Source organism: Cellulosimicrobium sp. RS, from assembly GCF_046159675.1.
Lineage (GTDB): Bacteria > Actinomycetota > Actinomycetes > Actinomycetales > Cellulomonadaceae > Cellulosimicrobium > Cellulosimicrobium funkei.
On sequence record NZ_JBJXVU010000001.1, the window covers coordinates 516,440 to 573,603 of the forward strand.

The window sequence follows — 57,164 nt, forward strand, 5'->3', positions numbered from 1 at the left end:
CGCGGTGCCGCCAGCACGTCGCTTGTGACGAAGTACCCGTGACGAACCACGAGTGAGGAACCACCATGGCGAACTACACCGCCGCTGACATCAAGGCCCTGCGCGAGCGCACCGGCGCCGGCATGCTCGACGTCAAGAAGGCTCTCGACGAGGCGGGCGGCGACGCGGACAAGGCGCTCGAGATCATCCGTGTGAAGGGTCTGAAGGGCGTCGCCAAGCGCGAGGGCCGCTCGACCTCCGAGGGCCTCGTCGCCGTCGACATCCGCGACACCGAGGGTGGCCAGGTCGCGACGCTCATCGAGCTCAACTCCGAGACGGACTTCGTCGCGAAGAACGACACGTTCATCTCCCTCGCGGACCGCGTGCTCAAGGCCGCGGCCGAGGCCGGCGCGCGCGACGCGGACGCGGCGCTCGCCGCGGACGCGGACGGCGAGACCGTCCAGCAGGTCATCGACAACCAGGCCGCGACGCTCGGCGAGAAGATCGTCCTGCGCCGCGTGACCCGCGTCGCGGGCGAGCGCGTCACCGCGTACCTGCACCGCACCGCGCGCGACCTGCCGCCGTCGATCGGCGTCGTCGTCGCCACGGACGCCGCGGGCGAGGCCGTCGCGAAGGACGTCGCGCAGCACGTCGCCGCGATGTCCCCGACGTACCTCTCGCGCGACGAGGTCCCGGCCGAGACGGTCGAGAACGAGCGCCGCATCGCCGAGGAGACCTCGCGCAACGAGGGCAAGCCCGAGGCCGCGCTGCCGAAGATCGTCGAGGGTCGCCTCAACGGCTTCTTCAAGGACGTCGTCCTCGTCGACCAGCCGCTCGCGAAGGACCCGAAGAAGACGGTCGGCCAGGTCGTCTCCGAGGCCGGCGGCACCATCACGGAGTTCGTGCGCTACCGCGTCGGCGCCTGACGCCCCCGTCGGCCCGGCCCCGTCGTCTCGTGGACGGCGGGTCCGGGCCGACCGCGCACCCGGGCCCGGCCCGGGCGCGCGACGACCGCCGACGTGCCGCACCATCAGGTGGACGACGGCGGAGCAGGACCACCCCGCCCCACCGGGCCAGGACGAAGGACAGGTGTCGACAGTGACGGCAGGCGAGCAGACCGAGCCCCGGACGGGGACCGAGCACCGGCGGGTGCTCCTCAAGCTGTCGGGCGAGACGTTCGGCGGCGGGCAGATCGGCCTCGCGCCCGACGTCGTCCAGCGCGTCGCCCAGGAGATCGCGGCCGCGGTCGAGCAGGGCGTCCAGGTCGCCATCGTGGTCGGTGGCGGCAACTTCTTCCGCGGGGCGGAGCTCTCCCAGCGCGGGCTCGACCGCGCGCGTGCCGACTACATGGGCATGCTGGGCACGGTCATGAACTGCCTCGCGCTCCAGGACTTCCTCGAGCAGGCGGGGGTGAAGACGCGCGTGCAGACCGCCATCGCGATGGGCCAGGTCGCCGAGCCGTACATCCCGCTGCGCGCGATCCGGCACCTCGAGAAGGGCCGCGTCGTCATCTTCGGCGCCGGCGCCGGGATGCCGTACTTCTCGACCGACACGGTCTCCGTGCAGCGCGCCCTCGAGACGCATTGCCAGGAGGTCCTCATGGGCAAGAACGGCGTGGACGGCGTCTACACGGCGGACCCGCGCACGGACCCCTCGGCCACCAAGCTCGACCACCTGACGTACACCGACGCGCTCGTCAACGACCTCGGGGTCATGGACGCGACGGCGCTGAGCCTGTGCCGGGACAACGACGTGCGCATGCGGGTGTTCGGCATGAGCGAGCCGGGGAACGTCACGCGCGCCCTGGTCGGCGAGAATATTGGCACACTGGTCACGACCGACTGACACCGGTGCGACCAGGCCGGTGACCCCGGCCACGACCGCACGGACCGACCCACGACGAACGACGAAGGAGCACTGGTGATCGACGAGACCCTCCTCGAGGCCGAGGAGAAGATGGACAAGGCCGTCGAGGTGGCCAAGGAGGACTTCGCCGCGATCCGCACGGGCCGTGCGAACGCCGCGATGTTCAACAAGATCACGGTCGACTACTACGGCGCCCCGACCCCGCTGCAGCAGCTCGCGTCGTTCACGGTGACCGAGGCGCGCACGATCCTCGTCTCGCCGTTCGACAAGAGCTCGATGACCGCGGTCGAGAAGGCGCTGCGCGACTCCGACCTCGGGGTGAACCCCTCGAACGACGGCAACGTCGTCCGGGTCGTGCTGCCCGCCCTCACGGAGGAGCGCCGTCGTGACTTCGTGAAGCTCGCGAAGTCGAAGGCGGAGGACTCGCGCGTCGCGATCCGCAACGTCCGCCGTCGGGCGAAGGAGGAGCTGGACCGCATCGCGCGCGACGGCGAGGCGGGCGAGGACGAGGTCGCGCGCGCCGAGAAGGAGCTCGAGGTCCTCACGAAGGCGCACGTCGACCAGGTCGACGCGCTGCTCGCGGGCAAGGAGAGCGAGCTGCTCGAGGTCTGAGCACCTCGTCCGGCGAGCTCCTCCACGCACCGATGACCGACACCTCCTCGACGTCCGCAGGCGAAGGCACGACCACGGCGCGCGCACCCAAGGCGGGCCGCAACCTCCCCGTGGCGATCGCGGTGGGCCTCGGCCTGCTCGCGCTCGTCGCGGTCAGCCTCGCCTTCCGGCCCGAGCTCTTCGTGCTGCTCGCGACCGTTGCGGTGGGCGCGGCCCTGTGGGAGCTCGCCCAGGCGTTCCGGCGCCGCGACCTGCACCTCCCGCTGCTCCCGCTCCTCGTGGGCACGGTCGGCATCCTCGTCTCCTCGTACTACTCGGGGCCCGAGGCGCTGCTGGTCTCCTTCATGCTCACCGTGGCGGGGGCGGTGGTCTGGCGCGTGATCGACGGGTCGGGCACGGCCGCCGTGCGCGACGCCGCCGCAGCGACCTTCGCGGCGGCGTACCTGCCGTTCATGGCGGGCTTCGTCATGCTCATGCTCGCCGCACCGGACGGGCGCGTGCGGGTCCTGCTCTTCATCCTGCTGGCGGTGGCGAACGACGTCGGCGGGTACGTCGCGGGCGTCCTGTTCGGACGGCACCCGCTCGCCCCGTCCGTCAGCCCCAAGAAGTCGTGGGAGGGGCTCGCCGGGTCGTTCGTGCTGGCGACCGCCGTCGGGGTCGTCGGCGCGGTGGTGGGGCTCGGCGCGAGCCCGCTGCTCGGCGTCGCGCTGGGCGTCCTGGCGCCGCTCACGGCGACGATCGGCGACCTCGCCGAGTCCATGATCAAGCGGGACCTAGAATTGAAGGACATGGGGTCGCTCCTGCCCGGCCACGGAGGCATCCTCGACCGGCTCGACTCCATGCTCCTCACCGCCCCGTTCGTGTACGTGCTGCTCGCCCTGGCCGCCTGACGGCCCGGCTCACGGCGCGGCGCACCCGTCCGCACCGCCCCCCACGCTTGGACCTCCTCATGACCGTCCGTTCCGTCCGCCCGTCCGCGGAGTCGAAGCCGCTGCCGCTCGTCATGTCGGCCCCGCGCCGCGGCAAGCCGCCGCGCCACTTCGCCGACCTCGCGCCCGAGGAGGTGCGGGACGTCGTCGTCGAGCTCGGCGAGAAGCCGTTCCGCGCCAAGCAGCTCGCGACGCACTACTACGCGCACCTCACGCGCGACCCCGAGGCGATGACGGACCTGCCGAAGGCGACCCGGGACGTGCTCGCCGAGGCGCTCTTCCCGCCGCTGCTCACGGCGGCGCGGCGCATGGAGGCCGACGGCGGCACGACCGTGAAGACGCTGTGGCACCTCTTCGACGGCGCGAAGGTCGAGTCGGTCCTCATGCGCTACCCGCAGCGCTCGACCCTGTGCGTGTCGAGCCAGGCGGGCTGCGGCATGGCGTGCCCGTTCTGCGCGACGGGGCAGCTCGGCCTGACGCGCAACCTCTCGGTCGCGGAGATCGTCGAGCAGGTGCGCTCCGCGGCCCGGTCGCTCGCGGACGGCGAGATCCCGGGCGGCCCGGCGCGCCTCAACAACCTCGTGTTCATGGGCATGGGCGAGCCGCTCGCGAACTACAAGGCCGTCATGGGCACGGTGCGCCGTCTGGTCGCCCCCGCGCCCGACGGGCTCGGGATGTCCGCCCGCAACATCACGGTGTCGACGGTCGGGCTCGTGCCCGCGATGCGCAAGCTCGCCGACGAGGGGATCCCGGTGACCCTCGCGCTGTCGCTGCACGCCCCGGACGACGACCTGCGCAGCGAGCTCGTGCCGATCAACACCCGGTGGAGCGTCGACGAGACGCTCGACGCGGCCCGGCACTACTTCGAGGTCACGGGCCGCCGCGTGAGCATCGAGTACGCGCTCATCAAGGACATGAACGACCACGCGTGGCGTGCCGATCTCCTGGGCGAGAAGCTCAACGCGCGCGGCCGCGGCTGGGTCCACGTCAACCCGATCCCGCTCAACCCGACGCCCGGATCGATCTGGACGGCCAGCGACCCTGCCGTCGAGGCGGAGTTCGTGGCACGATTGCGCGGTCACGGGATCCCGACGACGATCCGTGACACCCGCGGCAGCGACATCGACGGCGCCTGCGGGCAGCTCGCTGCAGAGGAGGACGAGTGAGTTCGCTGTTCACCACGGTGTCGAAGACCCGGAACGGGTACGACCCCGAGGAGGTCGACGACTTCTTCGAGCACGCTCGTGACGTCTACGAGGGCCGGGTGTCGGAGCGGCTCACGAGCACCGAGATCCAGGCGTCGGTCTTCGACCTGGTCCGTGGCGGCTACGACACGCACGAGGTCGACGCCGCCCTCGACCGGCTCGAGGGCGCGTTCATCGCGCGCCAGCGGGCCGAGTACGTCGCGGCGCACGGGCAGCAGGCGTGGATGAACGCGCTCGCCGAGCGCGCGCGGACGCTCTACGGGCGCCTCGGTCGCCCCGACGGCGAGAAGTTCGCGCTCGCGGAGCGCGGCAAGCCGGCCTACGACATCGACGACGTCGACGACCTGTGCGACCGGCTCGTCGCCTACTTCGACCGCCAGGTCCCGATCACGGCGGCCGAGATCCGGTCCGCGACGTTCGGCCGGGCGCGCGGGCGCGACGGCTACGCGGAGGGTCCGGTCGACGCGTTCTTCGCGCGCGCCATCGAGGTGCTGCTCGGCGTCGAGTGACGACGCCCCACCGCGTGAGCCTCGATCCCCGGGCGACGTCGATCCGTCCGCTGCGCCGCGCGGTCGCGTCGCTCGCGGCGTTCAACGCCCGCCACCCCTGGAACCACAACGAGCACTTCCACGGCTGGGTCGTGCGGCGCGTGCCGCACGACGCCCGCGTCGTGCTGGACGTCGGCTGCGGCGCCGGCGTGCTCCTGGGCCGGCTGCGGGCCCGGGTCGCCGAGGTGCACGGGATCGACGCCGACGCGGGCATGGTCGCCCAGGCCCGGGCACGGCACGCTGCGGACCCCGCCGTGACGGTGTGCCGGCTCCGGTTCGACGACGTCCGCTCGCCCGACGACGTCCGCTCGCCCGACGACGTCCGCTCGCCGGGCGGGACGCCCGGGCCGGGGGCCGGTTCCCTGTGGCACCGCGGGTACGACGCGGTGACGATGGTCGCGGTGCTGCACCACCTCGAGCTCGACGAGGCGCTCCGGCACGCGCGGGGCCTCCTCGCACCGGGCGGCCGTCTGCTGGTCGTGGGGCTCGCCCGGGTCGCCACGCCCCGGGACCTCGCCGTCGACGTCGCGTCCGCGCTGCTCAACCCGCTCGTGGGCCTCGTGAAGCACCCCCGCCGCGCCCGGCCCGAGGACTCTGGCCCCGACGCCCCGGGCATGCCCGTCCGGGACCCGCGGCACACCGTGGACGAGGTCGCCCGCGCGGCCCGGGCGCTGCTGCCGGGAGCGCGCGTGCGCCGTCGGCTGTTCTTCCGGTACACGCTCGAGTGGACGGCACCGCGCTGACCGGACGACGACCCGGTGCGGTGCCACGCACCGCCCGCGGCCTGGAAGGATGGGAACCATGCCCGACGGACCTGCACCCACCCCGCGCACCGTGACGATCCTCGGCTCGACTGGGTCGATCGGCACGCAGGCGATCGACGTCGTCCGGTCCCACCCCGACCGGTTCCGGGTCGAGGCGCTCTCGGCGGGCGGGGGTGACGTGGACCTGCTGGCGCGCCAGGCCGCCGACCTGGGCGTGCGCGCGGTCGGCGTGGCGGACGCGACCCGTGCGGCGGCCCTGGCCGAGGCGCTGTCGGCGGCCTGCGCCGGTCGCGAGGAGGTCCCCGAGGTGCTCGCCGGACCCGATGCCGCGGCCGAGCTCGCGGCGCGGGGGAGCGACGCCGTCCTCAACGGGGTCACGGGGTCGGTGGGCCTCGGCCCGACGCTCGCCGCGCTGCGCGCCGGGTCGACGCTCGCCCTCGCGAACAAGGAGTCGCTCGTCGCCGGGGGAGCGCTCGTCCGCGCGGCCCAGCAGCGCCCGGACCAGATCGTCCCGGTGGACTCCGAGCACTCGGCCATCGCCCAGTGCCTGCGGTCGGGGACGCGACCGGAGGTGCGCCGGCTGATCCTCACCGCCTCGGGCGGCCCGTTCCGCGGCTGGGAGGCCGACGCGGTCAAGGCCGCGACCGTCGACCAGGCGCTCGCGCACCCCACCTGGGCCATGGGTCCGGTCGTCACCGTGAACTCCGCGAGCCTCATGAACAAGGGCCTCGAGCTCATCGAGGCGCACCTGCTCTTCGACGTCCCGGCCGACGACATCACGGTCGTCGTGCACCCGCAGTCCGTCGTGCACTCCATGGTCGAGTTCGTCGACGGCTCGACGATCGCGCAGGCGTCGCCGCCGGACATGCGCCTGCCCATCGCGCTCGGGCTGTCGTGGCCCGACCGGCTCGACCCCGTGACGCCGCCGTGCGACTGGTCCGCCGCGACGTCGTGGACGTTCGAGCCGCTCGACGACGCGGCGTTCCCCGCGGTGAACCTCGCGCGTGCGGCCGTGGCGGCGAGCGCCACGCACCCGGCGGTGTACAACGCGGCGAACGAGGAGGCCGTCGCGGCGTTCCTCAGCGGACGCGCAGGTTTCGGTGACATCGTGGCGACGGTCGAGCGCGTGCTCGCGGCGCACGACGGAACCCCCGCGGACGCGCTGACGTTGGAGCACGTGGCGGAGGCGGAGACCTGGGCGCGCGCGCGAGCCCACGAGCTGCTGGACCGCCGGTGACGAGCAACCGTCGGGGCGGGACGACCGCCCTGGACGTCGAGAGGGAGTAGAGGGAACGATGGCCACGCTGATCGGCATCCTGGTGATCGTGGTCGGGATCGTCGTCTCGATCGCGCTGCACGAGGTCGGGCACATGGTGCCCGCGAAGAAGTTCGGCGTCCGCGTGAGCCAGTACATGGTCGGCTTCGGCCCGACCCTGTGGTCGCGCACGAAAGGCGAGACCGAGTACGGCCTCAAGGCGATCCCGCTCGGCGGCTACGTGCGCCTCGTGGGCATGTACCCGCCCGCACCCGCGGGCGCCCGCCCCCGCGGCAGCGGGTTCTTCGCCCAGGTCGTGGCCGACGCGCGGGACGCCAGCACGGAGGAGATCCGGCCGGGCGAGGAGCACCGCGCGTTCTACAACCTCTCCGCGCCCAAGAAGGTCGTCGTCATGCTCGGCGGCCCCTTCATGAACCTCCTCATCGCGTTCGTCCTCATGGCGATCGTGTGCGTCGGCATCGGCCTGCCCGCGGTCACCACCACGGTCGGCTCGGTGAACGCGTGCGTCCCGTCCGCCGTGACGGACGAGGAGCAGGAGTGCGCCTCCGACGCCGACCCCTCGCCGGCCGCCGCCGCGGGGCTCCGGCCGGGCGACACGATCGTGGCGTTCGACGGCGAGGACGTCACCTCGTGGGACCAGCTCTCCGGCATGATCCGCGGCGCCGCCGGCCAGGCCACGCCGGTCGTCGTCGAGCGCGACGGCGAGCAGGTCGACCTCACCATCACGCCGGTCGAGGTCGAGCGCCAGGTCGTGGCCGAGGACGGGACGCCCGTCGTCGACGACGACGGCGAGCCCGTCACGAAGCCCGCCGGGTTCGTCGGGTTCGCGCCGACCGTCGAGCGCACGCCCGCCGGGATCGGCGTGGCCGCGGAGGCGACGTGGCAGCAGGTGAGCGGCACGGCGGGCATCATCGTCACCCTGCCGGTCAAGGTCTACGAGGCCGCCCAGGCCGCGTTCACCGACGCGCCCCGCGGGCAGGACTCCGTGATGAGCGTCGTCGGGGTCGGCCGGGTCGCGGTGGACGTCGCGGGCGCGGAGAGCCCGGTGCTCGACCGCGTGGTGACCATGCTCCTGCTGCTCGCCGCGCTGAACGTCGCGCTGTTCGTCTTCAACCTCATCCCGCTCCTGCCGCTCGACGGCGGGCACGTGGTCAACGCGCTCTACGAGGGAGCCAAGCGCACCGTCGCGCGCGTCCGCGGTCGCCCGCGCCCGGGACCGGCCGACCTGGCGCGCATGATGCCGGTCGCGTACGTGATGTTCGTGGTCCTCGTCGGCGTCGGCGTCCTGCTGATCCTCGCCGACATCATCGACCCCGTCCGCCTCACGTAGCCCGGCGCGTCGCCCGAGGCCTCTGCTCCACCGGGAGGCGTGCGTGGAGGTGCCGCGAAGATGTGCGGGACCGCGCGGAAAGGTGACGTCCCGGACACCCGGCGGTGCCCCGTTCGACGCTCGCCGGGGGATACTAGGGGCGTGAGCGTACCCATCAGTCTCGGAATGCCTGCCGCGCCGCCGCCGGTCCTCGCGCCGCGCCGCAAGAGCCGCAAGATCAAGGTCGGCAAGGTGGACGTCGGCGGCGACGCGCCGATCAGCGTCCAGTCCATGACGACGACGCCGACGACGGACATCAACGCCACCCTCCAGCAGATCGCGGAGCTCACGGCGTCGGGCTGCGACATCGTGCGCGTCGCGGTGCCGAGCGCGGACGACGCGCTCGCGCTGCCGGCGATCGCGAAGAAGTCGCAGATCCCGGTGATCGCGGACATCCACTTCCAGCCCAAGTACGTGTTCGCCGCGATCGACGCGGGGTGCGCCGCGGTGCGCGTGAACCCGGGCAACATCCGCAAGTTCGACGACCAGGTCAAGGAGATCGCGAAGGCGGCGTCCGACGCGGGCGTGTCCCTGCGCATCGGCGTGAACGCCGGCTCCCTCGACCCCCGCCTGCTCGCGAAGTACGGCAAGGCGACGCCCGAGGCGCTGGTCGAGTCGGCCGTGTGGGAGGCGTCGCTGTTCGAGGAGCACGGCTTTCACGACTTCAAGATCTCCGTGAAGCACAACGACCCGGTCGTCATGGTGCGCGCGTACGAGCTGCTCGCCGAGGCGGGCGACTGGCCGCTGCACCTCGGCGTGACCGAGGCCGGCCCCGCGTTCCAGGGCACGATCAAGTCGGCGACCGCGTTCGGCGCGCTGCTGAGCAAGGGCATCGGCGACACGATCCGCGTCTCGCTGTCCGCGCCCCCGGTCGAGGAGGTCAAGGTCGGCAACCAGATCCTCCAGGCGCTCAACCTGCGCCCCCGCAAGCTCGAGATCGTCTCCTGCCCGTCGTGCGGCCGCGCCCAGGTGGACGTGTACACGCTCGCGGAGAAGGTCACGGCCGGGCTCGAGGGCATGGAGGTGCCCCTGCGCGTCGCCGTCATGGGCTGCGTCGTCAACGGCCCGGGCGAGGCGCGCGAGGCGGACCTCGGCGTCGCGTCGGGCAACGGCAAGGGGCAGATCTTCGTCAAGGGCGAGGTCGTCAAGACGGTCCCCGAGTCGCTCATCGTCGAGACCCTCATCGAGGAGGCGCTGCGCATCGCGGAGACCATGACGCCGGAGAACGACGCGCAGGCCGGCCCGCCGGTCGTCACGGTCGGCTGACGCCCTCGTGAGCCGCTGGCGCCCGTCCGTCCCGGCACTGCGGCCACGGGCGCGCGCCGGGTCGGGCGACGACGCGGCCGAGCGGGCCCGCGTGCTCTCCGACGCGGACGTCCCCGAGGCGCTCGCGGTGTGCGCGGGCGACCCGGTCGCGTCGACGCTCGCGGCGGCGCGGCTCGCCGTCGCGCAGCACGCCGGCCTGCACGCCGCGGGCGGCCAGGCGTGGGGCTTCCCCGCCGTCGGTCCGCTCGAGGCGGTGTGCTGGGCCGGGGCGAACCTCGTGCCGGTCGTCCCGGCGTCGCTCGACCCCGACCGCGCCCGCACGGCGGTCGCCGCGTTCGCCGCGCTCGCGCGGCACGCGGGGCGGCGGTCGTCGTCGGTCGTGGGCGAGCGCGACGCCGTCCTGGCGCTGTGGGACCTGCTCGCCCCGCACTGGCCGGCGCCGCGCGAGATCCGGGCGAACCAGCCGTCGCTCGCGATCGACCGCGACCCGGACGTCGAGCCCGACCCGCACGTGCGCCGCTCCGTCCCGGCGGAGGTCCCCGTGGTGCTGCCCGCGTGCGTGCGCATGTTCACCGAGGAGGTCGGCTACTCGCCGGTCGAGGGCGGGGGCCGCGCGTACGAGGAGCGCGTCCGCTCGCTCGTGCTCGCGGGCCGGTCCTTCGTCCGCATGGCCGCGGAGCCCGGCCGCTCGCCGCACGTGGTCTTCAAGGCGGAGCTCGGCGCGGTGACGCCGCGCGTCGCGCAGGTGCAGGGCGTGTGGGTCGACCCGCGGTACCGCGGGCAGGGGATCGCCGCTCCGGGGATGGCCGCCGTCGTGCGTCTCGCGCGCGAGCCCGGGCCCGCGGACGCGGCGCGCGGTGCGGCGCCTCCCGTGGTCTCGCTGTACGTCAACGACTACAACGCGGCCGCGCTCGCGACGTACCGCCGGGTCGGGTTCGAGCAGGTCGGGACCTACGCGACCGTGCTGTTCTGACAGCGCCGCCCCGCAGGGCGCGCCCCGCCCGGCGGGTCCTCACTTGAGCAGGCGCGACATCCGCCGGTCGGCGAGGACCTGGCCCCCGGTCTGGCACGTCGGGCAGTACTGGAGGCTGCGGTCGGCGAAGCTGACCTCGCGCACGGTGTCGCCGCACACGGGACAGGGCAGACCCGTGCGCCCGTGCACGCGCATCCCCGCGCGCTTCGCGTCCTTGAGCTCGGCGGCCGGCTTGCCCGACGCCGCCGCCACGGCCTCGGCGAGCACCTCGCCCACGGCGGCGTGCACGCGCGCGACCTCGTCGGGCGTGAACGAGCGCGTGAGCTTGAACGGGCTCGTGCGCGCCGCGTGCAGGATGTCGTCGGAGTAGGCGTTCCCGATCCCGGCGATCGACGACTGGTCGCGCAGCAGCCCCTTCACCTGCTGGTTGCGCGCCGCCATGAGCGCCCCGAGCGCCTCGGGCGTGAAGGCCGGGTCGAGCGGCTCCACGCCCAGCGTCTCGATCGCCCGGACCTCCTCCGGGTGCCGCACGACGTGCACCGCGAGCCGCTTGCGCGTCCCGGCCTCCGTGAGGTCGAACCCGGAGCCGTCGTCGAACCGCACGCGCAGCGCGAGCACCGCGGCCTTCCCGCCACCGCTGCCGCCGAGGCGCGGGCGGACGGGCGTCGTCGGCGCCTTCTCGGACCAGCGCAGCCACCCGCCCCGGGCGAGGTGGAACACGAGGTGGACCTCGGCGTCGGGCCCGGGCGCACCGGTCCCGTCGCCGGTCTCGGCGAGCACGAGGTCGAGCCACTTGCCGTGCCGTCGGGCGCCCGTGACGACCCGTCCCACCAGGGCCGAGACGGGCGGGTCGAACGTCTTGAGCGCGGCGATCTGCGCGACGTCCGCGGCCACGACGGTGCGACCGGTCGCGCGGTCGTCGAGGAACCGCGCGAGGGCCTCGACCTCGGGCAGCTCGGGCATGGGGACATCCTCCCCGCCGGTAGGGTGGGGCGCATGTCTTCCGTCACGTCCGGCGCGCCCGCCGCGGCCTCCACCCGCGTCCGGGGCGCCGACCTCCTGCGCCTGTCCACCCTGTTCGTCCGGACGCTGCGCGAGGACCCGGCCGACGCCGAGGTCGCGAGCCACCGGCTCCTCGTGCGGGCGGGCTACATCCGTCGCGCCGCCCCCGGCATCTACACCTGGCTCCCGCTCGGCCTGCGCGTGCTGCGCAAGGTCGAGGACGTGGTCCGCGAGGAGATGGCGGCCGCGGGCGCGCAGGAGGTGCACTTCCCGGCGCTGCTGCCCAAGGAGCCGTACGAGGCGACGGGCCGCTGGACGGAGTACGGGCCGAACATCTTCCGTCTCAAGGACCGCAAGGACGGGGACTACCTCCTCGCGCCCACCCACGAGGAGATGTTCACGCTCCTCGTCAAGGACCTGTACTCGTCGTACAAGGACCTGCCGCTGACGATCTACCAGATCCAGACGAAGTACCGCGACGAGGCGCGTCCGCGCGCGGGCCTCATCCGCGGGCGCGAGTTCGTCATGAAAGACGCGTACTCGTTCGACACGACGGACGAGGGCCTCGAGCGCTCGTACGAGGCGCAGCGCGCGGCCTACCGGCGCATCTTCGACCGGCTCGGGCTCGAGTACGTCATCGTCGCCGCCACGTCCGGCGCCATGGGCGGGTCGCGCTCCGAGGAGTTCCTCACCCCGACGGCGATCGGCGAGGACACGTTCGTGCGCTCGCCCGGGGGCTACGCCGCGAACGTCGAGGCTGTCGTCACGCCGGTGCCCGAGGCGGTCGACTACGCCGACGCCCCGGCCGCGCACGTCGAGGACACGCCCGACACCCCCACCATCGCCTCGCTGGTCGAGCTCGCGAACGCGCGCTACCCCCGCGAGGACCGCGCGTGGACGGCGGCCGACACGCTGAAGAACGTCGTGCTCGCCCTGACGCACCCGGACGGCCGCCGCGAGGTCGTCGTCGTCGGGCTGCCGGGCGACCGCGAGGTCGACCTCAAGCGCGTGGGCGCGGCGTTCGAGCCCGCCGAGGTCGAGCCGGCCACGGACGCCGACTTCGCCGCCCACCCCGAGCTCGTCAAGGGCTACATCGGCCCGCAGGTGCTCGGCCCGAACGCGCGCCGCGAGGCACCCGCGGACGGCGACGCGTCCGACGCGTCGGCGGGGGAGACCCCCGAGCGGCACTCGGTGCGCTACTTGCTCGACCCGCGCGTCGTCGCCGGCACGCGCTGGATCACCGGCGCGAACGCGCCCGGCCGCCACGTGTTCGACCTCGTCGCCGAGCGCGACTTCGCCGCCGACGGCACGGTCGAGGCCGCGGAGGTGCGCGCGGGCGACCTCGCGCCCGACGGCTCGGGCCCGCTCGAGCTCGCGCGCGGCATCGAGATCGGCCACATCTTCGCGCTCGGCCGCAAGTACGCCCAGGCCCTCGGCCTCACGGTGCTCGACGAGAACGGCAAGCAGGTCGTCGTGACGATGGGCTCCTACGGGATCGGCGTCACGCGCGTCCTCGCGGCGCTCGCGGAGGCGAACCACGACGACGCCGGGCTCGCGTGGCCCGCGCACGTCGCGCCCGCGCAGGTGCACGTCGTCGCCACGGGCAAGGACGCGAGCGTGTTCGAGGAGGCCGAGCGCCTCGCGACCGAGCTCGCCGGCCGGGGCGTCGAGGTGATCTACGACGACCGGCCCAAGGTCTCGCCCGGCGTGAAGTTCAAGGACGCCGAGCTCCTCGGCGTGCCGCTCCTGCTCGTCGTGGGCCGCGGCCTGGCCGACGGCGTCGTCGAGGTCCGCCCGCGCGCGGGCGAGGCGGCGCAGGTCGCCGTCGAGGACGCCGTCGAGCACGTCGCGGGCCGGGTCGCCGAGCTCCTCGGCTGACCGTCCGCGCAGCCTCGGGGCGCCCCGGTCCGGACCTCCGGGCCGGGGCGCTCTGCTGCGCTCACGGCCGTGCGGTGTGGCGCTCCGGTGCGCGCTGCGCGGGGTCGTCGGTGCACCAGGGCGCCCGCGGGAGCCGGCGTCGCGCCCGTGCGTGCGAGCCGGGCGCGCTCAGCCTGCCGTCTGCTCCGGCAGGCCCGGGAACGCGACGGGCGCCTCGCCCCACGCGACGGCGCTCGCCCACGCGTCCGCGAGGAGCGCGACGGCCTCGGTCCGGGACGTCGGGGCCGCCGCGGCGACGAGGCTCGCGTACGTCTGCGCGAGCCCCGACTCGACCTGGCGCGCGAGCGCGGCCGTGTCCGTGCCGTCGGGCAGCGCGTAGGCGACGCGACGCGGGTCCTGCGGCGTCCCGTCGGTGCCCGCGGCGAGGGCCCAGCCTTGCGCGCGGGCGCGGTGCTGTGCGGCGCGCGCGACCGCGGCGGTGCGCACGTCGCCCTCCGACTGCGCGGCGCGCACCTCGTAGCCGTACCCGGCCGCGTCCTCCGCCTCGACGAGCGTCGCGAGGTCCGCGGCGCCGACCCCGCCGGGCGCCTCGTCGACGGGCGGCGGATCGGCGAGGCCTGCCGCGGCCGTCGAGCCCGTGGCCGCGGCGAGCCGCTGAGCCGAGACGTGCTCCGAGGCGGCGACCGACGCGAGGAGCCGCGCGAGCCGGGCGTCCGGCGAGGCGTCGGCCGCCGCGCCCGTGCGCCCGGCCGCGCCCACGAGCGCGGTGACGACGTCGTCCGTCGTCGCGGTGCCGGGGGCGGGCGTGCCCGCCGCGTCGGTGCTCGCCTCCGTGCTCGTCCCCGTGGTCCCGGGGTCCGACGTCGTCCCGTCCGTGCCGGGGGCGGCGGTGCCGGTCCCGGGGGCGTCGGTCCCCGCGGTGCCGGTCCCGGCGTCGTCCGCGACGTCGCCCTCGGGCTCCGTGGGGTCCTCGAGGCCCGAGTCGTAGACCCCGCCGAGCGCGTCGACGTGCTGCTCGGCGAACGCGGCGGCCTCGCCGAGCACCGCGAGCGCGGCCGGGTCGGTCACGCGCGGCGTGACGTCCGCCACCAGCGCGGCGACCGCGAGCGCGTCGTCGACGGCCCCGGAGCGGAGCACCTCGACCGTGTCGGGGGAGGGCTCCGTGGGCGGCGGCGTGTCCAGCCGGACGCCGCACCCGGCCGCCAGGACGCCCGTCGCGAGCACCGTGACGACCGCGAGCAGACGGCCGGCACGGGCCGCGGGACGGGTCCGCCGGGCTCGGGGGGCGGCGTCGGCCGCGGTCGCGTGGGGAGTCATCGGGGGCGATGATGTCACGTCCGGGGCCCGCGAGTCGTTAGGCTGGTCCCCGTTCCGACGTCCCGTGAGCGGGGGTCGGGGCACCCGAGACAACAACACACCGGTCGTCTGGCGTACCCGGCGTGGGACACGGACAGGAGCTGAGTCATGGCAGGGCAGGCGGGCGGTCAGTCCGGCAGAGGGTCCGGAGGCGACGCGGCGGCGCACGCGCTCCGGGAGAGCGTCCGCGAGGCGGTCGAGCCCGCGGTCCGCGACGCCGGGCTCCACCTCGAGGACGTCACGGTGTCGCGCGCGGGTGCCCGTTCGGTGGTGCGCGTCGTGCTGGACCTCCCCGACGACGTCGAGGGCAGCCTCGACCTGGACGCGGTGGCCGAGGCCACGCGCCCGATCTCCGCGGCGCTGGACACGGTGGACCCGCTCCACGGCGCGTACACGCTCGAGGTCTCCACGCCGGGCACGGACCGTCCGCTCACCGAGCCGCGCCACTTCCGGCGCGCCCGCGGCCGTCTCGTGCGGCTCGTCCTGACCGACGGCGGCACGCTCGAGGGCCGGCTGCGCTCCGGTTCCGAGGTCGAGACCGGGCTGGTCCTCGACGTCCCCGGCGCGCGCGGCGCGGTGACCGAGCGCGTGGTGCCGCTCGCCGACGTCGTGCGCGGCGAGGTGCAGGTCGAGCTCAAGCGCGCCCTCGAGGCGGACCTGCCCGAGCTCGACGGCTCCGCCGACGAGACGACCGACCACGACGAGGAGGCCTGACGATGGACGTGGACATGAGCGCGCTGCGCCTGCTGGAGCGCGAGCGGGACATCAGCCTCGACGTGCTCGTCGCGGCGATCGAGCAGGCCCTGCTCTCGGCGTACCACCGCACCCCCGACGCGTACACCCGTGCGCGCGTCGAGCTCGACCGCAAGACGGGCCACGTGACGGTGTGGGCGCGCGAGGAGCTGCCGGCTCCCGAGACCGACGACGAGGACGCCCCGCGCGGCCCCGTCGAGTACGGTCCCGAGTTCGACCACACGCCCGCCGACTTCGGGCGCATCGCGACCTCGACCGCACGCCAGGTCATCGTCCAGCGCCTGCGCGACGCGGAGGACGACCAGATCCTCGGCACGTTCCGCGGGAAGGAGGGCGAGGTCCTCGCGGGCGTCATCCAGCAGGGCCGCGACCCGCGCGTCGTGCTCGTGGACGTGGGCGGCACGGAGGCCGTGCTCCCGCCGCACGAGCAGGTCCCCACGGAGGAGTACGTGCACGGCGAGCGCCTGCGCGCCTACGTGCTCGAGGTCGCCCGGGGAATGAAGGGCGCGCAGATCACGTTGAGCCGCACGCACCCGAACCTCGTCCGCAAGCTCTTCGAGCTCGAGGTCCCCGAGGTCGCCGACGGCTCGGTGGAGATCACCGCCATCGCGCGCGAGGCGGGGCACCGCACCAAGGTCGCCGTCCGCTCGCGCGTCCCGGGGCTCGGAGCCAAGGGCGCGTGCATCGGGCCCATGGGCTCGCGCGTGCGCGCGGTCATGGCGGAGCTCCACGGCGAGAAGATCGACATCGTCGACCACAGCGACGACCCGGCCCAGTTCGTGGCCAACGCGCTGTCCCCGGCGCGTGTGTCGTCGGTCACGGTGGTCGACGAGGTGGCGCGCGCCGCGCGCGTCGTCGTCCCGGACTTCCAGCTCTCCCTCGCGATCGGCAAGGAGGGGCAGAACGCCCGCCTGGCCGCGAAGCTCACGGGGTGGCGCATCGACATCCGCTCGGACGAGGGCGGCGCCCCGGCCGAGGGGTCGGACGGTGCCGCTCCCGCAGGTCCTCGCGCTGCCGACCGGTAGCCGCGGAGCGTGGGACGGTCACGGATGACGGACCGGCGCGGTAGACTGTCATCGACCGGGCCGCGAGCCCGCACCTCGACCATGCCCCCGGACTCCACGACCCTTCCCGTTCCGACGGGATCGGGTCCGGTCCGCACGTGCGTCGGGTGCAGGCAGCGCGACCTGCGGTCAGCTCTTCTCCGTCTGGTCCTCGACCGGTCCGGCGCGGGCACCGACGAGCCACGGCTCGTGGTGGACGCCGGGCGGTCGCTGCCGGGTCGCGGTGCGTGGCTCCACGCGTCGACCCGGTGCCTCGAGACGGCGGAACGCCGGCGGGCCGTCCCGCGGGCCCTGCGTGTCGCCGGGCCCCTCGACCTCGCCGCGGTCCGCGCCGTGATCGAGGCCCGTCCGGGAGAGCACCTCTGAGCCATGCGTCACGGCCCCGTCCGTACGGGGCCGCCAGCACGACACGTCGACAAGGAAGCGGGTTAGAAGCCGATGGGCACCCGATGAGTACCCAGCGATGAGCACCCAGCACTAACGACGGTCCTCCCTGTCCGGGGCGGGCCGAGACAGGAGAGTTGTGGCAAAGGTCCGCGTCTACGAGCTCGCGAAGGAGCTCGGGGTGGAAAGCAAGACCATCATGACCAAGCTGACGGAGCTCGGTGAGTTCGTCCGCTCGGCATCCTCGACCATCGAGCCACCGGTGGTCCGCAAGCTGCGCGACGCCTTCCCCGCCGGGGGTGGCGGCGCGAGCAAGCCCGCGGCACCCGCCGCGCGTCCGGCCGCGCCGAAGCCGGCCCCGAAGCCGGAGGTCAAGGCCGAGCCGGCCGCGCCGGCTCCGCAGGCCCCGCAGGCCGCGGCCCCCGCCGAGCCGGCCGCGCCGGCCCCGAAGGCTCCGGCACCCGCCGCGCCCGCGGCGCCGGCCCCGAAGGCTCCGGCACCTCAGGCTCCCGCGGCGCAGCGTCCGACGCCCGCGCCCGCGCAGAAGCCCACCGCCTCGCCCAAGCCGGGCGGCGGCACGAACGCGCCCGCCCCGCGCCCCGGTGGCTCGGGCGGACGTCCCGGCGCACCGCGTCCGGGGAACAACCCGTTCGCGACCAGCCAGGGCATGCCCCGGCAGGGTGGCCCGCGTCCGGGCGCCCCGCGCCCGGGCAACAACCCGTTCGCCCCGAGCCAGGGCATGCCCCGGCCCGGGTCGCGCCCCGAGCGCACCGAGGGTGCGGCGGCGGCATCCGGCGAGCGCTCGGGCGGTCCTCGCCCGGGCGGCCCGCGTCCGGCGCCGCGTCCCGGCGGCCCGCGCCCCAACCCGGGCATGATGCCCGGCCGCACCTCGATCGGCCGTCCCGGTGAGCGTCCTGCTCCCGGTGGTCGTCCCGGTGGCGGTGGCGGCGGTCGTGGCGGCGGCTTCGGCGGTCGTCCCGGTGGTGGCGGCGCTCCCGGCGGTGGCGGCGGCTTCGCCGGCCGTCCCGGTGGCGGTGGCCGCGGTGGCGCCGGTCGTGGCTCGACGCAGGGCGCCTTCGGGCGCGCCGGCGGTCGTCCGGTCCGTGGGCGGAAGTCGAAGCGCGCGAAGCGCCAGGAGTTCGAGCAGATGCAGGCGCCGTCGCTCGGCGGCGTGCAGGTTCCCCGCGGGAACGGCTCGACCGTCGTGCGGCTGCGTCACGGCTCGTCGCTCAACGACTTCGCCGACAAGATCGACGCGAACCCCGCGAGCCTCGTGACCGTGCTGTTCCACCTCGGTGAGATGGCCACGGCGACGCAGTCGCTCGACGAGGACACGTTCGGTGCCCTCGCGTCCGAGCTCGGCTACGTCATCGAGATGGTCTCGGCCGAGGAGGAGGACCGCGAGCTGCTCGGGTCGTTCGACATCGACCTGGACGCGGAGCTCGAGGCCGAGGGCGACGACGAGCTCGCCGCCCGCCCGCCGGTCGTCACCGTCATGGGTCACGTCGACCACGGAAAGACCAAGCTCCTCGACGCCATCCGCCAGACGGACGTCGTCGCGGGCGAGGCCGGCGGCATCACCCAGCACATCGGTGCGTACCAGGTGCGCCACGAGCACGAGGGCGTCGACCGCGCCATCACCTTCATCGACACCCCGGGTCACGAGGCGTTCACCGCCATGCGTGCCCGTGGTGCCCAGGTGACGGACATCGCGATCCTCGTCGTGGCCGCGGACGACGGCGTGATGCCGCAGACCATCGAGGCGCTCAACCACGCCCAGGCGGCGAACGTGCCGATCGTGGTCGCGGTGAACAAGGTGGACAAGGAGTCGGCGAACCCGGCCAAGATCCGCCAGCAGCTCACCGAGTACAACCTGGTGGCCGAGGAGTACGGCGGCGACACGATGTTCGTCGACGTGTCCGCGAAGCAGAACATGGGCATCGACGACCTCCTCGAGGCCGTCCTGCTCACGGCCGACGCCTCGCTCGACCTGCGTGCGAACCCCGACAAGGACGCGCGCGGCGTCGCCATCGAGGCGAACCTGGACAAGGGCCGCGGCGCCGTCGCGACCGTCCTCGTCCAGTCCGGCACGCTGCACGTCGGTGACGCGATCGTCGCCGGCACGGCCCACGGCCGTGTCCGGGCGATGTTCGACGAGCACGGCAACGCCGTGACCGAGGCGGGCCCCGCCCGTCCGGTCCTCGTGCTGGGTCTCGCGTCCGTGCCGAGCGCGGGCGACACGTTCCTCGTGGCGCCCGACGAGCGCACGGCCCGCCAGATCGCCGAGAAGCGCGAGGCTGCCGAGCGCGCCGCCCTCCTGGCCAAGCGCCGCAAGCGCATCAGCCTCGAGGACTTCACGCAGGCTCTCCAGCAGGGCAAGGTCGAGACCCTCAACCTCGTCCTCAAGGGCGACGTGTCCGGTGCCGTCGAGGCCCTCGAGGACGCGCTGCTCAAGATCGACGTGGGCGACGAGGTCGAGCTGCGCGTCATCCACCGCGGTGTCGGTGCGATCACGCAGAACGACGTCAACCTCGCGACGGTCGACAACGCGATCATCATCGGCTTCAACGTGAAGTACGGCGAGCGCGTCGAGGACCTGGCCGAGCGCGAGGGCGTCGACGTCCGCTTCTACTCGATCATCTACCAGGCGATCGAGGACGTGGAGGCCGCGCTCAAGGGCATGCTCAAGCCGGAGTACGAGGAGGCCCAGCTGGGCACGGCGGAGATCCGCGAGATCTTCCGCTCCTCCAAGTTCGGCAACATCGCCGGCTCGATCGTCCGGTCGGGCGAGATCCGCCGCAACGCCAAGGCGCGCGTCCTGCGCGACGGCAAGGTCGTGGGGGACAACCTCACGGTCGAGTCGCTCAAGCGGTTCAAGGACGACGCCACCGAGGTCCGCGAGGGCTTCGAGTGCGGTATCGGTCTGGGCTCGTTCAACGACCTCCAGGTCGGCGACACCATCGAGACGTTCGAGATGCGCGAGAAGCCGCGCTCCTGACGCTCGTCACGCCCGGGGGCGGTCACGGTCATCGTGGCCGCCCCCGGGCGTTCGTCACCCCGCGGTCGTCATCACCCGCAGTCGTCAGTCAGCACCCCACCGCGGTCACCCACCCGGCCGGTGGGCGCCGTTCGACGTACGGTCGTCGGGACCGTCGCCGGAAGGCTCGGCACGAAAGGAAGAAGACATGGTCGACCACCCCCGGGCGAGGAAGCTCGCCGACCGCATCAAGGAGATCGTCGCGCAGATGCTCGACACGCGGATCAAGGACCCGCGCCTCGGGTTCGTCACGGTCACGGACGTCCGTGTCACCGGTGACCTGCAGAACGCCTCGGTGTTCTACACCGTCTACGGGACGGACGAGGAGCGGGCCGGGACGGCCGCCGCGCTGGAGAGCGCGAAGGGCCTCATCCGGTCGGAGGTCGGCAAGCAGACCGGCATCCGCCTCACTCCGGCGATCGAGTTCCACCTCGACGCGGTGCCCGAGACGGCGGCGCACCTCGACGCCGCGCTCGTGGAGGCCCGCCGGCGCGACGCCGAGCTCGCCGCCCTGCGCGAGGGCAAGCCGTTCGCCGGGGACGCCGACCCGTACCGCACGTCGGAGGACGCGGACGCCGTCGCCGACGACGACCGGGCCTGACCGCGTGGGCGCACGCCCGTCCGCGACCGACCGTCGGGAGCGACGCCCCGTCGCTCCCGACGGTCTCGTCGTCGTCGACAAGCCCGCCGGCTGGACGAGCCACGACGTCGTCGGCCGTGGCCGACGCCTCGCCGGCACGCGCAAGGTCGGCCACGCGGGCACGCTCGACCCCATGGCCACGGGCGTGCTCGTGCTCGGCGTCGGGCGCGCGACGAAGCTGCTGACGTACGTCGTCGGCGCCGACAAGGACTACGACGCGACGATCCGCCTCGGTGCGGCGACCACGACCGACGACGCGGAGGGCGAGGTGCTCTCGCGGGCGGACGCGTCCGCCGTCGTGCGGGCCGACCTCGAGGCGGGGATCGCCGGCCTCACCGGCGAGATCCTCCAGGTGCCGAGCACGGTGAGCGCGATCAAGGTCGACGGGCAGCGCGCGTACGCGCGGGCCCGCGCGGGCGAGGAGGTCGCGCTGGCGGCGCGGCCCGTCGTCGTCTCGCGCTTCGACGTGCTCGCGGTGCGGCCCGTGGCGCCGGGGGAGCAGGGCGTCCCCGACGACGCGCCGCCCGCGCTCGACGTCGACGTCACCGTGACCGTGTCGTCGGGGACGTACGTGCGCGCGCTCGCGCGCGACCTCGGGTCGGCGCTCGGCGTCGGCGGCCACCTCACGGCGCTGCGGCGCACGCGGGTGGGCGGGTACGGGCTCGACGTCGCCTCGACGCTCGAGGAGCTCGAGGCCCAGGCGGACCGCGACGGCGTGCTCGCGACCCTGCCGCTCGCGCAGGCGGCCCGTGCGACGTTCCCCGTGCGCGAGCTGACCCCGGAGCAGGCGACCGCGCTGTCGTACGGGCAGTGGGTCGACGCGACCGGGACGCCCGGCACGACGGCGGCGATGTCCCCGACGGGCGAGCTCGTGGCGCTCGTGGAGGACACCCGCCGCGGCGGCAAGGACCTCGCCCGGCCGGTCCTCGTGCTCGCTCCCGCCTGACGCGTCCGGTTCGGCGTCGTGCCCGGGGCGTGGCAGTCTTGTCCAGCGCGGTCCCGGTGCCTCCCCGTCCGGTCCGCCGCCCCCCGTCGGCACGGGCGGCCGCCCCGGGCGGCACCCGCGGCCTTCCTGCTCACCTGAGGAGTTCTCGCGTGCACCTGTGGACGGACCTGAGCCAGGTTCCCCCGGGTTTCGGCCCGTCGGTCGTGACGATCGGCAACTTCGACGGCGTCCACCGCGGGCACGCCCAGGTGCTCGGGCGCATCGTCGACCTGGCGCGCGAGCGCGACGCGCGCGCCGTGGCCGTGACGTTCCACCCGCACCCGTCGGCCGTGCACCGCCCCCAGAGCGCGCCCGAGCTCATCACGGGCATCGCGGACCGGGTCGAGCTGCTCGCCGCGACGGGCCTGGACGCGGTCCTGCTCGTGGAGTACACGCTCGAGTTCGCGCGGCAGACGCCGGAGGAGTTCGTGCGCACCTACCTCGTCGACGGCCTGCACGCGGGCGCGGTCGTCGTCGGGCACGACGTCCGCTTCGGCCGCGACAACGCAGGCACCATGGAGACGATGGTCGCGCTCGGCGCGCGGTACGGCTTCGACGTGGTGGCGATCGACGACGTCGGCCAGCACCAGGGCGTGCCGGTCACCGACGAGGAGACGCCGGGCGACTCGCAGGTGCGCTGGTCCTCGACGGGCGTGCGCGCGCTGCTCGCGGCGGGCGACGTGCGCGAGGCGGCCCGCATCCTCGGCCGGTCCCACCGCGTGCGCGGCACCGTCGTGCACGGCGACGCGCGGGGGCGTGAGCTCGGCTTCCCGACGGCCAACCTCGGCTCGATCAGCGGCATGGTCCCGGCCGACGGCGTCTACGCGGGCTGGCTCGAGCGACCGCAGCTCGCGGGCGCCGATCCCCGCCACGCGGACGTGCGCCTGCCGGCGGCGATCTCGATCGGCACCAACCCGACGTTCGACGGCGTCGAGCGCCGGGTCGAGGCGTACGTCCTGGACCGCGCGGACCTCGACCTGTACGACGAGGACGTGGTCCTCGAGCTCGTCGAGCGGCTGCGCCCGACGCTGCGCTTCGACGGCATCGAGCCGCTCGTGGCGCAGATGCACGACGACGTCGCGCGCGCCCGGGAGATCCTCGCCGCCCCGGGCGGGGAGCCGGCCGCGACGACGCCGGGCGCCTGACCGTGGCCGCCCCGGCACCCGTGCTCGAGGCGCGCGCGCTGCGCGTCGGCTACGCGGACGTCGCGGTGTGCGCGCCCGTCGACCTCGCCGTGGTGCCGGGCGAGCTGGTCGTGGTGATCGGCGCCAACGGGAGCGGCAAGTCGACGCTCCTGCGCACGCTGCTCGGTCTCCAGGCGCCGCTCGGCGGTGCGGTGCGCGCGTTCGGGCGCGACGTGGACGAGCGCGAGCGCGACTTCCGGGCGCGCGTCGCGGGCGTGCTCGACGACGACGCGTTCTTCCCGGCGCTCACGGTCCGCGAGCACCTCGTCCTCGTCGCGCGAGGGCACGGCGTGCCGGGGGCCGGGGCCGTCGTGGACGAGCTGCTCGACCGGTTCGGGATCGCGGAGCAGGGTCGGTCGCTCCCGTCGGCGCTCTCCTCCGGCCAGCGGCGACGCTTCCTGCTCGCCTCGGGCTTCGTGCGGCCCCGTGAGCTGCTCGTCCTCGACGAGCCCGAGCAGCGGCTCGACCCGGGGATGCGGGAGCGCCTCGCGGCGCTGCTCGTCGAGGACGCGCGCAGCGGCGTGGCCGTGGTCCTCGCCACGCACGACCCCGAGCTCGTCGAACGCACGGGCGCGCGCGGCCTGCTGGTCGACGACGACCGGTGCGTCCCGCTCGCCCCGGCCGACGTCCACGCGGCGCTCCTGGCGGTGCGCTGACCGTGCCGCACGGAGCGAGCGCGCTGCGCTCCGACCCGGACGAGCTGCTGACCGGTCGCGAGCTGCGCCGTCTCACCGCCCGTGCCGCGGCCGCGCGGGCCGACGCCGGGCCGGGCGAGATCGTCGTCGACGTCGCCTACGCCGTGGTGTCCGTCGCGCTCGCGACGGGCTGGGTCGTCGGGCTCGCGTCGATGCTGCGCTCGACGCTCGCGACCGCCGCACCGGCGGGCGGGCCGCCCGTGCTGGGGCCGGGGGCCGTCCAGGCGCTCGGCACGACGGCGCTGCTCGCGTTCCTCACGGGCACCGCCGTGCGCCTGGGCCCGGTCGGCGCCGGCGGGGGCGGGGTGCGGTGGTGGGTGCCGACGCCCGCCGACCGGCGGGGTCTCGTGTCGCCGTCCTTCGCGCGCGCCGTCGTGCTGGGTGCCGGGCTCGGCGCGCTGGGGAGCGCCGTCGTCGCGGTCGCGGCCGGTCTGGACGCGGTGCCCGCGCTGCGGGCCGGCGGCGCCCTCGGCCTGCTCCTCGTCGCGGTCGCGGGACTCGCCCAGCCGTCGGCCCGCGCCGCCGGGCTGCTCGCGCGGGCGAGCGACGTCGCGGTCGCGGCCGTACCGGTCGCGGGTCTCGCGCTCGTCGTCGCCGGGCGCCCCGGTCTCCCGCCGCTCGGTGCGCCGCTCGTCGTCGTGCTCGGTCTGCTCGCCGTCGCGGCGCTGCTCGTGCTGCGGTGGTGGCGCGGGCTGGAGTCCCTCGGCGCGACGGTGCTGCGCGCGCAGAGCGCGGTCGCGGACCAGGTGGGTGGCGCCGTGCTGTCCTTCGACACGCGGGACCTGGGCCGGGCCCTGCGCCGGGCCGGCGCCGCCCGGGTCCGGGTCCGCCGGCCCCACCGGTTCGCCGCGGTGCACGGTCCCGTCGGCGCGGTGGTCGCGGCCGACCTCGTGCTGCTGGGTCGCAGTCCGTCGGCGCTCGCCCAGCTCGTCGGTCTCGCCGCCCTCACGGTCGTCGCGCAGCAGGTGCCCGGCCTGGGCTCCGGCTTCGGTCTCTTCGCCCTGCTCGTCGCGGCGGGCCTCGGGGCGGCGGTGCTCGGCGCGGAGGGGGCGCGCACGGCAGAGATGGCCCCGGTCGTCGACGCGCTCGTGCCCCTCCGCGCGCGCTGGACGCGGCTCGCGCGCGGCGTCGTCCCGACGCTCACGGCGACGGCCTGCCTCGTCGCGGGCACGGCCCCGCTCGCGCTCGGGACGGGGGACGCGCGCTGGCTCGGGGTCGCGGTGCTCGCTGCGGTCGTCCAGGGCGCCGCCGCCGTGCGCAGCGCGTACCGCGAGCCGCCGGACTGGGGCGGGCCGCTGCTCGCGACGCCCTCGGGCGGTCTGCCGACGGGCGCCGCGGCCGTGCTGCGCAAGGGGCCCGACGTCGCGGTGCTCGGCGCGGTCCCGCTCGGGGTCGCCCTGCTCGTCGGTACGCCCGGGTGGGGCGTCGTGGTGGCCCAGGCGCTGGCCGCCGTCGTGGCGGTCGCGGTCGCGACCCACGTGCGCGCGGCCCGCTGACCCGACGGCGGCCCGAGCGCGTCCTCAGGCCGCCGCGGGCGCCGGGACGAGGCGGCCGTCCGCGAGGTGGACCCGCGCGTCGACCGGGTCGAGCGTCGCCTCGTCGTGCGAGACGAGCAGCGTCGCGGCGTCGAGCTCGCGCGCGAGCCGCACGACCAGCTCCACCACCTGCACGCCGCGCTCGTGGTCGAGCGCCGACGTCGGCTCGTCCACGAGCAGCACCTCGGGGTCGTTCATGAGCGCGCGGGCGATCGCGACGCGCTGGCGCTGCCCGCCCGAGAGGTGCTCGGGCCGGCGGCCCGCGCGGTCGGCGACCCCGACGGCGTCGAGCAGCGCGAGGGCGTGCGCGCGGCGCGACGCGGGGGAACGGCCCCGGAGGTGGCTCATGAGCTCGAGCTGCTCGAGCACGGTGAGCGACGCGACGAGCTGCGGCTGCTGGAACACGAGCCCGATGCGCTCCCGGCGCAGCGCCGCCGCCCGGTCGGCCGCACGCCGCGCGCGCCGCCGGGCGCGCCGTCCGGCCGCGTCCCCGGGCTCGGTGCCGGGGTCGGCGTCGAGTGGTGCGCTGACGACGTCGGGACCCACCCGCACGACGCCCGCCGTCGGCGGCGTGAGCGTCGCCGCGACGGCGAGCAGGCTGGACTTGCCGGCGCCGGACGGGCCGAGCAGCGCCGTCGTGGTGCCCGAGGGCACGGTGAGGGAGACGTCGTCGACGGCGACGAGGACGCCGTCGCCGTCGGGGTAGGTGAGTCGGACACGGTCGAGGACGAGGTCCACGGGGAGCTCCTGAGGGTCGGTACGGACGAGTGGGGCGGGGTCAGCGGGCCGCGAGCGCCGCGTGCGGGTCGACGCGCGCGACGCGCGTCACGGCGAGGACCGCGCCGAGGCCGCCGAGCACGACGAGCACGACGGCGGGCACGAGGGTCGTCGAGAGGTCGACGACGACCGGCATGACCTGGGACGCGAGCAGCCCCGCGCCGGCCGCGAGCGCCGTGCCGACCCCGACGCCCACGCCCAGCACGACGCCGGCCTGGCCGATCGCGTCGCGCAGCAGGTAGCGCGTCGAGGCGCCGAGCGCGCGCAGGACCGCGACGTCGCCCGCGCGCTGGATGGTCCAGACGGTGAAGAACGCACCGACGACGAGCGCCGAGATCGCGAGCAGGAAGACCTGCATGAGGGTCAGGGAGAGGTTCTCGGCGGTGAACGACGAGATGGCCGAGCGCGCCTCGCGCGGCGTCGCGGTCACGGTGCCGACGCGGGCGTCCGTGGCGGTGAGCGCGTCCGCGGTCGGCGGGTCGTCGCCGAACCGCAGGGTGACGACGGTGGCCACCTGCCCGCCCGCCGCGTCGTCGGTCGAGGTGCCGTCGGTCGAGGTGTCCGCGGGCGAGGCGCCGCCCCGGGCGCCGACGGCCTGCCAGTCGTCGAGGGACACCCAGACGACCGGCGTGTGCGCGTAGTCCGCCTCGACGTCCGCGACGGCGGAGACCGTCAGGTCGAGCGGCCCGGCGTCCACCGGGTCGCCCACGCCGGCACCGAGCGCGTCGGCCGCGCCGCGGGACAGCACGACGGCGCCGGGGGAGACGTCGGCGCCGCCGTCGTCGGTGCCGGGCACGAGACCCGCACCGGGCCGCACCCCGAACGCGGTGACGGCGGCCGTCGCGTCGCCGGACGCGCGCACGGTCGCGACGCCGAGCGGCTCCGCGGCGTCGACACCGGGGACGGCGGCCCAGGCGTCCGTCTGCGCGGCGGTCACCTCGGACTCCGTGAAGGTGGGGGACGCGCCCTCGGCCGGGGGCGCGAAGGCGACGCGGTCGACCGGCAGATCGGTGACCGCCGAGGTGCTCGCGCGGCCGAGGCCCGCGGTGAGCGCCGCGAGGAAGGCGACGAGGAACGTGATGAGCGCGACGACGACCGTCATGAGCGCGAAGCGACCGCGCGCGTGGCGCAGGTCGCGCAGGGCGAGGAACACGGGGAGACCTCCGGGGTCCGAGGGGCAGTGAGAGACAGGGAGCGGGGCGGGGACACCGTCGGGCGAGCGCGAGTGTCGTGCGCCGCAGGACCCGTCCCGACGTCCCGTCCACCGTCCCGCGTCGGGGCGCGCCGCGGATCACCGGTCCGGCCGGTCCTGGGGCGCCGCAGGGACGAGCCCGGGATCGACCGTTCGGACGATGCCGGGCCGCGGCGCCGTGGCTAGGGTGACGGCGTGACCCCGCCCGGACCCGAGCCCGCCGAACCTGCCGCGCTCGCGGGCCGTGCTGCGCCGACGGGCCGTGCGTCGTCGGGCCGTGCATCGGTCGACCGTGCGACGTCGGCGGCCGGTCGCGTCGCGCCGGTCGTGCCGGCCGCGACGCGGTGGCTGCGGCGCGGCCTGGACGTGCTGCTCGTCGGGCTGGTCGCGCTCGCGGTCGCGGGCGCGCTCGCCACGGCGACGGCGCGGGGCGTGGGCGCCGTGCTGCTCGGCGCGGCCCTGCTCGCGCTGTACGTGGTGGGCCGTCGTCGCGTCCCCGTGCCCGTCGACGTGCGCGCGCCGCGCGGTGCGTGGTGGCCCGCGGGCGCGTGGGTGACCGGTCTCGTGGCCCTCTGGGTCGGGCTGTCGCTCGTCACGACGACCGCCGTCTGGGTCGCGTTCCCCCTGATGTTCGTGGCGATGCACGTCCTCGGCCCGCGCCGGGGCCCGGTCGCGGTCGCGGTGGTCGTCGTGCTCGTTGTCGGCGTCATGGCCACGTGGACCGCGCGCGTCGCGCTGCCGTTCGTGCTCGGGCCGGCCATCGGCGGGGCCGTCGCGGTCGTCGTCGTCCTCGCGCTGGAAGCGGTCGTGCGGGAGTCCCAGGAGCGCCAGCGCACGCTCGACGAGCTCGTGCGCACCCGCGACGAGCTCGCGGCGTCGGAGCGGGAGCGGGCGGTGGCGGCCGAGCGCGAGCGCCTGGCGCGCGAGATCCACGACACGCTCGCCCAGGGGTTCTCGTCCGCCGAGCTGCTCCTGCGCGCGGCCCGGACCGCGCTCGACGCCGGCGACGCGGAGACCGCGCGCGGGTACGTCGAGCAGACGCGCGAGGTCGCCCGGCACAACCTCGCCGAGGCGCGCCGCGTCGTGCGCGCGCTGGCGCCGGCCGACCTCGCGTCGTCGAACCTCGTCGGGGCCCTGCGCCGCGTCGCGGACCGGGCGTCCGGACGCGCCGCCGAGGGCGGGCCGCGCGTCGTCGTGCGGGTGAGCGGCGAGCCCGTCCCGCTGCCGACCGAGGTCGAGGCCGCCCTGCTGCGCGTGGCGCAGTCCGCGCTCGCCAACGTCGAACGGCACGCCGGTGCGACGCGGGCCGCCGTCACCGTGAGCTTCCTCGCGGGCACCGGGCCGGGGGACGACGCGGTCGCGCTCGACGTTGTCGACGACGGGCGCGGCTTCGACCCGGACGCCCTCCCCGCGCCGGCGGCGGACCGGCCCGGCGGCTTCGGCCTCGGCGCCATGCGCGCGCGGGTCGCGGACCTCGGGGGCACGCTGTCCGTGGAGTCCGCGCCGGGGGCGGGCACGGCGGTGGCCGCCTGGGTGCCGCTCGTGGCGACGACCGGGACCCGGTCGGGCGCGGCTGCCGACCACCGGGCCGACGACCCGGCCGACGACCCGGCCGACCGCCCCGCCGACCGCCCGGCCGACACCCGGACCGAGACCGACGCCTGCACCGAGGAGGAGCGATGACCGGGCCCGCCGTGGACGTCGTCCTCGCGGACGACCACCCCGTCGTGCGGACCGGCCTGCGCGCCGTCCTGGAGGCCGAGCCGGACGTGCGGGTCGTCGCCGAGGTCGGCTCCGCCGAGGAGCTGCTCGCCCGGCTGCGCGGCGGGCTGCGGGCCGACGTCGTGCTGCTCGACCTGCAGTTCGGCCCCGGCCGCCTCGGGGGCGTGGACGCGGTCCGCGAGATCGTCGCGACGGACGGTCCGCCCGTGCTCGTCGTCACGACCTACGACGCGGACGCCGACATCCTCGCCGCGGTCGAGGCGGGCGCTCGCGGCTACCTGCTCAAGGACGCGCCGACCCACGAGCTCGTCGCCGCCGTGCGCGCGGCCGCGGCGGGCGAGGTCGCCCTCGGCCCGGCGGTGCAGCGGCGGCTGCTCGGCCGGCTGCGCAGCCCGGGCACGGCGCTCACGGCGCGCGAGCTCGAGGTGCTCGCGCTCGTCGCCGAGGGGCGCACGAACGACGAGATCGCGCACGAGCTGTTCCTCTCGCGCGCGACCGTGAAGACGCACCTCGTGCACGTCTACGACAAGCTCGGCGCGCCGTCGCGCACGGCCGCCGTCGCCGAGGCCCGGCGCCGCGGCCTCCTGCGGGGCTGAGCCCGGCCGGGCCGTCGCGGCGTGTCCGCGGGGTCCTCGCCCGAGACGTCGTGCGGGCGTCGCCAGGACGGCCCTCGACTCCGTCACCGCACCGTCCTGCGGGCGCTGCCCGGCCGTGTCACGACACCGGCGCAGGTCCCTCCCTCCGGGTGAGCGGCGCCGTCGTGCACGGCGCCCAGGCGGCCGCGCGGTCCTCGGGCTGCGGCCCGGGGGCGGTCGCACCCGTCCCCGCGCGCGCACGCCCGCGGGGGCGCCGGCGGCCCGCCGCGCGGGCCGCACGAAGACCTCCGACAGAGAGGGCAGAGCCATGGAGGCTCAGCAGCAACCGGCGGCTCCCGTCGCCGAGACCGTCGTCGACGACGTCGCACCCGACGCCGTCGACCAGGCGTCCACCCCGGTCGGCCGGACCGTCCGCAGCGTCGGGCACGGGTCGGCCGTCGTCCCCGACGAGGTCGCGACCGACGCGGACGTGGACCCGGCGGAGTCGGACGCACCGCTCCTGCCCGCGGCCGAGGCCGCGGTGGCGCGGGACCTCGAGCACCACCGGTACGACTCCACGACCGCGTTCGACTACCTGTTCCCGCAGCTCGCGGAGCGCTTCCCGCGGTTCCACCTCCCGGTCGGGAACGGCGCGACGACCGCGACCGTCGCCGCGCTGAAGACGCTCGGGGCGGCGATGGTCGCCCGGCCCGTCACCCCGCCCGGGCAGCCGCCGCGCAGCCTCGACTCGCACGTTCCGGCCGTGTACACGTACTGGGGCCAGTTCATCGACCACGACATCACGCTCAACACCAACGGCCCCGACACGACGACGGGCCGCGACGGGGACCAGGCGCTCGGCGACGTCGACGCGGTGCCCTTCCGGGTCTTCGCGCCGTGGGTCGTGGTGCGCTCGCTCCACAACGGGCGCCACCCGGCGCTCAACCTGGACTCCCTGTACGGCAGCGGGCCGCGGTTCGAGGGCGAGCGTGGGTACCGCACGACGCGCAGCGAGGCGTCGTACGTGCCGGGCTCGGCGAAGCTGCGGCTCGGCCGCATCTCGACCGAGCCGCTCGTCATCCCGGGCGGTCCGTCGTTCTCGCTCGTGGCGCCCGGCGACGACGCGCAGCGCGACCTGCCGCGCGACGACGGCGGCGCGCCGCTGATCCCGGACGGGCGCAACGACGAGAACCTCGTGGTCGCCCAGCTCCACCTCGCGATGATCCGGTTCCACAACGCCGTCGTGGACTGGGTGGACGACGTCGAGCCCTGGACCCGGCTCACGGGCGGGGAGCGCGGCGTGTTCGAGCGCGCGAGCCAGCTCGTGCGGTGGCACTACCAGTGGCTCGTGGTCAACGACTACCTGCGCACCCTCACCAAGCCGGGCGTGCTCGACGCGACGCTCCTGCGCGACACGTCGTTCTTCCGGCCCCGGTACCCGATCTCCATGCCGCTCGAGTTCGCGGTCGCGGCGTTCCGGTTCGGGCACTCGATGATCCGCGACTCCTACGACTTCAACGTCAACTTCACGGGCCCGCCGCCCGCGAACGCGAGCCTGACGCAGCTCTTCCAGTTCACGGGGAACGGCGGCAGCCTGCGTCCGGGACCGCAGGGCACCCCGGTCCTGCCGTCCAACTGGCCGATCGAGTGGGCGCGGTTCGTCGACAAGGGCGACCCGCGGACGTTCCGCGCGGCGGAGAAGATCGACACGTTCCTCGCGCCGAGCCTGGGCACGATGGTCAAGGAGGGGAACCTGCCGCCCGAGCCGCCCGCGCACACGCCGGCCCAGCTCGTCGCCAGCGCGCTCCAGAAGCAGCTCGCGCAGCGCAACCTGCTGCGCGGCTACATGCTCGCGCTGCCCACGGGCGAGGCCGTCGCGGCGGCCTTCGGGGTCGTCCCGCTCACCCCGGCCCAGCTCGAGGACCGGGCGAGCGACGACGTGAAGCAGGCGCTCGCGGCCCTGCGGGACGGCGATCACGGCGGCACCCCGCTGTGGTACTACGTCCTCAAGGAGGCCGAGCTCCAGGGCGACGGCAGCTTCCTCGGCGAGGTCGGCAGCCGCGTGCTCGCGGAGACGTTCGTGTACCTGCTGCGGCAGGACGACACGTCGTACGTGCGCACGAGCAACCACTGGACGCCCGCGCAGGGCGTGCACTTCGAGGACGGGTCGCTCGTCCTCACACTGCCGGACCTGCTCCGGTTCGCCGGGGTGCTGCCCGACGCCGCGGGCCGGTTCCGCGGTGACGGCACGGCCGGGCACGACGGCGCCCCCTGAGGCACGACGCGCGGTCCGGCCGGACGACGGGGCCGCGGCGGGCGACGGCGCGTCCACCTGGTAAGATGGATGCGCCGTCTGACCGGCCGCGGACAGAGAGAGCCCGGGAGATCCGTCCCGGCGCACCGCGCAACGAACCCGAAGGAGAACCGTGCCGCTCGACACTGCCACGAAGCAGCGCATCATGACCGAGTACGCGACGAGCGAGGGCGACACCGGTTCGCCCGAGGTCCAGGTCGCGCTCCTCACGCAGCGCATCAAGGACCTCACCGAGCACCTCAAGGAGCACAAGCACGACCACCACAGCCGTCGTGGTCTGCTCCTCCTCGTCGGCCAGCGCCGTCGCCTGCTCGGCTACCTGCAGAAGGTCGACATCAACCGCTACCGGAGCCTCATCGAGCGCCTCGGTCTGCGTCGCTGACACGACACCGCCAGCCCGGTCCCTGCGGGGACCGGGCTGGTCTGGTGTGATGTACCCGTCACACCCCGGCTGAGCACCACCCAGCCGCACACCACCCACCGCGCCGCCGGCCTCTCGTTCGGTCCTCGGTAGTGGCTCACGGACCCCCACGGCACCGTCCTCGGACGGACCGGTGCGGGAACCGCCGTGGACCTCGATCGAAGACCGCCGAGCGTCGAGTGCGACCGGAGCCCCTGCGCCACGCGCCGGGGCGCGGACCGGAACCCTCGACAGGGCTACCCGGGCGGCGCTTCGAGAAAGGGAGGGCACCCGTGGAGGGTCCCGAGATCCAGTTCGCCGAGGCCACGATCGACAACGGTCGCTTCGGCACCCGCACCGTCCGGTTCGAGACCGGGCGCCTCGCCCGTCAGGCCGCCGGCTCCGTCGCCGCGTACCTCGACGACGAGACGATGCTCCTGTCGGCCACGACGGCCGGCAAGCACCCCAAGGAGCAGTTCGACTTCTTCCCGCTGACGGTGGACGTCGAGGAGCGCATGTACGCCGCGGGCCGCATCCCCGGCTCGTTCTTCCGCCGCGAGGGTCGTCCCTCGACGGACGCGATCCTCGCGTGCCGCCTCATCGACCGCCCGCTGCGCCCGCTCTTCGTCAAGGGCCTGCGCAACGAGGTCCAGGTCGTCATCACGGTCCTCGCGCTCCACCCGGACGACGCGTACGACACGCTCGCGATCAACGCCGCCTCGGCGTCGACCCAGATCTCCGGCCTGCCGTTCTCCGGCCCGGTCGGCGCGGTCCGCATCGCGCTGGTCGACGGCCAGTGGGTCGCGTTCCCCAAGTACTCCGACAAGGAGCGCGCGGTCTTCGACATGGTCGTGGCCGGCCGCGTCGTCGGCGACGACGTCGCGATCGCGATGATCGAGGCCGAGGCGACCGACGGCGCCTGGGGCCTCGTCAAGGACGAGGGCGTGGCGGCGCCGACCGAGGAGGTCGTCGCCGAGGGCATCGAGGCGGCCAAGCCGTTCATCAAGGCGCTGTGCGACGCGCAGTCTGCGCTCGCCGCGCAGGCCGCGAAGCCCGTCAAGGAGTACCCGGTCTTCCTGGACTACCAGGACGACGCGTTCGCCGCGGTCGAGGCCGAGGTCGCGACGGACCTGCGCGAGGCGCTCGCCATCGCGGACAAGCAGGACCGCGAGAACCGTCTCGACGAGATCAAGAACGAGATGGTGGGCAGGCTCCAGGCCGGGTTCGACGGCCGCGAGAAGGAGCTCTCCGCCGCGTACCGCGCGCTCCAGAAGAAGCTCGTGCGCCAGCGCGTGCTCACCGACGGCGTGCGCATCGACGGCCGTGGGCTCGCGGACATCCGCACCCTCTCGGCCGAGGTCGAGGTGCTGCCGCGCGTGCACGGCTCCGCGCTCTTCGAGCGTGGCGAGACCCAGATCATGGGCGTCACCACGCTGAACATGCTCCGCATGGAGCAGCAGATCGACTCGCTCGGTCCGGAGACGCGCAAGCGCTACATGCACAACTACAACTTCCCGCCCTACTCGACCGGTGAGACCGGCCGCGTGGGCAGCCCGAAGCGCCGCGAGATCGGCCACGGCGCGCTCGCCGAGCGTGCGCTCGTGCCGGTGCTGCCGAGCCGCGAGGAGTTCCCCTACGCGATCCGCCAGGTGTCCGAGGCCCTCGGCTCCAACGGCTCGACGTCCATGGGCTCCGTGTGCGCCTCGACGCTCTCGCTCCTCAACGCGGGCGTGCCGCTGCGCGCCCCCGTCGCGGGCATCGCGATGGGCCTCATCTCCGACACGGTGGACGGGGAGACCCGCTACGCGGCGCTCACCGACATCCTCGGTGCCGAGGACGCGTTCGGCGACATGGACTTCAAGGTCGCCGGCACGCGCGAGTTCGTCACGGCCATCCAGCTCGACACCAAGCTCGACGGCATCCCTGCCTCGGTGCTCGCCGGTGCGCTGACGCAGGCGCGCGACGCGCGCCTGACGATCCTCGACGTGCTCGCCGAGGCCATCGACGTGCCCGACGAGATGTCCCCGAACGCTCCGCGCGTCATCTCCGTGAAGGTGCCGGTCGACAAGATCGGCGAGGTCATCGGCCCCAAGGGCAAGATGATCAACCAGATCCAGGAGGAGACGGGCGCGGACATCTCCATCGAGGACGACGGCACCGTGTACATCGGCGCCGTCGACGGCCCGTCGGCCGAGGCCGCCCGCGCGGCGATCAACGCGATCGCCAACCCGCACGTCCCGGAGATCGGCGAGCGCTTCGTCGGCACGGTCGTCAAGACGACGTCGTTCGGCGCGTTCATCTCGCTCTCCCCGGGCAAGGACGGTCTGCTGCACATCAGCCAGATCCGCAAGCTCGTGGGCGGCAAGCGCGTCGAGAACGTCGAGGACGTGCTGTCCATCGGCCAGAAGGTCCAGGTCGAGATCGGCGAGATCGACCCGCGCGGCAAGCTCTCGCTGCACGCCGTGGTCGAGGACGAGGCTCCGGCCGACGCTCCCGCGACCGAGGACGCGGACGCCTGACGTGCCGTGGGACCTTCCGCTCGTCCCGGCGGGTGACGCCGGGGCCGAGCTGACCGCCGGGCAGGACGGCGCGACGATCCGTCGCTCCGTCCTGCCCGGCGGGGTCCGCGTGCTCACCGAGTCGATGCCGGGCCTGCGCTCGGCGACGGTGGGCGCGTGGGTCGGCGTCGGCTCGCGCGACGAGACCGACGGCCACTTCGGGTCGACGCACTTCCTCGAGCACCTGCTGTTCAAGGGCACGGCCCGCCGCTCCGCGATGGACATCGCCGAGGCGTTCGACGCCGTCGGCGGCGAGGCCAACGCGGCGACGGGCAAGGAGCACACGTGCTACTACGCGCGCGTGCTCGACGCCGACCTCCCCATGGCGGTCGACGTCATCACCGACATGGTGACCTCCGCGCGCCTGGACCCCGACGAGCTCGAGACCGAGCGCGGCGTGATCCTCGAAGAGCTCGCGATGAACGACGACGACCCCTCGGACGTCGTGCACGAGGAGTTCGCCGCGGCGGTCCTCGCCGGCCACCCGCTCGGGCGGCCCATCGGTGGGACCCCGGACACGATCAACGCCGTGCCCCGGGACGCCGTGTGGGAGCACTACCGCTGGCACTACCGCCCCGAGACGCTCGTCGTCGCGGCGGCGGGCGGCGTCGACCACGACACGCTGGTCGACCAGGTCGGCACGGCGCTGCGCGACGGCGGCTGGACGCTCGACGCGTCGGGCGCACCCCGGGCGCGGCGCGACCCTGCGGACCCCGCCCTGGCGGGCGTCGGGGCCGCGAGCGTCGAGCTGTCGGTCCACCGGGCGGTCGAGCAGGCGAACGTCGTCATCGGCGGCACCGGTCTGGCCGCGACGGACGACCGCCGCTTCACGCTCTCCGTGCTCAGCGCCGTCCTCGGCGGCGGCATGAGCTCGCGGCTCTTCCAGGAGATCCGCGAGCGGCGCGGCCTCGCGTACTCGACCTACTCGTTCGCGTCCGGCCACGGCGGCATCGGCACGTTCGGCCTCTACGCCGGGTGCGCGCCGTCGAAGGTCGACGAGGTGACCGCGCTGCTGCACAGCGAGCTCGACCGCCTCGCGGCCGACGGCATCACCGGCGCGGAGCTCGACCGCAGCATCGGCCAGCTCTCGGGCGGCATGGTCCTCGGTCTCGAGGACTCCGGCTCGCGCATGAGCCGGCTCGGCAAGGCCGAGCTCGTCTACGGCGAGCTCCTGAGCGTCGAGGAGTCGCTCGACGCGATCCGATCCGTCACGGCCGACGACGTGCAGAAGCTCGCCGACGACCTCGCGTCGCGCCCGCGCTCCGTGGTGCGCGTCGGGCCGTTCGGCGACTGACCCCGCCTCCACGGCGTCTCGCGGCGGCCGTCCTCCTCGCGGAGGGCGGCCGCCGTCGTGCTGTGGGCAGACCCACTGCCCGGTGCGGCGGACGCGGCACCGGTCGACGCGCGCTGCGGCGATAGGGTGACGGGCGTGAGCGAGCAGAGCACCCCCGCGCCAGATCCCGCACCGACCGCCCCCGGCAGGGAGCCCGGTCGCCCGCTGCGGGTCGCCGTCCTGGGCGCCGCCGGACGCATGGGCGCGACCGTCTGCGCCGCCGTCGAGGGCGCGGCGGACCTCGAGCTCGTCGCGCGCCTCGACGCGGGCGACGAGGTCGCCGCCGCGACGCTCGGCGGCGCGGACGTCGCCGTCGACTTCACGGTCCCGGCCGCGACCGAGGCGAACGTCCACGCGCTGATCGACGCGGGCGTGCACGCCGTCGTCGGGACCACGGGCTGGACGGAGGAGAGCCGCGGTCGCGTCGTCGCGCACCTCGGTCGTGCTGCCGCGGCGGGCGCGCCGGGGCTCGGCGTGCTCATCGCGCCCAACTTCGGGCTGTCCGCAGTCCTCGCGATGACGTTCGCCGCCAAGGCCGCGCGGTACTTCGAGTCGGCCGAGGTGATCGAGCTCCACCACCCGGACAAGGTCGACGCGCCGTCCGGCACCGCGCGGCACACCGCCGCGGCGATCGCCGCCGCACGGGCCGACGCCGGTCTCGGGACGGGCCCGGACGCGACCGAGACGGGCTGGGAGGCGCGCGGCGCCGACGTCGACGGCGTGCGCGTGCACGCCGTCCGTCTGCGCGGCCTCGTCGCGCACGAGGAGATCCTGTTCGGCAACACGGGCGAGCAGCTGGTCATCCGGCAGGACTCGTTCGACCGGGTCTCGTTCATGCCGGGCGTCCTGCTCGCGGTGCGCGAGGTCGTGGGCCGGCCCGGGCTCACCGTCGGCCTCGAGAACGTGCTGGACCTCGCGTGAGCCTGCCCGGCGGGTCGACCGGCCCGGACGGCCCCGGGCCCGGGGACGGCGGCTCGCGCGGCCGGTCGCGCGCCGGGCGCCCATGGAAGGCGATCGTCGGGGCGGTCCTCGTCACGGTCCTGCTCGCGCTCTACGTGTGGCAGGTCGCGGGACGGTCCGCGGCCCTCATCGGCACGGGCGAGCCCGTGGCCATGGCGATCGGGGCTGGCGTGCTCGTGCTGCCGCTGCTAGTCGTCGGCCTCGTCGGGCGCGAGTTCCTGCTCGCCGGGACCGTGCAGCGCATGGCCGACGACCTCGCGGACCACGGCCGCCTGCCCGTCGACGACCTGCCGCGCTCGCCGGGCGGCCGGATCGACCGGGACGCCGCCGACGCGGCCTTCGGCCCGTACCGGGACGCGGTCGACGCCGACCCGACGAGCTGGGAGGCGTGGTACCACCTCGCGTTCGCCTACGACGCGGCGCGCGACCGCCGCCGCGCGCGGGAGGCGCTGCGCAAGGCCGCGGCGCTCTACCGCGCGCGTCGTCGGGCCTGACGGCCCCCGGGCACGCGCGTCACAGGCTCGTCCAGCAGTAGAGCCGGTGCCCCGCGTCGTCGGCGCGGACGCACAGCGCCGCGAGCCGGTGCAGCGCGTCGGCGAGGTCCGCGGGGTCCGACCCCTCGAGCTCCTCCGTCGCCGCCCACCGCACGGCGACCTCGTCGAGCGCGGCGGGCGTCGCGGAGGCGAGCGCCCCCACGAGCACGTCCGTCACGGAGACCACCCACGGCCCCTCGTCACCCCCGGTCGCGACGAGCGAACCGTGGCGGGCGTCCGCCGTGACCTCGGCGTACGGGCGGTCGGTGAGCAGGCTCGCCAGGGTGCCGAGGACGACGAACGGGTCGATGCCCTTGAGCTCCACGGTCGCGAAGCCCGGCTGCGTGGTCAGCGGGTCGGGGGAGGCCGGTCCCGCCTTGGCGGCGAGCGCGGCCCGTGCGTCGTCCGGCGCGGCGAAGTAGTCGGTGAGGATGCCCATGGCGGACGATCCTCGCAGGTCACGGGGACGAGCGGGTCACGGGCGTGTCACGGCTGCGTGACGCGGGGTCCCGCGGTCGTCAGATCTCGGCCGTCCAGCGCCGCTCGACGACGTCCCGGAGCCCGGTCGCGAGCGTCCGGGTGCGCCCGTCGGGACCGAGCCCGGACCCGGCGAGGAACGCCTCGCGCGCGGCGTCGCCGTCGAGGACCCACGTGACGACCTCGTCCGCGCCGTCGCGCCGGAGCCGGTCGACGGCCGCCGCCAGCAGGCGCGACCCGTGCCCGCCGCGCTGGTGGCGCGGTTCGACCTCGAGCGCGAGGACCTGACCGGGCGCGACCGCGGCGAACCCCACGACGTCCGCCCCCGCGCACGCGACGAGCACCGCGAAGCCGGGACCGGGCGGCGAGGAGATCGCGGCGGCCCACTGCTCGCGCATCCGCACGGTGTCGAGCGCGTCGAGGACGTCGTCACCGAGCACGTCGGCGTGCGAGGAGCGCCACGCCCCGACCTGGATCGCGGTCATCGCGACGTCGTCGCCGGGCACGGCAGGGCGGACGGAGACGTCGGCGGTCTCGCGGAAGAGGCTCACGGGTTCACCCTACGAGACCCGGCCGGGCGCCGGAACGGCCTCAGCCCCAGCCGAGCGCGCGCAGGCCCGCGGCCGTGACCGCGGCGAGGACCACGACGACGATGAACGGCGCGCGCAGCGCGAGCGCGACGGCCGCGACGCCCAGCGCGGGCAGGCGCGCGTCGACGACGAGGGCCTGCCCGTCGCCGACGGTCTGCACCGTGACGAGCGCTGCGAGGAGCGCGGCGGTGACGAGCGCGGCGGTGCGCGCGACGCGCTCGTCGGCGAGCCAGTGCTCGGGCACGAGGTGGCCGGCGAGCTTGAGCGCGAAGCACACCGCGGACGCGGTGAGCACGACGACCCAGACGGTCGCTGAGGTCACGAGGGCTCCTCTCCGCGGGGACCGGCCGCGGTCCCCGCACGGTCGGCGGCCCGTCGGCGCCGCGCGTCGACCTGACCGATGACGACGGCGACCGCGGCCGCCGCGAGCACCGGCACGCCGCCCGGTGCGACCGGGACGAGCGCCGCGGCGACGACCACCGCCGCGGCCGCGGTGAGCTGCATCGCGCGCGTCGCGAGCCGCGGCCACAGCAGGCCGAGGAACGCGGCCGCCGCGGCGGCGTCGAGCCCCCACGCGCGCGGGTCGCCCAGCGCGTCGCCCGCGAGCGCCCCGACGAGCGTCATCGCGTTCCAGAGGACGAAGATGCCGACGCCCGTCCACCAGAAACCGGCCCGGACGGCGCGCCGCGACCGTTGCGCGGTCGCGACGGCGGTCGACTCGTCGATCGTGAACTGGGCCGCGACGACCTTGTGCCACGAGCGCAGCGCGAGCAGCGGGCCGAGCTGCGCGCCGTAGAGCGCGTTGCGGACGCCGAGGAAGCCCGCCGTGGTGATCGCGGCGACCGGCGCGCCCCCGGCGCCCACCACGCCGATGAGCGCGAACTGCGAGCCGCCCGAGAACATGAGCAGGCTCAGCGCCATGGTCTGCACGACGTCGAGGCCCGCGACGACCGACAGCGCGCCGAACGAGATGCCGTACAGGCCCGTCGCGACGGAGACGGACACGGCCTGGCGGACCGCGGCGCGGACCTCGTCCTCGACGGCCCGCTCGGCCACGTGCTCGACGACGTCCGGAACCTCTTCGGCGTCCGGCACGCCGACGACGTCCGGCACGTCCGCGGCGGCCGCCCGCGCCACGTCGGGCGCGGGGTCGGCGCGGGGGCGGGGGACGTCGTCGGGCCGGCTCATGCGTGCGGGTCGGCCGGGCCCTCGCCCGCGGCGGCGGCGTTCGCCGCGCGCTGGTGCGCGGTGAGGGACATGCGGTCGATGAGCGCGAGGGCGAGCGCCGAGAGGACGAACGCGAGGTGGATGAGCGTCTGCCACATGAGCTGCGTCGGCGTGTAGCGGCTGCTGTCGATGAACGTGCGCAGCAGGTGGATCGACGAGATGCCGACGATGGACATCGCGAGCTTCGTCTTGAGCACGTTCGCGTTGACGTGGCTCAGCCACTCGGGCTGGTCGGGGTGGCCCTCGAGCCGGATGCGCGAGACGAACGTCTCGTAGCCGCCCACGATGACCATGATGAGCAGGTTGGAGATCATGACGACGTCCACGAGACCGAGCACCGCGAGCATGATCTCCTCGGCGCCGAAACTGACCACCTCGTGCGTCGCGTGATCCGTCGCGCGGCCCGTGAAGCCGCCCACGACGAGCAGCCACAGCTCCTTGAGGAACTGCCACACGTAGACCACCTGGGCCACGATGAGGCCGAAGTACAGCGGCGCCTGGAGCCAGCGCGACGCGAAGATCATGTACCCGACGGTGGTGACGCGGGCGCTGGGCGAGGGGACGTTCGGGCTGGTGGTCAACGCGGGCGTCGAGGGCACGGGCGTGGGCTCTCCGGGAGTCGGTGACGGCGGACGGCGACGACCGTCCGGCGCGCGGGGCACCGGTCACCGGTCGTCACCGGGGCGTCAGGGTACCAACGCCGCGTGAGGGCTCAGCAGGCCCGCCCGCCCTGCCGGTGACGAGAGTGGCTTAGCCGCCCGTCGAGCACGGGGACGGCGACCGGGATCGTCGGATCCCGGTCCGTGACCCCGTGCTCGGCGGCGGCGGCGGAGAGAGGTGGCGACGTCAGAGGGCGACGTAGACCGTCTCCAGGTACTCCTCGAGGCCGGCCTCGCCGCCCTCGCGACCGAGGCCGGACTGCTTGAGCCCGCCGAACGGGGCGCTCGCGTCGGACACGAGGCCGCGGTTGACGCCGATCATGCCGGCCTCGACCTCCTCGGAGACGCGCACGGCCCGGTCGAGCGACGTCGTGTACGCATAGGCGGCGAGCCCGTACTCGGTCGCGTTCGCGAGCGCGATGCCCTCGTCGTCGTCGCCGAACGCGACGACGGGCGCCACCGGGCCGAAGATCTCCTCGGTGACGACGCGTGCGTCCGGGTCGACACCCGACAGGACGGTGGGGGAGTAGAAGTACCCGGGGGAGCGGGGCCGCTCCGCGCCGGTGAGCACCTGGGCCCCGCCGTCGACGGCCGCGTCGACGAGCTCGGCGACCTTGTCGACGGCCTTCGCCTCGATGAGCGGCCCGACCTGCGTCCCGTCCTGGGCGCCCGGCCCGACCCGCAGGTCCGCGAACGCGGCGGCGAGGCGCTGGGCGAACTCCCGCGCGACGGCGTCGTGCACGAGGAAGCGGTTCGCCGCCACGCACGACTGCCCGGCGTTGCGGAGCTTCGCGACGACGGCGCCCTCGACCGCCGCGTCGAGGTCGGCGTCCGCGAAGACGAGGAACGGGGCGTTGCCGCCGAGCTCCATCGAGGTGCGCAGCACCTGGGCGGACGCCTTCTCGAGCAGCGTGCGCCCGACGGGCGTCGAGCCGGTGAACGACAGCTTGCGCAGGCGCTCGTCCGCGAGGAGCGGCTCGGTGACGTCGGCGGCGCGCGACGACGGGACGACGTTGACGACGCCCGTCGGCAGGCCGCGGTCGGCGAGCTCGGAGCGGATCACCTCGGCCACGAGCGCCGTCGTCAGAGGGGTGAGCCGCGCCGGCTTGACGACGACCGTGCACCCGGCGGCCAGCGCCGGGCCGATCTTGCGCGTCGCCATGGCGATCGGGAAGTTCCACGGCGTGACGAGCAGCGCGGGCCCCACGGGCCGGCGGAAGACGAGCTGGCGGTTGCCGCCCGCGGGCGCGGTCCGCGCGAGCCCGTCGGCGCGGACCGCCTGCTCCGCGTACCAGCGCAGGAAGTCGGCGCCGTAGAGCACCTCGGCGCGCGCCTCGGCGAGCGGCTTGCCGCACTCGGCCGTGATGAGCGCGGCCACGTCGTCGGCCCGCGCGACGACCCGGTCGTAGACGGCGCGCAGCACCTCGCCCCGCTCGCGCGGGGGCGTCGCGCGCCACGCGGGCGCCGCACGGTGCGCGGCGTCGAGCGCGCGCAGCGCGTCCGCCGGGCTCGCGTCCGCGACGTCGAACAGCGACTCCTCGGTCGCCGGGTCCTCGACCTCGAAGGTCCGCCCGCCCTCGGCAGGACCCCAGTGGCCGTCCACGAGCAGCCCGGTGGGCACGTGGGCGACGAGCGCGGGGGAGAGGTTCGACGTCGAGGCGGGGCGGGACATGCTCCGAGTATCGCCCTGGGGGTCGCGGGGACGCACCCGGGCGAGCGGTGCGGGGCGTCGGGCCCGCGCCCCGGGCGCCGCCCGGTCCCTGCCGGACGGGCGCGGTGCGACGACCCGCCGCACGGTAGTTTGTGCACATGGTCCTTCCCGCCACCCCCGCGCGCCCGTTCGGTGCCGTCCTCACGGCCATGGTCACCCCGATGACGCCCGACGGCGCCGTCGACCTCGAGGCGGCGGCCCGGCTCGCGAAGCGCCTGGTGGACGACGGGAACGACGGCCTCGTGCTGAGCGGCACGACGGGCGAGTCGCCCACGACCCACGCTCCCGAGAAGCAGGACCTCGTGCGCGCCGTCGTCGAGGCGGTCGGCGACCGCGCGGCGGTCCTCGCGGGCGCCGGGTCCAACGACACCGACCACGCGCTGCGCATGGCCGAGCAGGCGGCCGAGGCGGGGGCGGACGGGCTCCTCGTCGTCACCCCGTACTACTCGCGCCCCGGCCAGGAGGGCGTCTACCGCCACGTCGTCGCGATCGCCGAGGCGGCCGACCTCCCCGTCATGCTGTACGACGTCCCCGGCCGCACTGGGGTGCGCATCGCCCCCGACACGTACGCGCGCCTCGCGGCGCACGAGCGGGTCGTGGCGACCAAGGACGCGACGGGCGACGTCTACGCCGCCGCGAAGCTCGCCGCCTCGACGGGCCTCGCCTTCTACAGCGGCGACGACGGGCTGCTGCTCCCGTTCCTCGCGCACGGCGCCGCGGGTATCGTCTCCGTGTCGGCGCACGCCGTCGCGCCGCAGTTCGCGGAGGTCGTGCGCCGCTTCGACGCCGGCGACCCGGCGGGCGCGCTCGAGGTCTTCCTCACCACGACGCCCGTCATCGACGCGCTCAACGGTGCCGGCTTCCAGGCCGTCATGGCCAAGGCCGCCGTCGAGCTGCTCGGCGTCACCGACAACCGTTTCCTGCGCCTGCCGAACGTCGCGGCGACCGAGGACGACGTCGCGCTCGTGCGCGACGCCCTCGCCGCCGCGGGCGTGCTCGCGGGCGCGACCACCGCGGCAGACGCTGCCGCACCCACGAACTAGCGAGGGCAGGAGCCCTCGAAACCCCCGGCTCAGCCACGACAGGAGGCCCCGTGAGCCATCCCCACCCCGAACTCTCCCTGCCTCCCGAGCTCCCCGCCGGAGGGCTGCGCATCGTCGCCCTCGGCGGTCTCGGTGAGGTCGGCCGCAACATGGCCGTCCTCGAGTACGACGGGCGCCTGCTCGTCATCGACTGCGGCGTCCTCTTCCCCGAGGACAACCAGCCCGGCGTCGACCTCATCCTCCCGGACTTCGACTACATCGCGGACCGGCTGGACGACATCGAGGCGATCGTCCTCACGCACGGCCACGAGGACCACATCGGCGCCGTGCCGTACCTCTTGCGCCTGCGCCGCGACATCCCGCTCGTCGGGTCGCAGCTCACGCTCGCGTTCGTCGAGGCGAAGCTCAAGGAGCACCGCATCTCGCCCGTGACCCTCGCGGTCAAGGAGGGGCAGGTCGAGCAGCTCGGCGTGTTCCGCTGCGAGTTCGTCGCCGTGAACCACTCGATCCCCGACGCGCTCGCGGTCGCGGTGACGACCGGCGCCGGGACCGTGCTGCACACGGGCGACTTCAAGATGGACCAGCTCCCGCTCGACGGGCGCATCACCGACCTGCGCGCGTTCGCGCGCCTGGGCGAGCAGGGCGTCGACCTGTTCATGGTCGACTCGACCAACGCCGAGGTGCCCGGGTTCGTCACGCCCGAGGTCGAGATCGGCCCGGTGCTCGACAACGTCTTCGCCGCCTCCGAGAAGCGCATCATCGTCGCGTCGTTCTCGTCGCACGTGCACCGCGTGCAGCAGGTCCTCAACGCCGCGCACCACCACGGCCGCCGCGTCGCGCTCGTCGGGCGCTCGATGGTCCGCAACATGACGATCGCGTCCGAGCTCGGGTACCTCCACGTGCCCGAGGGCGTGCTCATCGACCTCAAGAAGGTCGACTCGCTGCGCGACGACGAGATCGTGCTCATGTGCACGGGTTCGCAGGGCGAGCCGATGGCCGCCCTGTCGCGCATGGCGAACGGCGACCACAAGGTCCAGGTCGGCCACGGCGACACCGTCATCCTCGCGTCGTCGCTCATCCCGGGCAACGAGAACGCCGTCTTCCGCATCATCAACGGCCTCACGCGCCTCGGCGCGCGCGTCGTGCACGGCGGCAACGCCAAGGTGCACGTGTCCGGCCACGCGAGCGCGGGCGAGCTCCTCTACTGCTACAACGTGCTCAAGCCCAAGAACGTCATGCCGGTGCACGGCGAGGTCCGCCACCTCGTCGCCAACGGGGCGCTCGCGGTCCGCACGGGCGTGCCGGCCGACCGCGTCGTGCTCGCCGAGGACGGCGTCGTCGTCGACCTCGTCGACGGGCGCGCGTCCGTCGTGGGCGCCGTGCCGTGCGGGTACGTGTACGTCGACGGGTCGAGCGTCGGCGAGATCACGGACGCCGAGCTCAAGGACCGCCGCATCCTCGGCGAGGAGGGCTTCGTCTCCGTGTTCGCCGTCGTCGACTCCGCGACGGGCAAGGTCCTCGCGGGGCCGCAGATCCTCGCGCGCGGGTTCGCCGAGGACGACAAGGTGTTCCAGGACATCCAGCCCGAGGTCGTCAAGGCGCTCGAGGACGCGATCGCCGGCGGCGCGACGGACACGCACCAGCTCCAGCAGGTCATGCGCCGCGTCATCGGCCGGTGGGTCTCCAACCGCCTGCGCCGTCGTCCGATGATCGTCCCGGTCGTCGTCGAGGCGTAGCCTCCGCGACCGGCGTCGGACCGGTCTCCGCCCAGGTCGGGGCGCCAGTATGCTGGCGCCCCGACCAGCGCAGGAGGCACCCTTTGACGCACCACGACCCCTCCGGGGTCCCGCCCTACGGACAGCCCGGCGGCCCCGTCCCCGGACAGCCTTCGGCGCCCGGCCGGCCGGTACCGCAGTACGGCGCGTACGGCGCCGCGCCCGTGCCCGCGTACGGGCAGGCTGCGCCCCCGCCCTTCGGCTCCACCGGACCGACGCCGCTCTCCGCGCCCGCGTACGGGCAGCCGACGGCCCCGGTGTACGGCGCGTACGGCGGCGGGTACGGCTACGTCCCGCGACCGCCCGTCCCCGGCGGCCTCGCGACGGGGACGATCGCGCTCGCGGTCGCGGTCACCGCCGTGCAGGTGCTGGCCTGGGTCACGTCGTTCGGCGCGGCCGAGGAGTTCGAGCGCGCCGCCCGCGCCGGCACCCCGAGCGCCGAGGTCCTCACCGGGTACGACGCCGTGGGCCTGCTGCTCCTTCCCGTCCAGCTCGCCGCGGCGGTCGTGACGTGCCTGTGGCTGTGGCAGAGCCGCGTGCTCGCCGAGGCCGTGTCGCCCGCGCGCGGGCACGCGCGCAGCCGGGTGTGGGTCTGGCTCGGGTGGATCGTGCCGGTCGTCGCGTTCTGGTTCCCGTACCAGGTGGTGCGCGACGTGCGCGCCGCGACCGTCGTCGCCCCGCGCCGCGGCCTCGGGTGGTGGTGGGCCGGGTGGCTCCTGTGGAGCGTCGCGACGAACGTCGCCACGCAGCTGACGACGCTCTCCTCGGCCGGTGCGGCCGGGACCTTCGCGCTGCTGCCCGTCGCGGAGACGGTGGGCACCGCGGGCCTCGTCCTCGCGCTGGTCCTGTGGGTGCGCACCGTCCGCGAGATCACCGCGGGCCAGCGTGCCGCGGTGGGTGCCGACGCCCGGTGACCATGTGGGCGCTCGCCGGGGACGGACGCGCGGTCCGGCTTTCCCGGGGCTACGTCGCCGCGCCGCGCCGCACGAGCCCCGGACCGACGGCGGCGAGCGTCGCGGCGTAGCGCGCTGCCCGGGCGTCGTCCCCGCCGGGCACGAGGCCCGCGAGCTCGAGCGAGACGAGGCCGTGCACGAGCCCCCACAGACCGAGCGCGACGTCGGCGGCACCCGCGTCCTCGGGGACGAGGCGCGCGACGGCGTCGCGGAGCACGCGGAACGTGGGCTCCTCGACCGCCTCGGGCCGGTCCGGCCCCGGCCGGACGCCGCGCGCGAACATCACGGCGTAGAAGTGCGGGTCGGCCAGCGCGAAGTCGCGGTACGCGCGACCGAGGGCCGCCAGGTCGGCACCGGGGTCGTCGGTGCGGGGGACCGTGGCGAGGTGTGCGGCGAAGCGCCGGAAGCCCTCCGCGGAGACGGCGGCGACGAGCTCGTCGCGGCTGCCGAAGAGCGCGTAGACGGCCGACGCGCTCGTCCCGGCCTCGGTCGCGACCGACCGGACCGTCACCGCGGCCTCCCCGTGCGTGGAGACGACGCGCGACGCCACGTCGAGGAGGCGGTCGCGCAGGGCGTCGTCGTGCAGTCGGGGTCGTGCCACGCGCCGAGTCTAGGGGCCTTGACGAGCGTTCGCGAACGATGTTCTATAACAGTGTTCGCAAACCGGTGCGCGAGCTCTCGCGCCGCCCCCTGGAGGTCCCCGTGCTCGAGCTCACCGACGCCGCCCGCCTCACCGCCGGCATCGTCCTCCTCACCGTCGTCGGCATCGAGTCCGGCGGGGCGTTCCTCGTGCGCGTGGTGACGCGGCGGGTCCCGGCCACCGGGTTCCAGACGTCGTTCTTCCGTGCCGGGCACGCGCACGCGGGGGTGCTCGTGATCCTCGGCCTCGTCTGCCTGCTGCTCACGGAGGCCACCGGCCTCGCCGGCCCCTGGCGCTGGCTCGCGGCGACCGGCGTGCTCGTCGCGGCGATCCTGCTCCCGGCCGGCTTCTTCCTGTCGGCCGTCGGCCCCGGTCGCGAGACGCCGAACCGGGCCGTCGCGCTGCTGCCCGCGGGGGCCGTCGTCCTCGCGGCGGGCGTCGTGACGCTCGCCGTCGGACTGTTCCTCGGCTGACCGACCCCGGGAGCCCGACGTGGGTGGCTCTCGCTACGGTTCCGGCATGACCACCGCCGAGGACTTCGTCCCGCTCGACCCCGTCCGTCTCGTCACGCTGGCGCAGGGGTGGAGCATCATCTACTCGCCCGGCGGGCCGGAGTGGCACCACCACCAGGGTGCGCTCGAGCGGCACGGCGTCGAGGGCTCGGGCTACGACTTCTCCGGCGCGCTCCAGGCCACGCTGACCGACCACGAGCCGGACGTGCTGGGGGCCGTCGGGTTCGACCCCGAGGGCGGCATGGTGAGCGTCTACGGCTCCGACCTCGACGCCCTGCACGTCGCGGCGCGGCACCTGCACCGCCTCGTCACCGACGAGCGGGCCCTCGACGCGGCGCTCGCCCGGTCGGTCGAGCTCGGGCTCGACGACTGAGCGCGGAGCGCGGCGGGTCCAGGAGGCCTCGTGTCGTCGGACCGCGGCTCCGCGATCCGGGCACGACCGCTCGGGCGGCCTCAGCGCGCGCGCAGCGCGGCGAGCTGCTCGTCGTGCCACGTCGCGACGTAGCCGGTGAGCCGGTCGTCGGCCACCACGGCGTCCGTGTGCACGACCGCGTGCTCCAGCGCGTCGAGGTAGGCGCGGTCGGCCGCGAAGCGCGCGGCGACGGCGGCACGGCCGACGGCCGGGCTCCCGTGGCCCGGGACGAGCGCGTCGACGTCGCGCGCCGCGAGCTCGAGCGCGTCGAGCGCCCCGCGGTACGTGCGCACCGGGTCGCGCGACCCGGTGTCGACGAGCGGCACCTCCACGTCCGAGAGCATGTCGCCCGCGAGCAGCACGCCCCGCACGACGAGCGCCGCGTGGCCCGGCGCGTGGGCGTCGTGCTCGACCACGACGACGTCGGTCTTCCCGTCGGCCTGCGCGCCGGGCCGCTCCTCGGCCTGACCGGGGGTCGGTGCGGTCGGCCACGGCAGGCGTCGTGCGCCGCGGGGGAGCGGCGTGAGCGCGCCGACGAGCGTCGGGTCGTGGCCGGGCGCTGCGGCGTCGGTCGCGGCGACCAGGTCCGCCCCCCCGCGACCGGACGGCGTCGGCGCCGCGGGCCGTGGCGTAGCGCGGGGCGTCGCCCAAGGAGCGGGACCACAGCACGTGGTCCCAGTGCGGGTGGGTCGCGAACCCGGCCGTCACGCGCCAGCCGCGACCGTGGACGGCGGCGGCCAGCGCCTCGACCTCCTCGACCGTGACCGCGGGGTCGACGACGAGCGCCTCGCCGTCGGGCGCGACCACGACCGTCGACGTCGTCGCCCAGATCGTCGCGGTCGCCACCCAGACCCCCGGGCGGACCTCCACGAGGTCGCGCGCGTGCGCCTGCTCGCCGTCCGTGGTCGCGTCGGCGGTGCTGCGCCGCACGCCCGCGTGATCGTCCATCGGTCCTCCGCTCGTCCTCGCGGGACCGGGTCGCGGGCACGTGCCCGAACCCCGGTCCGCGGGGGACACGCGCCCCGGGGTCCCGGGCGCCGTCGTCCCTCGCAGGTAGGTTAGGACCACTATGGCGACCCGCACGTCCCCGCAGGCACGTCGGACCGCGAGCAACCGCACACCAGCGCCCCGCACCGCGGCGCGCGGCGGTTCGTCCACGGCCCGCGGCACGTCGCGCGCCGGAACCGGTCGCGGACGGTCCTCCTCGTCCAGCGCGCGCCGCCCGGCGCGTCGCCCGGCGGCAGGGCCGCCGTGGCCCGTCCGGGCGGTGCGGGGGGTCTGGCTCGGCGCCGCGCACGGCGTGGGATCGCTCGTGCGCACCATCGGAAGAGGAGCAAGAGAGCTGGACCCGGCACACCGGCGCGACGGCGTCGCGTTCACCCTCATCGCCCTCGCGGTCGTCGTCGCGGCCCGCGAGTGGTGGGGCATCCAGGGCACGTTCGGCAAGGTCGTCCACGGCGTCGTCGCGGGGACGTTCGGTCTCGCCGGCGTCGCGGTCCCGGTCCTGCTGCTCTGGCTCGCGGTGCGCATCATGCGGCACCCCGAGCGCGCCCAGGCGAACTCGCGCGTCGCGATCGGGCTCACGCTCATCGTCGTGTCCGTGTGCTCCCTCGTGCACATCTCGGAGGACCTGCCCGCGCCGCGCGACGGCTTCGCGGCGGTGCAGGACGCGGGGGGCATCGTCGGCTATCTGGCGGCCACGCCCGTGACCGCCGGGCTGACGCCGTGGTTCGCCGTCCCCATCTTCCTGCTCCTCGGGTTCTTCGGGCTGCTCGTCGTCACCGCGACGCCCGTGCACCGCATCCCGAGCCGGCTGCGTGGCCTCTACGACGTGCTCACCGGCAACCACCGCACCGAGGACGACGCGCTCGACGCCGACGGGCTCCCGCTCGCGGAGGGCGTCTCGCGCCACGACGGCAGCGAGCCGCCGACGGGTCGCCGACCGCGCAAGCCGCGGCGCACCAAGGCGCAGCGCGCGGCGGAGGCGGCCGAGATCGAGAAGCCCGAGGGCGGCTTCTCGGGCGACGAGGCCTTCGAGACGGCCGCGTTCCTCGACTACGAGGACGACGCGCCGCGCGGCCGGGGGAAGAAGCGTCGCGCGGAGGAGCCGGCCGCCGGCACGGCCGCCACGGAGGTGGTCCCCGCCGTCGGGCAGGGGGCCGCGCAGGACACGGCGGCGGCCGCGATGGGCGCGGTCGCGCCCTCCCCGGAGGACGGCGTCGGCAGCGTGCCGCCGCCCCCGCCCGGCCCGATGCCCCGGGGCGTGCAGCCCATGCTCGAGGGCGACACGGTCTACCTGCTCCCGGACGAGGACGCGCTCGTCAAGGGCGCGCCGCACAAGGTGCGCTCAGCCGCGAACGACCGCGTGGTCGAGGCGCTCACGCAGACGTTCGAGCAGTTCGAGGTCGACGCGAAGGTCACCGGGTTCACGCGCGGCCCGACGGTCACGCGCTACGAGGTCGAGGTCGGGCCCAAGGTCAAGGTCGAGCGCATCACGTCGCTGTCCAACAACATCGCGTACGCGGTGGCCAGCGCCGACGTGCGCATCCTCGCGCCGATCCCCGGCAAGTCGGCCATCGGCATCGAGATCCCCAACACGGACCGCGAGACGGTCGTGCTCGGCGACGTCCTGCGGTCGTCGGCCGCGCGGCGCACCGAGCACCCCATGGTCATGGGCGTGGGCAAGGACGTCGAGGGCGGCTACGTCGTCGCGAACCTCGCGAAGATGCCGCACATCCTCGTCGCGGGCGCGACGGGCGCGGGCAAGTCGAGCTTCATCAACTCCATGATCACGTCGATCCTCATGCGCTCGACGCCCGAGCAGGTGCGGCTCGTGCTCGTGGACCCCAAGCGCGTCGAGCTGACGATCTACGAGGGCATCCCGCACCTCATCACGCCCATCATCACGAACCCGAAGAAGGCCGCGGAGGCCCTCGACTGGGTCGTCCGCGAGATGGACGCCCGCTACGACGACCTCGCCGCGTTCGGGTTCAAGCACATCGACGACTTCAACGCCGCCGTCCGCGCCGGCAAGGTCAAGCCGCTGCCCGGCTCCGAGCGCAAGATCGCGACGTACCCGTACCTGCTGGTCGTCGTCGACGAGCTCGCCGACCTCATGATGGTCGCCCCGCGCGACGTCGAGGCCTCGATCCAGCGCATCACGCAGCTCGCGCGCGCGGCGGGCATCCACCTGGTGCTCGCGACGCAACGCCCGTCGGTCGACGTCGTGACGGGCCTCATCAAGGCGAACGTGCCGTCGCGGCTCGCGTTCGCGACGTCGTCCCTCGCGGACTCGCGCGTCGTACTCGACCAGCCCGGCGCGGAGAAGCTCATCGGCCAGGGCGACGCCCTGTTCCTGCCCATGGGTGCGGCCAAGCCCATGCGCGTGCAGGGCGCGTGGGTCTCGGAGTCCGAGGTGCACGCCGTCGTCGAGCACGTGAAGAGCCAGCTCAAGCCCGTCTATCGCGAGGACGTCACGCAGGCGGCCACGAAGAAGCAGATCGACGAGGACATCGGTGACGACCTCGACCTGCTGCTCCAGGCGGCCGAGCTCGTCGTGACGTCGCAGTTCGGCTCGACGTCGATGCTCCAGCGCAAGCTGCGCGTCGGGTTCGCCAAGGCGGGTCGCCTCATGGACCTCCTGGAGTCGCGCGAGATCGTCGGGCCGTCCGAGGGGTCCAAGGCCCGCGAGGTGCTCGTGACGCCCGAGGAGCTGCCGTCGGCGCTCGCCCTCATCCGGGGCGAGCCCGCGCAGGACGTCTTCGACGGCCAGGCGCCCGCCGCGGCCCTCGCGCCCCAGGGCGCAGGGGGCGGCCACGACTACGGCGAGGGCACCGACGGGCACATGCCCCCGGTCGCGACGGAGTACCACGACGACGCCGACGTGGAGTCGGGCTGGCGGTGACCCGAGCGGCCGGTGGTGCTGCCGACGGTCGGCGCACCCCGGACGACCCCCTAGGCTGGTGACGTGGTCAACGCCGTCCCCTCGCCGTGGAACTCCGCGAACCTCGTCACCATGGCGAGGATCCTGCTCGTCCCGTTCTTCGCGTGGGCGCTCCTCGTCGACGGCGGGGAGTCCGTCACGTGGCGCCTCGTCGCGACGGGCATCTTCGTCCTCGCCGCCACGTCGGACCGCCTCGACGGCTACCTCGCGCGGCGCTACGACCTCGTCACGGACCTGGGCAAGCTCCTCGACCCCATCGCGGACAAGCTGCTCGTGGGCACCGCCCTCGTGCTGCTCGCGTGGCCGCTCGGCGAGCTGCCCTGGTGGGTCCCCGTCGTCGTGCTCGCGCGCGAGCTGGGCGTCACGCTCCTGCGGTTCGCCGTCCTCAAGTACGCGGTCATGCCTGCGTCCCGCGGCGGGAAGCTCAAGACCGTGCTGCAGACCGTCGCGATCACGCTCTTCGTGCTGCCGCTCGCGCACCTGCCGGCGTTCGTCGGCGTCGTCGCCTGGATCGTGCTCGCCGCGGCCATCCTCGTCACCGTCGTGACCGGCCTGGAGTACGCGTATCAGGGCTGGCGCCTGCGCCGCGACGCGGTGCGCGCAGCCCGGGTCGTCGAGCGGGGTCCGAGCACGGACGGCGCGCCCGTCTCGTGACCGACGCTCCGGTCCCGCCGGGGAGCTCGTCGGTCACCGGCCCGGACGTGCGGCCCGACGTCGTCGAGCTGCTCGGCGCTCTGGAGGCCCGCGGGTGGACCCTCGCGACGGCCGAGTCGCTCACGGGCGGCCTGCTCAGCGCGACGATCGTCGACGTGCCCGGCGCCTCGCGCGTGCTCCGGGGCGCCGTCGTCGCGTACGCGACCGACGTCAAAAAGTCGGTCCTCGGCGTCGACTGCGGCCTGCTCGCCGCGCACGGGGCCGTGCACCCGGAGGTCGCACGCCAGATGGCCGAGCGCGTGCGCGACGTGCTGAGGGCAGACGTCGGGGTCGCGACCACGGGCGTCGCGGGCCCCGACCCGCAGGACGGCCGGGCCCCGGGGACCGTCTTCGTCGCCGCGAGCGGACCGGGGGGCACGGAGGTGCGAGAGCTGCACCTGGCGGGCGACCGTACGGCCGTCCGCGCCGCCACCGTGGCCGCCGCGGTGGCGCTCGCGCGCGCGACGGTCGGGCCCCGGCCACCGACGGCGTGACGATGCCCCGTGCTGGGTGAAATCGTCGGCGGGAGCGTCGGCCGCCCGGCCGGGCGTGGACCGGGCCGGAGGCGTCGTGGAGACGTCGTGAACGTGCCGCGGGGGAGCGGCCGGGAGGCCCGGCGCGGGAACAACACCCCACGTCGCGACGTTGCACAGCACGTGATCGCCAACAGGACCGTCAACCGACCGGTGGGACGCACGGACAACGCGCCCGCGCCCCGTCCCGCACGGGGCACCGGCGACGTGAGCGGACCGCGGGCGGGGTACGGTAGGACGACCCCGTCACGCGGGGCAGTGAACAGGAAGACCGGCACGAGCAGTTCGCGCACCCAGGTGGGGGCCTCTCCGGCTCCCGGGGGCGCACGGGACACGGAAGGGGGTCGCCAGATGATTGTTCTTCGACGAGAGATCGGGGACGTGCTGCGAGACGCTCGCCAGCGACAGGGGCGCACCCTGCGAGAGGTGTCCTCCGCCGCACGGGTCTCGCTGGGCTACCTCAGCGAGGTCGAGCGCGGTCAGAAGGAAGCGTCGTCGGAGCTCCTCGGCTCGATCTGCGAGGCGCTCGACATCCCGATGTCGTTGGTGCTGCGCGAGGTCAGCGACCGGGTCGCCGTCGCCGAGGGTCTGCTGATCCCCGACACCATCCCGGCCGACTTCGCGACGGCCGTGCTGGGTCGCCAGCATCCCGAGGGCACGGCACGCCGCGAGGACCTGCAGCCCGTCGGCTGACGGTCGGGCCGGCACCGGCCGCACCGGGAGCGGGGGCAGCGACGCCGGCCGTCATCCTGCTGCGGGCGGTGCCTGGCAGGTCGGACACCAGAAGATCGGACGGTCGTACGGGGGCTCGTTCGCCGTACCTTCCGCGACAGGCGTGCCGCACACGTGGCACGCCTTTCGTGTGCGCCCGTGCACGTGCCGCACGACGCCGGCGCGCGGGTCGAACCCGTGCCGCACCGTGCGCTGCATGAGCGTGCGTGCCGTGAGCAGGAGGCCCTCGAGGTCCTCGACGTCGCGGACGGGCGTCCACGGGTAGACGTGCTCGGCGAAGAGCGACTCGGCCGTGTAGATCGTGCCGATGCCGGCGACGAGGTGCTGGTCGAGCAGGGCCTCCGCGACGGGCACACCCGTTGCGGCCCGCTCCGGCCGGTACCGGGGGCCGCTCCCGCCCGCCGCGTCGTCGGCCCGCATCCGCGCGGCCGCCTCGGGCAGCCCGGTCTCCGGGAAGTCGTCGCCGAGCACGTCGGGACCGAGCGGACCGACGATCACGCGCTCGTCCGCGGTGCGCAGCACGTGCAGCATCCCGATCCGGTTCCCGACCGCCGTCCACCACTCGTTCGCGAGGACGACGCGCACGTTCGGCTCCGCCCCTCGAGCGTCGTGCGTGCCCGTCCGGGCGAGCCGCCACGACCCCTCCATGCGCAGGTGCGTGTGCAGGGACCGGCCGTCGTCGAACCGCGTGAACAGGTGCTTCCCGTAGGCCGGGTTCCCGACGACCGTCCGCCCGACCAGGTCGATCTCCGCGGCGCTCGGCCACCGCAGGTCCGAGCGGACCAGCACCCGGTCCTTGAGCGCCTCGTCGAGGCGGGCCGACACGAGACGCAGGATGTCACCCTCGGGCACGCGACCGCCCCCCGTGGCCGGGGGCGCGCGACGACCGCCGCACGTCAGGCCGCCCGCAGGCCGCGCGGCGTCGCGCGGAAGCCGGCGTCGAGCAGCGCGCGCACCGCGTCGTCCGCCGGGGTCCGTGCCGTGCCGGCACCCGCCAGGGCCTCGACGCCGTCGACGCGCTGCACCACGATCTTCCCGAGCGTGCCCGCCCGCACCGCGCGGACCAGCGCCGCGCTCGCCTCGGCGAGCCGCGGGCCGTCCACGAAGGACAGCACGGACCGCCCGCCGCGCTCGACGTAGAGCGCGAGGTCGCCGTCGCTCAGCACGACGACGGCGCCCGCCTTGCGGCCCGGGCGGTGACCGCGCGAGCCCTCCCCGGTCGTGCCGTCCGTGCCGGGCGCGCCGGGCGCGCCGGGTCCGGTCGTCGGGCGGGTGGGCCACGGCAGCGCCGCGCCGTAGGGGTTCGCCGGGTCCGTCGCGGCGAGCAGCACGGCGCCGGGACGCGGACCGCCGCGCGACGTCCGCGCGTCGGGGAGCGGGGCGAACGGGTCGGTCGCGGCCGCCGCGGCGTCGGCCTCGAGCGCGCGCTCACGGTCCTGCGCGTCGGTCCGGAGCTGGTCGACCGCGCCGGGGAGCGCGAACTGCGAGCCGCCGAGGTGCTCGACGAAGTACCCGCGCCGCGCGGCGCCCGTGGCCTCCAGCTCGCTCAGCACGCGGTACACCGCGCGGAACGACCCCGCGACGCCCTCGGCGGGCGCGACGGCGCGCGTGAGCACGCCGTGGCGGTCGAGCAGGACGCGGGCGAGCGCGTGCGCCCGGCGGGTGGGGTCGGGCTCGCGCGGGGGCAGCGCCGACCACCGACCGGCGCCGCCGCGCAGGGCCGTCTCGGGCGACGTCGGCGGCCGCAGGCCCGCGAACCGGCCGCGCGCGAGCGGCCGGGCCCGCGCCGGGGCGCGCGGCGCGCGGTGGGTCCCCCCGGCGGCACCGAGCCGTGCGCGCAGCGACCCGAGGCCGTCGTTCGTCACGTGGCCCGACCACACGAGGTCCCACAGCGCCTCGAGCGTCGGGACGGTCTCCGCGCCGGCGCGCTGGGCCAGCCGCGGGAGGAAGTACCCGCCCGAGCCCTCCAGCAGGTCGAGCAGCGTGGCATGGAGGCCGGTCTCGGGCGCCGGGCCCGGGTCGGGCAGCGTGAGCGGCGCCCACTCCGCGAGGTGGAGGCTGACGAGACCGTCGCCGCCGCCGGAACCGGGCAGCGGGGCGTGCCCGCACCACACGACCTCGCCGGTCGTCGTCAGCTCGTCGAGCATCGTCGGGGTGTAGTCGCTGACGCGCGCCGGGAGCACGAGGGTCTCGAGCGCCGAGGCGGGGACGGCCGCGCCGGAGAGCTGCTCGACGACGCGCAGCAGCCCGTCGACGCCGCGCAGCGCGCCGAGCCCCTGCCAGCGCGGGAGGAAGACGCCCAGCGTCTCGGCGGGGACGGGCTCCACCTCGGCGCGCAGCGCGGCGAGCGAGCGCCGGCGCAGGACGCGCAGCACCTCGGCGTCGCACCAGTCGTCGCCCGTGCCGCCGATCGCCTCCGGCCGCAGCCGCCCGCGCACGACGAGCCGGGCCGCCTCGAGCCGCTCGAGCGTCTGCACGACGACGGCGACGCCAAGCCCGAGGCGTGCGGCGAGGTCGGCGGCGGTGAACGGGCCGTGCGTGCGGGCGTGGCGGCGCACGAGGTCGCCGAGCGGGTCGGGGACGGGCTCGGTGAACACCTCGGGGATGCCGACGGGCAGCGCGACGCCGAGCGCGTCGCGCAGGCGGCCGGCGTCCTCCACGACCGCCCACTGCTGCGCGCGCTCGGGCGCGACCCCCGCGAGCCGCACGGGCATGATGCGGCGCGCGGCCTCGAGCTCGCGCAGCCAGGCCGCGACGTCGGCGCGCACGTCCTCGCGGGTCCGCGCCGCGACCTCGGCCTCGGTGAGCGGGCCCAGCCGGCGCAGGACGTCCCACACGTCCTCGGCGTGGCGCGCCTGCCGCTCGGGCGCGAGCGCGCCGAGCTCGGCCTCGGTCCGCTCGATCTGGGCGGGGTCGAGCAGGTCGGCGAGCTGGGCCGCGACGCCGTCGCCGCCCAGCAGCTCGGCGAGGAGGGTGGGGTCCAGCGACAGCGCGGCGGCGCGGCGCTCCGCGAGCGGGGCGTCGCCGTCGTAGAGGAACTGCGCCGTGTACCCGAAGAGGAGGGACTGCGCGAAGGGCGACGGCGTCGGGGTCGTCACCTCGACGAGGCGCACGCGCCCGGCGGCGAGGTCGCGCATGAGGTCGGTGAGCGCCGCGACGTCGAAGTCGTCCTGCAGGCACTCGCGCGCCGCCTCGAGGACGATCGGGAACTCCGGGTACTCCGACGCCACCGACAGGAGCTGCGCCGAGCGCTGCCGCTGCTGCCACAGCGGCTGGCGCCGGTCCGGACGACGCCGGGGCAGCAGGAGCGCGCGGGCGGCGGCCTCGCGGAACCGCGACGCGAACATCACCGACCCGCCGAGCTCGTCGCGCACCGCGTCGAGCACGTCGTCCGGGTCGAGGAGCAGGTCCTCGACGCCGACGACGGGCGCGTCCCCGCCGAGGCCGCCCGAGCCGTCGGTCGCTCCCTCGAGCCACGAGTCCCCGGTGTCCGGGAGCCGCAGGACGATGCCGTCGTCGGCGTGCATCGCGGCGGCGTCGACCCCGTAGCGCTCGCGCAGGCGCGCGGCGAGCACGAGCGCCCACGGCGCGTGCACCTTC

53 protein-coding genes and 1 pseudogene (1 of these 54 cut by a window edge) are annotated in these 57,164 nt (G+C 75.3%); 39 read left to right on the forward strand and 15 right to left on the reverse strand.

Annotation, left to right across the window (positions count from 1 at the left end; all coding sequences use genetic code 11):
- The first annotated feature begins 65 nt into the window (after positions 1 to 65).
- The 11 genes from tsf to ACI769_RS02380 all read left to right on the forward strand — a co-directional run bounded on the left by tsf (position 66) and on the right by ACI769_RS02380 (position 10,787).
- Complete coding sequence (gene tsf, locus ACI769_RS02330) at positions 66 to 905, forward strand: translation elongation factor Ts (RefSeq protein ID WP_034652463.1); 840 nt, start codon at positions 66 to 68, stop codon at positions 903 to 905.
- Positions 906 to 1,068: 163 nt separating this feature from the next.
- Positions 1,069 to 1,824, forward strand: coding sequence for a UMP kinase (gene pyrH / locus ACI769_RS02335; RefSeq protein ID WP_031315725.1), 756 nt, complete (start codon positions 1,069 to 1,071; stop codon positions 1,822 to 1,824).
- A 75-nt stretch (positions 1,825 to 1,899) separates the two neighbouring features.
- On the forward strand, positions 1,900 to 2,457 hold the full coding sequence (frr, locus tag ACI769_RS02340) for a ribosome recycling factor (RefSeq protein WP_021482015.1): 558 nt from the start codon (positions 1,900 to 1,902) through the stop codon (positions 2,455 to 2,457).
- A gap of 32 nt (positions 2,458 to 2,489) precedes the next feature.
- On the forward strand, positions 2,490 to 3,347 hold the full coding sequence (locus ACI769_RS02345) for a phosphatidate cytidylyltransferase (RefSeq protein WP_085388122.1): 858 nt from the start codon (positions 2,490 to 2,492) through the stop codon (positions 3,345 to 3,347).
- A gap of 113 nt (positions 3,348 to 3,460) precedes the next feature.
- Positions 3,461 to 4,552, forward strand: a complete 1,092-nt coding sequence (rlmN, locus tag ACI769_RS02350) for a 23S rRNA (adenine(2503)-C(2))-methyltransferase RlmN (RefSeq protein ID WP_218004301.1) — start codon at positions 3,461 to 3,463, stop codon at positions 4,550 to 4,552.
- Positions 4,549 to 5,100 (forward strand): DivIVA domain-containing protein, encoded by a 552-nt coding sequence (locus ACI769_RS02355; RefSeq protein ID WP_021482018.1) that lies wholly within the window; start codon positions 4,549 to 4,551, stop codon positions 5,098 to 5,100. The genes rlmN and ACI769_RS02355 overlap by 4 nt, the downstream gene beginning before the upstream one ends.
- Positions 5,101 to 5,114: 14 nt before the next feature.
- Positions 5,115 to 5,882: a bifunctional 2-polyprenyl-6-hydroxyphenol methylase/3-demethylubiquinol 3-O-methyltransferase UbiG gene (locus ACI769_RS02360; RefSeq protein ID WP_198163075.1), complete on the forward strand. Its 768-nt coding sequence runs from the start codon at positions 5,115 to 5,117 to the stop codon at positions 5,880 to 5,882.
- A gap of 58 nt (positions 5,883 to 5,940) precedes the next feature.
- Positions 5,941 to 7,140 carry a 1-deoxy-D-xylulose-5-phosphate reductoisomerase gene (gene dxr / locus ACI769_RS02365; RefSeq protein ID WP_085388121.1) on the forward strand — a complete coding sequence of 400 codons (1,200 nt, stop codon included), beginning with the start codon at positions 5,941 to 5,943 and terminating at the stop codon, positions 7,138 to 7,140.
- A 58-nt stretch (positions 7,141 to 7,198) separates the two neighbouring features.
- On the forward strand, positions 7,199 to 8,509 hold the full coding sequence (locus ACI769_RS02370; protein WP_085388120.1) for an RIP metalloprotease: 1,311 nt from the start codon (positions 7,199 to 7,201) through the stop codon (positions 8,507 to 8,509).
- A 165-nt stretch (positions 8,510 to 8,674) separates the two neighbouring features.
- Positions 8,675 to 9,814: a flavodoxin-dependent (E)-4-hydroxy-3-methylbut-2-enyl-diphosphate synthase gene (gene ispG / locus ACI769_RS02375; protein WP_021482273.1), complete on the forward strand. Its 1,140-nt coding sequence runs from the start codon at positions 8,675 to 8,677 to the stop codon at positions 9,812 to 9,814.
- A gap of 7 nt (positions 9,815 to 9,821) precedes the next feature.
- Positions 9,822 to 10,787: a DUF4081 domain-containing GNAT family N-acetyltransferase gene (locus ACI769_RS02380; RefSeq protein WP_085388119.1), complete on the forward strand. Its 966-nt coding sequence runs from the start codon at positions 9,822 to 9,824 to the stop codon at positions 10,785 to 10,787.
- A 39-nt stretch (positions 10,788 to 10,826) separates the two neighbouring features.
- Here the strand turns inward: ACI769_RS02380 and ACI769_RS02385 are convergent, their stop codons facing one another.
- Positions 10,827 to 11,750, reverse strand: a complete 924-nt coding sequence (locus ACI769_RS02385; RefSeq protein ID WP_085388118.1) for an Fpg/Nei family DNA glycosylase — start codon at positions 11,748 to 11,750, stop codon at positions 10,827 to 10,829.
- Positions 11,751 to 11,783: 33 nt separating this feature from the next.
- Between ACI769_RS02385 and ACI769_RS02390 the strand changes: the two genes are divergently transcribed.
- Complete coding sequence (locus ACI769_RS02390) at positions 11,784 to 13,667, forward strand: proline--tRNA ligase (protein ID WP_051876593.1); 1,884 nt, start codon at positions 11,784 to 11,786, stop codon at positions 13,665 to 13,667.
- Positions 13,668 to 13,835: 168 nt separating this feature from the next.
- On the opposite strand, the gene ACI769_RS02395 is transcribed toward ACI769_RS02390, so the two are convergent.
- Positions 13,836 to 14,984 (reverse strand): DUF4439 domain-containing protein, encoded by a 1,149-nt coding sequence (locus tag ACI769_RS02395; protein WP_085388117.1) that lies wholly within the window; start codon positions 14,982 to 14,984, stop codon positions 13,836 to 13,838.
- Positions 14,985 to 15,131: 147 nt separating this feature from the next.
- Between ACI769_RS02395 and rimP the strand changes: the two genes are divergently transcribed.
- From rimP to ACI769_RS02440, 9 genes are all read left to right on the forward strand, one after another.
- Entirely contained in the window at positions 15,132 to 15,737 is a 606-nt protein-coding gene (gene rimP, locus ACI769_RS02400) for a ribosome maturation factor RimP (protein ID WP_085388116.1), read from the forward strand.
- Positions 15,738 to 15,739: 2 nt separating this feature from the next.
- Positions 15,740 to 16,801, forward strand: a complete 1,062-nt coding sequence (gene nusA / locus ACI769_RS02405; RefSeq protein ID WP_021482697.1) for a transcription termination factor NusA — start codon at positions 15,740 to 15,742, stop codon at positions 16,799 to 16,801.
- 81 nt (positions 16,802 to 16,882) lie between these two features.
- Positions 16,883 to 17,206 carry a YlxR family protein gene (locus ACI769_RS02410; RefSeq protein ID WP_232322583.1) on the forward strand — a complete coding sequence of 108 codons (324 nt, stop codon included), beginning with the start codon at positions 16,883 to 16,885 and terminating at the stop codon, positions 17,204 to 17,206.
- Between the two features lie 157 nt (positions 17,207 to 17,363).
- A complete protein-coding gene (infB, locus tag ACI769_RS02415; RefSeq protein ID WP_085388114.1) occupies positions 17,364 to 20,222 on the forward strand; it encodes a translation initiation factor IF-2 in 2,859 nt (952 codons plus the stop codon).
- A gap of 187 nt (positions 20,223 to 20,409) precedes the next feature.
- On the forward strand, positions 20,410 to 20,862 hold the full coding sequence (rbfA, locus tag ACI769_RS02420) for a 30S ribosome-binding factor RbfA (protein ID WP_043659091.1): 453 nt from the start codon (positions 20,410 to 20,412) through the stop codon (positions 20,860 to 20,862).
- 4 nt (positions 20,863 to 20,866) lie between these two features.
- Complete coding sequence (gene truB, locus ACI769_RS02425; protein WP_085388113.1) at positions 20,867 to 21,847, forward strand: tRNA pseudouridine(55) synthase TruB; 981 nt, start codon at positions 20,867 to 20,869, stop codon at positions 21,845 to 21,847.
- 149 nt (positions 21,848 to 21,996) lie between these two features.
- A complete protein-coding gene (locus ACI769_RS02430; protein WP_085388112.1) occupies positions 21,997 to 23,031 on the forward strand; it encodes a bifunctional riboflavin kinase/FAD synthetase in 1,035 nt (344 codons plus the stop codon).
- Between the two features lie 2 nt (positions 23,032 to 23,033).
- On the forward strand, positions 23,034 to 23,726 hold the full coding sequence (locus tag ACI769_RS02435) for an ABC transporter ATP-binding protein (RefSeq protein WP_137280308.1): 693 nt from the start codon (positions 23,034 to 23,036) through the stop codon (positions 23,724 to 23,726).
- A gap of 2 nt (positions 23,727 to 23,728) precedes the next feature.
- The gene (locus ACI769_RS02440; RefSeq protein WP_085388110.1) at positions 23,729 to 25,261 is read left to right on the forward strand and encodes a DUF6297 family protein; all 1,533 of its coding nucleotides are present in this window, start codon (positions 23,729 to 23,731) and stop codon (positions 25,259 to 25,261) included.
- Between the two features lie 24 nt (positions 25,262 to 25,285).
- On the opposite strand, the gene ACI769_RS02445 is transcribed toward ACI769_RS02440, so the two are convergent.
- Both ACI769_RS02445 and ACI769_RS02450 read right to left on the reverse strand, forming a co-directional pair.
- Positions 25,286 to 26,038 carry an ABC transporter ATP-binding protein gene (locus ACI769_RS02445; protein WP_085388109.1) on the reverse strand — a complete coding sequence of 251 codons (753 nt, stop codon included), beginning with the start codon at positions 26,036 to 26,038 and terminating at the stop codon, positions 25,286 to 25,288.
- Positions 26,039 to 26,078: 40 nt separating this feature from the next.
- Entirely contained in the window at positions 26,079 to 27,230 is a 1,152-nt protein-coding gene (locus ACI769_RS02450) for an ABC transporter permease (RefSeq protein WP_085388108.1), read from the reverse strand.
- Between the two features lie 234 nt (positions 27,231 to 27,464).
- Between ACI769_RS02450 and ACI769_RS02455 the strand changes: the two genes are divergently transcribed.
- From ACI769_RS02455 to ACI769_RS02490, 8 genes are all read left to right on the forward strand, one after another.
- Positions 27,465 to 28,952, forward strand: coding sequence for a sensor histidine kinase (locus ACI769_RS02455; protein WP_232322582.1), 1,488 nt, complete (start codon positions 27,465 to 27,467; stop codon positions 28,950 to 28,952).
- Positions 28,949 to 29,587, forward strand: a complete 639-nt coding sequence (locus ACI769_RS02460; RefSeq protein WP_085388107.1) for a response regulator — start codon at positions 28,949 to 28,951, stop codon at positions 29,585 to 29,587. The genes ACI769_RS02455 and ACI769_RS02460 overlap by 4 nt, the downstream gene beginning before the upstream one ends.
- Before the next feature lie 307 nt (positions 29,588 to 29,894).
- Positions 29,895 to 31,841, forward strand: a complete 1,947-nt coding sequence (locus ACI769_RS02465; RefSeq protein WP_085388106.1) for a heme peroxidase family protein — start codon at positions 29,895 to 29,897, stop codon at positions 31,839 to 31,841.
- 151 nt (positions 31,842 to 31,992) lie between these two features.
- Positions 31,993 to 32,262, forward strand: a complete 270-nt coding sequence (rpsO, locus tag ACI769_RS02470) for a 30S ribosomal protein S15 (protein WP_021479897.1) — start codon at positions 31,993 to 31,995, stop codon at positions 32,260 to 32,262.
- 311 nt (positions 32,263 to 32,573) lie between these two features.
- Positions 32,574 to 34,799: a polyribonucleotide nucleotidyltransferase gene (locus tag ACI769_RS02475; RefSeq protein ID WP_409141102.1), complete on the forward strand. Its 2,226-nt coding sequence runs from the start codon at positions 32,574 to 32,576 to the stop codon at positions 34,797 to 34,799.
- Position 34,800: 1 nt separating this feature from the next.
- Complete coding sequence (locus tag ACI769_RS02480) at positions 34,801 to 36,132, forward strand: pitrilysin family protein (RefSeq protein WP_043658077.1); 1,332 nt, start codon at positions 34,801 to 34,803, stop codon at positions 36,130 to 36,132.
- A 204-nt stretch (positions 36,133 to 36,336) separates the two neighbouring features.
- On the forward strand, positions 36,337 to 37,092 hold the full coding sequence (gene dapB, locus ACI769_RS02485; RefSeq protein WP_034656111.1) for a 4-hydroxy-tetrahydrodipicolinate reductase: 756 nt from the start codon (positions 36,337 to 36,339) through the stop codon (positions 37,090 to 37,092).
- A 92-nt stretch (positions 37,093 to 37,184) separates the two neighbouring features.
- Complete coding sequence (locus ACI769_RS02490) at positions 37,185 to 37,625, forward strand: hypothetical protein (RefSeq protein ID WP_085388797.1); 441 nt, start codon at positions 37,185 to 37,187, stop codon at positions 37,623 to 37,625.
- Between the two features lie 19 nt (positions 37,626 to 37,644).
- Here ACI769_RS02490 and ACI769_RS02495 read toward each other — a convergent pair whose 3' ends face one another.
- The 6 genes from ACI769_RS02495 to ACI769_RS02520 form a co-directional block, all read right to left on the reverse strand.
- Positions 37,645 to 38,103, reverse strand: a complete 459-nt coding sequence (locus ACI769_RS02495) for a hypothetical protein (RefSeq protein WP_085388105.1) — start codon at positions 38,101 to 38,103, stop codon at positions 37,645 to 37,647.
- A 79-nt stretch (positions 38,104 to 38,182) separates the two neighbouring features.
- Entirely contained in the window at positions 38,183 to 38,692 is a 510-nt protein-coding gene (locus tag ACI769_RS02500) for a GNAT family N-acetyltransferase (protein WP_043658083.1), read from the reverse strand.
- 40 nt (positions 38,693 to 38,732) lie between these two features.
- Complete coding sequence (locus ACI769_RS02505; RefSeq protein WP_043658086.1) at positions 38,733 to 39,053, reverse strand: AzlD domain-containing protein; 321 nt, start codon at positions 39,051 to 39,053, stop codon at positions 38,733 to 38,735.
- Positions 39,050 to 39,919, reverse strand: coding sequence for an AzlC family ABC transporter permease (locus tag ACI769_RS02510; protein ID WP_085388104.1), 870 nt, complete (start codon positions 39,917 to 39,919; stop codon positions 39,050 to 39,052). Before ACI769_RS02510 ends, ACI769_RS02505 begins: the two co-directional genes overlap by 4 nt.
- Entirely contained in the window at positions 39,916 to 40,539 is a 624-nt protein-coding gene (locus tag ACI769_RS02515; RefSeq protein WP_051028262.1) for a TIGR00645 family protein, read from the reverse strand. Before ACI769_RS02515 ends, ACI769_RS02510 begins: the two co-directional genes overlap by 4 nt.
- Before the next feature lie 265 nt (positions 40,540 to 40,804).
- Positions 40,805 to 42,289, reverse strand: a complete 1,485-nt coding sequence (locus tag ACI769_RS02520; RefSeq protein WP_085388103.1) for an NAD-dependent succinate-semialdehyde dehydrogenase — start codon at positions 42,287 to 42,289, stop codon at positions 40,805 to 40,807.
- A gap of 137 nt (positions 42,290 to 42,426) precedes the next feature.
- Between ACI769_RS02520 and dapA the strand changes: the two genes are divergently transcribed.
- The 3 genes from dapA (at position 42,427) to ACI769_RS02535 (ending at position 46,060) form a co-directional block, all read left to right on the forward strand.
- On the forward strand, positions 42,427 to 43,371 hold the full coding sequence (gene dapA / locus ACI769_RS02525) for a 4-hydroxy-tetrahydrodipicolinate synthase (protein ID WP_021482387.1): 945 nt from the start codon (positions 42,427 to 42,429) through the stop codon (positions 43,369 to 43,371).
- A 50-nt stretch (positions 43,372 to 43,421) separates the two neighbouring features.
- Positions 43,422 to 45,107 (forward strand): ribonuclease J, encoded by a 1,686-nt coding sequence (locus ACI769_RS02530; protein ID WP_034655491.1) that lies wholly within the window; start codon positions 43,422 to 43,424, stop codon positions 45,105 to 45,107.
- Positions 45,108 to 45,190: 83 nt separating this feature from the next.
- Complete coding sequence (locus tag ACI769_RS02535) at positions 45,191 to 46,060, forward strand: DUF4328 domain-containing protein (protein ID WP_051876936.1); 870 nt, start codon at positions 45,191 to 45,193, stop codon at positions 46,058 to 46,060.
- Positions 46,061 to 46,109: 49 nt separating this feature from the next.
- Here the strand turns inward: ACI769_RS02535 and ACI769_RS02540 are convergent, their stop codons facing one another.
- A complete protein-coding gene (locus ACI769_RS02540) occupies positions 46,110 to 46,700 on the reverse strand; it encodes a TetR/AcrR family transcriptional regulator (protein ID WP_085388102.1) in 591 nt (196 codons plus the stop codon).
- Between the two features lie 65 nt (positions 46,701 to 46,765).
- Here ACI769_RS02540 and ACI769_RS02545 point away from each other — a divergent pair, with 65 nt between their 5' ends.
- Together ACI769_RS02545 and ACI769_RS02550 are read left to right on the forward strand one after the other, a co-directional pair.
- Entirely contained in the window at positions 46,766 to 47,212 is a 447-nt protein-coding gene (locus tag ACI769_RS02545) for a hypothetical protein (RefSeq protein ID WP_332306522.1), read from the forward strand.
- A 46-nt stretch (positions 47,213 to 47,258) separates the two neighbouring features.
- On the forward strand, positions 47,259 to 47,624 hold the full coding sequence (locus ACI769_RS02550; protein WP_061267556.1) for an Imm51 family immunity protein: 366 nt from the start codon (positions 47,259 to 47,261) through the stop codon (positions 47,622 to 47,624).
- A gap of 80 nt (positions 47,625 to 47,704) precedes the next feature.
- Here ACI769_RS02550 and ACI769_RS02555 read toward each other — a convergent pair whose 3' ends face one another.
- Positions 47,705 to 48,079 carry a hypothetical protein gene (locus tag ACI769_RS02555; RefSeq protein ID WP_409141103.1) on the reverse strand — a complete coding sequence of 125 codons (375 nt, stop codon included), beginning with the start codon at positions 48,077 to 48,079 and terminating at the stop codon, positions 47,705 to 47,707.
- Positions 48,080 to 48,257: 178 nt separating this feature from the next.
- Positions 48,258 to 48,509: pseudogene (locus ACI769_RS02560) on the reverse strand (MBL fold metallo-hydrolase); the annotation flags it as partial.
- Here ACI769_RS02560 and ACI769_RS02565 point away from each other — a divergent pair.
- The 5 genes from ACI769_RS02565 (at position 48,424) to ACI769_RS02585 (ending at position 53,525) form a co-directional block, all read left to right on the forward strand.
- Positions 48,424 to 48,603 (forward strand): hypothetical protein, encoded by a 180-nt coding sequence (locus ACI769_RS02565; protein WP_409141104.1) that lies wholly within the window; start codon positions 48,424 to 48,426, stop codon positions 48,601 to 48,603. The pseudogene ACI769_RS02560 and the gene ACI769_RS02565 sit on opposite strands and share 86 nt — an antisense overlap.
- Before the next feature lie 129 nt (positions 48,604 to 48,732).
- Complete coding sequence (locus tag ACI769_RS02570; RefSeq protein ID WP_232322581.1) at positions 48,733 to 51,567, forward strand: DNA translocase FtsK; 2,835 nt, start codon at positions 48,733 to 48,735, stop codon at positions 51,565 to 51,567.
- A 63-nt stretch (positions 51,568 to 51,630) separates the two neighbouring features.
- Positions 51,631 to 52,260, forward strand: a complete 630-nt coding sequence (gene pgsA, locus ACI769_RS02575; protein ID WP_021483781.1) for a CDP-diacylglycerol--glycerol-3-phosphate 3-phosphatidyltransferase — start codon at positions 51,631 to 51,633, stop codon at positions 52,258 to 52,260.
- The gene (locus tag ACI769_RS02580; protein WP_369824900.1) at positions 52,257 to 52,793 is read left to right on the forward strand and encodes a CinA family protein; all 537 of its coding nucleotides are present in this window, start codon (positions 52,257 to 52,259) and stop codon (positions 52,791 to 52,793) included. The genes pgsA and ACI769_RS02580 overlap by 4 nt, the downstream gene beginning before the upstream one ends.
- A 390-nt stretch (positions 52,794 to 53,183) precedes the next feature.
- On the forward strand, positions 53,184 to 53,525 hold the full coding sequence (locus ACI769_RS02585) for a helix-turn-helix domain-containing protein (protein WP_021483863.1): 342 nt from the start codon (positions 53,184 to 53,186) through the stop codon (positions 53,523 to 53,525).
- A gap of 51 nt (positions 53,526 to 53,576) precedes the next feature.
- On the opposite strand, the gene ACI769_RS02590 is transcribed toward ACI769_RS02585, so the two are convergent.
- Together ACI769_RS02590 and ACI769_RS02595 are read right to left on the reverse strand one after the other, a co-directional pair.
- Entirely contained in the window at positions 53,577 to 54,416 is an 840-nt protein-coding gene (locus ACI769_RS02590; RefSeq protein ID WP_409141105.1) for a DNA-formamidopyrimidine glycosylase family protein, read from the reverse strand.
- Between the two features lie 44 nt (positions 54,417 to 54,460).
- Positions 54,461 to 57,164 carry the 3' portion of a DEAD/DEAH box helicase gene (locus tag ACI769_RS02595; protein ID WP_085388099.1) on the reverse strand. 2,270 nt of this gene lie beyond the right edge of the window, so only the last 2,704 of its 4,974 coding nucleotides appear in the window; its start codon lies off the right edge, out of view — the gene reads right to left on this strand; the stop codon is at positions 54,461 to 54,463.

What these genes read in the sequence shown, in the direction of transcription:
- tsf (WP_034652463.1), top strand. Translation starts at nt 66, where the DNA reads ATGGCGAACTACACCGCCGCTGACATCAAGGCCCTGCGCGAGCGCACC.
- ACI769_RS02345 (WP_085388122.1), top strand. Translation starts at nt 2,490, where the DNA reads ATGACCGACACCTCCTCGACGTCCGCAGGCGAAGGCACGACCACGGCG.
- rlmN (WP_218004301.1), top strand. Translation starts at nt 3,461, where the DNA reads ATGTCGGCCCCGCGCCGCGGCAAGCCGCCGCGCCACTTCGCCGACCTC.
- dxr (WP_085388121.1), top strand. Translation starts at nt 5,941, where the DNA reads ATGCCCGACGGACCTGCACCCACCCCGCGCACCGTGACGATCCTCGGC.
- ACI769_RS02370 (WP_085388120.1), top strand. Translation starts at nt 7,199, where the DNA reads ATGGCCACGCTGATCGGCATCCTGGTGATCGTGGTCGGGATCGTCGTC.
- ispG (WP_021482273.1), top strand. Translation starts at nt 8,675, where the DNA reads ATGCCTGCCGCGCCGCCGCCGGTCCTCGCGCCGCGCCGCAAGAGCCGC.
- ACI769_RS02385 (WP_085388118.1), bottom strand. Translation starts at nt 11,750, where the DNA reads ATGCCCGAGCTGCCCGAGGTCGAGGCCCTCGCGCGGTTCCTCGACGAC.
- ACI769_RS02390 (WP_051876593.1), top strand. Translation starts at nt 11,784, where the DNA reads ATGTCTTCCGTCACGTCCGGCGCGCCCGCCGCGGCCTCCACCCGCGTC.
- ACI769_RS02395 (WP_085388117.1), bottom strand. Translation starts at nt 14,984, where the DNA reads ATGACTCCCCACGCGACCGCGGCCGACGCCGCCCCCCGAGCCCGGCGG.
- rimP (WP_085388116.1), top strand. Translation starts at nt 15,132, where the DNA reads ATGGCAGGGCAGGCGGGCGGTCAGTCCGGCAGAGGGTCCGGAGGCGAC.
- nusA (WP_021482697.1), top strand. Translation starts at nt 15,740, where the DNA reads ATGGACGTGGACATGAGCGCGCTGCGCCTGCTGGAGCGCGAGCGGGAC.
- ACI769_RS02410 (WP_232322583.1), top strand. Translation starts at nt 16,883, where the DNA reads ATGCCCCCGGACTCCACGACCCTTCCCGTTCCGACGGGATCGGGTCCG.
- rbfA (WP_043659091.1), top strand. Translation starts at nt 20,410, where the DNA reads ATGGTCGACCACCCCCGGGCGAGGAAGCTCGCCGACCGCATCAAGGAG.
- ACI769_RS02460 (WP_085388107.1), top strand. Translation starts at nt 28,949, where the DNA reads ATGACCGGGCCCGCCGTGGACGTCGTCCTCGCGGACGACCACCCCGTC.
- ACI769_RS02465 (WP_085388106.1), top strand. Translation starts at nt 29,895, where the DNA reads ATGGAGGCTCAGCAGCAACCGGCGGCTCCCGTCGCCGAGACCGTCGTC.
- ACI769_RS02495 (WP_085388105.1), bottom strand. Translation starts at nt 38,103, where the DNA reads ATGGGCATCCTCACCGACTACTTCGCCGCGCCGGACGACGCACGGGCC.
- ACI769_RS02510 (WP_085388104.1), bottom strand. Translation starts at nt 39,919, where the DNA reads ATGAGCCGGCCCGACGACGTCCCCCGCCCCCGCGCCGACCCCGCGCCC.
- ACI769_RS02520 (WP_085388103.1), bottom strand. Translation starts at nt 42,289, where the DNA reads ATGTCCCGCCCCGCCTCGACGTCGAACCTCTCCCCCGCGCTCGTCGCC.
- dapA (WP_021482387.1), top strand. Translation starts at nt 42,427, where the DNA reads ATGGTCCTTCCCGCCACCCCCGCGCGCCCGTTCGGTGCCGTCCTCACG.
- ACI769_RS02550 (WP_061267556.1), top strand. Translation starts at nt 47,259, where the DNA reads ATGACCACCGCCGAGGACTTCGTCCCGCTCGACCCCGTCCGTCTCGTC.
- ACI769_RS02570 (WP_232322581.1), top strand. Translation starts at nt 48,733, where the DNA reads ATGGCGACCCGCACGTCCCCGCAGGCACGTCGGACCGCGAGCAACCGC.
- ACI769_RS02585 (WP_021483863.1), top strand. Translation starts at nt 53,184, where the DNA reads ATGATTGTTCTTCGACGAGAGATCGGGGACGTGCTGCGAGACGCTCGC.